This is a genomic window from Algoriphagus terrigena DSM 22685, assembly GCF_000429445.1.
GTDB lineage: Bacteria > Bacteroidota > Bacteroidia > Cytophagales > Cyclobacteriaceae > Algoriphagus > Algoriphagus terrigena.
Window position 1 is genome coordinate 57,672 of sequence record NZ_AUBW01000008.1, and the last position, 57,671, is coordinate 115,342.

Genomic DNA, 57,671 nt, shown 5'->3' on the forward strand with positions numbered 1-57,671 from the left:
CAAGTAAATCAAAATGCGGCAAATCTTTGACTAGTTTCCAGTGTGGCCAGCCTTCCTGGTCAACGGAATCGAGTTCGTAAAACCCGGCATAGCTCAGCACCTTACAGACAGCAATGTGCATCAAGTCCTGCTTTTGTTCTTTGGAGAAGTTCTTGGTGCCCTTGCCCAATTCCTGGACGCCTATCAGAAAGAGTACGCCGTTCAGATCGTTTGGTTTTTTTCCAATGGTTTCTTTCAAGCCTTCTAACAGCTTAGACCAGCGTTTTTCGAGATCAAGATCGCGCTTAAACATAATTTAAGTTATTGATTTTCAAGTTCTTCCCAGTATTCTACAGCTCTTCTCAAGTGCGGGATGACGATCGATCCGCCGATTATCATGGCGATGGAAAATACCTCGAAGATTTCTTCCTTTTTCAGGCCGGCTTCGTGACTTTTTCCCAAATGATATTTGATGCAATCGTCGCATCTGAGCACCATCGAACAGGCCAAACCGATCATTTCCTTGGTCTTGACATCCAACGCGCCTTCCGAATAGGCATTCGTGTCGAGGTTGAAAAACCGCTTGATCACTTTGTTGTCTTCGGCCATGATTTTCTCATTCATCTTGGCTCGATAAGCGTTGAATTCTTCTATAAGATTCATTAACTTAAGGATTAATACTTTCCAGAGGGCAAATATACTGCATATTCCACCCTAAGGGTTAACAACAGAACTTTTTAGCGATGCGTTTACTTTTTTTGAAAGATTTTTTGGATCTCATTTTCCCCAGAAACTGTCCTCAGTGTGGAAAGTCTCTTTTCGATTTTGAGCCTTGCCTTTGTACGGTTTGCCAAGGGTCTCTTCCTGTAGCAAATTTTCACCTCAGGCCTTATGACAATGAGCTTACTTCGAAAGTCCGGGGACTGATGCGGGTAAACCGGGCGATGGCCTTTCTTCGATTTTCAAAAAAAGGGAATAGTCAAAAACTACTCCATCAGCTCAAGTACCGGAATAAGCCTGAGATTGGGGAGGAAATGGGTCGGCTGTATGGGTTGTCGCTGGCTCTGCAGGGTTATCAAGATGAATGGGATGTGATCGTGCCTGTGCCACTTCATCCCATGAAGCAAAAACGACGGGGATATAACCAAAGCGAAGTGTTTGGAAAAGGCCTGTCAAAAGCACTCAATATTAAGTTGGAAAATCTGCTCGAGCGCAAGAAATTCACCGAAACCCAGACCAAGAAGTCCCGAATCCAACGGCTTGACAACGTGGATGAAGTGTTTGACTTAAGAGCCGGTGAGAATATTGAAGGTCTTCGGATTCTTTTGGTCGATGACGTGATCACCACTGGCGCTACACTTTGCGCCTGTGCCAATGTGCTTTTGGGCTATGGCGCAAAACATGTAGATTTGGCAACCATCGCCGCCGGTGGTCAGTAATCTTTAGTAATGAACATCGACATCGAATTTCTCAAATACCCCATAGGCAAGTTTCAGAAACCAGCGACGATCACGTACGATCTGATCCAAGAGGCAATCGCCGTGATCAAATCCTTTCCGGCTCATATTTTCACAGCCGTCAGCCCACTTTCTATCGAACAATTGGATACTCCCTATCGGCCGGGCGGATGGACGGTCAGGCAGCTGGTACATCACTGTGCAGACAGCCACATGAATGCCTTTACCCGCTTTAAGCTGGCGCTGACGGAAGAGAATCCTACGATCAAACCGTATGACGAGGCTGCATGGGCCAGGCTAGCTGATGCGGATTTACCCATTGAGTCGTCATTGGCCATTATCAAAGCCATGCACCTTAAGTGGGGTGTTGTGCTGGATTCGATGAAGGAGGAAGATTTTAAGAAGACATACTTTCATCCGGAAAAGAAGCACAGCCAGGAATTGGCTGAAATCGTTTTGCTATACGCTTGGCATTCCCAGCATCACCTTTCTCATGTCCAGCATCTGATTTTGAGGGAAAAGTGGTGAAGTCAAAACATCTGCAACCATGAACGTTTCCCTCAAAAATCAACGAATTCTGGTCACCGGATCTTCCCGCGGAATCGGACGAGCGATAGCCAAGCAGCTTTCAGACTCCGGTGCCGAGGTGATTATTCATTGCAATGCGAACAAAGCTCAGGCAGAAAGCCTCTTGAGCGAACTCAAAAACCCCGCATTTATCGAGGCTTGTGATCTTTCTAAACCGGATGAAGTGATGGGATTCATTCCCCATCTAGTAAAAAAATATGGTCCGCTGACGGCTTTGGTCAACAATGCCGGAATCTCCACACCCGCCGCAGATTCCATGCCCACGGGTGAATGGCTTCAAGTTTGGGAAAAGGTCATGGCGGTAAATTCAACAGCGGTGGGAATACTTTCCAAGGAATTTATCGATCAAGCCAAGATCCATCACAACGGTAGAATTGTGATGATTTCGTCACGGGCGGCTTTCCGTGGCGATACGCCAGATTACTTGGCCTACGCGGCTAGGGCTCAATGGTGAGTTTGATAAGATCGATCGCCAGACATTACGGCAAGCAGGGAATAAAAGCATTCCTTATTGCGCCGGGGTTCACTCGAACGGATATGGCCGAGGAAATCTTGGCAGAGTACGGTGAAGATTTTGCGCTCAACGACATCGCGCTCAGAGAGCTGACCGTTCCAGAGGATATCGCGCCAATGGTGACGCTGCTGTGTTCCGGACTGGCAGATCACGCCACAGGAACTTCAATAGACATGAATGCCGGTTCGTATGTGAGGTAACCTGATTAAGAAAAAGGCAATTGGAAAAATCTTTGCCCATTTGCCATTCGTTTACTGGAGAAAGATGAGCAAAAGAGACCCCATATTCACTCCCGAGCTGGTGAAAGTGCTGAAGATCTTCATTTTTTCGTCCTTGGCATTGGTGCTGGTTCTCTCTTTTTTCAACGGATACCGTGCGAATAATTCAGGGGAAGACCGGACATTTCGAGTGACAGATTCCAAGTGGCTCTATTTTCAGAATGTCCGATCGATTCACTATGATCGAGAGATCCGGCAAGACGCTTCGATGACTTTGTTTAGACACCGAAACAGGCTGGAAACGGACACCTTGCCGAGCTTGGATTTGGTGATTATCTTAAATCCGGTCAAAGACGACGCCTATATCTATTTTGAACTCAAGAATGGCGAATGGCCGATTCAGATCAGGACGACATCCTCGGTAATCGTGGAAACCATCGATTTTGGCAATGGGAACAATCTGGATCATTTTAATTTGTTTAAAAAAATAGCTCCCTTAATTGAACAGAATGCCCAGTTTGAGCTGATTTTAGGAGAAGAACTCTACCCGCTCTGGGCGGAGGAAAAAGAGAAAGATGTATTAAAAACGGTCTCGGAGGACTATTTTAGACTTTTGGACATAACCAACTGATATGGAAAACACCACAAATCCTGGGCTGGAGCTCTTCAAGACCCAGATCGGGAAAAAGCTGGATAAAACTCCCTCCGCAGCAGGAAATTGGCTCGGGGGCACATTGCTAGAAATCGATCTTCATCATATCAAAGTCTCCTACACGATACGTCCGGATATGTGCAACCCGGGCAAGATTCTCCATGGAGGCATAGCTTCTCTGATGCTGGACGATGTGATCGGCATGGGGAATTTTGTGGCAGGATCGGAGTACCTGATGACCAGCATCAATCTCAATGTCGACTTTTTGTCTTCTGCCCAGATCGGAGAAACGCTCGAAGTGACGGCCAAACTTGTCCGTTCGGGCTCAAATCTGAATCACTGGGAAGCTGTGATAAAAAAATTGACAGGGAAAATAGTTGCCAAAGCCAGTTCCAACCTGATCAAGACGCACGTAAAACTAGGTGATTTGGGATTTTAATGACTCTGATCGAAGTTGAGAGGGTAATTTCTAAATTATAAGGCTATCCAATTTTAGAACTGCTCCAGCTTCACCATCAAATCCCAGACGGCGATTCCCAAAGAAACAGAGATATTCAGCGAATGTTTGGTTCCCAGCTGCGGTATTTCCAGGACTTGGTCACAGGCTTTCAACACCTCTTCTTCCACTCCGAACACCTCGTTTCCGAAGATTAGCGCATATTTTTTGCATTTTTCTGGAGAAAAATCATTCAGCTTCACGGAGTTTTCCACTTGCTCCAGCGCGCAAAGTCGATAGTTGGAGGCTTTCAGCTTTTCGATCGCCTCGGAGGTGTTAAGGCAGTATTCCCAGTCCACGGATTCAGTGGCACCCAAGGCAGTCTTCTGGATATCCCGATGGGGCGGTGTGCCGGTGATGCCACAGAGGAAGATTTTTTCGATCCGAAAGGCGTCTGCAGTGCGAAAGGCAGACCCAACATTATTCAGGCTGCGGACATTGTCCAAGACCAAGGTGATTGGTGATTTTTCGGTTTTCTTGAAATCCCCGACCGACAATCGATCCAGTTCTTCCATGCTTAATTTCTTCATCTTTTTTTGATCTCCTGCCCTAAACGGCTATTTTCAGGCCTTATTCCCGACTCAAAAGTACTACAATTCCCGTTTTATCCCCATGAGCAAATCCAAAGACAGAGAGGAAACTCCCCTGATGAAGCAATATAATGCCATCAAGGCTAAGCATCCCGGAGCTTTGTTGCTCTTCCGTGTCGGGGATTTTTACGAGACTTTTGGGGAAGATGCCGTCACAGCGAGCAAGGTTTTGGATATCGTTTTGACCAAAAGGGCAAACGGCTCAGCGTCGCATATTGAGCTGGCCGGTTTTCCACATCACTCCCTAGACAATTACCTGCCGAAGCTGGTGCGGGCCGGACATCGGGTTGCTATTTGCGATCAGTTAGAGGATCCCAAATCTGTCAAAGGAATTGTCAAGCGGGGCGTGACCGAACTGGTGACGCCGGGACTCTCCTACAACGACCAAGTCCTCGATACCCGCAAAAACAACTACTTGGCATCGATCCATTTTGGGAAGGAAAAGCATGGCATCGCCTTTTTGGATGTTTCCACAGGGGAGTTCATGTGTGCGGAAGGCAATGCGGCGTATCTGGATAAGTTGCTGCAAAGCTTTGCTCCTTCCGAGGTGATTTTTTCGAAAGCAGCTAAAAAGACAGCGGCCGAAATCATCAAAAACGACTTCATCACCTTTCATTGTGAAGATTGGGTGTATCAGTTTGATTTCGCTTACGAGAAGCTTAAAAATCACTTTGGCACAGCCAATTTGAAGGGTTTTGGAATCGAGGAACTCGAGTGTGGGATCGTTGCTGCCGGGGCGATTTTGTTTTATCTGGAAGAAACCGAGCACCGGGAAGTGCAACATATTTCGGCAATTTCCCGAATTGCAGTTGAGAAATATGTTTGGCTGGACAAGTTTACGATCCGCAATCTGGAGCTGGTTTTCCCCCAGCATGAGGGCGGGGTTCCGTTGATCCAAATCCTCGATCAGACCGTCACTCCGATGGGTTCGCGAATGATGAAAAAGTGGATGGTGCTACCGCTCAAGGAGAAGAAAGCCATCGAGGAGCGATTGAATGTGGTGGATTTTTTCTACCAAAACTCAGCCTTGATTGAGGATATCATCGCGCAGCTGCGACATATCGGAGACCTGGAGCGTCTGATTTCCAAAGTTGTCGTCGGTCGCGCAAATCCCCGTGAGATGAACCAGATCAAGCGGGCGTTGAAATCCACCCTTCCTATTAAAGAAATTCTAAAAAACCAGTCCAATGCTACGCTGAAGCGGCTTTCGGATCAGATCAATCCCTGTGAATTTTTGCTTGAAAAAATAGCCCGTGAACTCCAAGAAGACGCTCCGATGCTCGTGCATCAAGGCGGAGTGATCAATGACGGTGTAGACCCTGAGCTTGACGAGTACCGGGGTCTGGCTAATAAGGGCAAGGATTTTCTGGTTCAAATCCAACAGCGTGAGGTTCAGCAGACGGGGATTTCATCCTTGAAAATCTCTTACAACAAGGTCTTTGGCTACTACCTGGAGGTGACTCACGCCCACAAAGACAAGGTACCGCAGGAGTGGATCCGCAAGCAGACGCTCGTCAATGCCGAACGGTACATCACCCCTGAGTTGAAGGATTACGAGGAAAAAATTCTTCATGCCGAGGATCGTATGCTTGGCATCGAGCAGAAGTATTTCCTGGCGCTAGTTCAGGAAGCGGCGCAGTATGTCACCCAAATCCAGCAAAACGCGCGGGTCTTGGCCACGTTAGACTCGCTCCTTTCTTTTGCAAAAGTCGCGCTGAGCAACGCCTATGTCCGCCCTAAAATATCCGACACCGAGACCTTGGAGATCAAGGATGGACGGCATCCGGTGATCGAAAAGCAGCTCCCTCCGGGTGAGCACTACGTGCCCAACGACCTCTACCTCGATCATGACAGCCAGCAGATCATCATCATCACCGGGCCTAACATGGCCGGTAAGTCTGCCTTGCTTCGGCAAACTGCCCTGATCGTCCTGATGGCTCAGATGGGAAGCTTTGTACCCGCATCCTTTGCGAGGATCGGGATCATCGACAAAGTCTTCACCCGCGTGGGTGCTTCGGATAACCTATCCAAGGGCGAATCTACTTTTATGGTCGAGATGACTGAAACAGCCAGTATCCTAAACAATCTTTCGGATCGGAGCTTGGTCTTGATGGACGAGATTGGCCGCGGCACGTCGACCTATGACGGCATTTCGATTGCCTGGTCGATCGTGGAGTTCTTGCACAGCCATCCTACTTTCAAAGCGAAAACGTTATTTGCTACCCACTATCATGAGCTGAACCAGCTTGCGACAGATTTTCCACGGGTGAAAAACTTCAACGTGTCGGTGAAGGAAGTCGGGAACAAGGTGATCTTTATGCGAAAGCTGAAGGAAGGCGGAAGCGAGCACAGCTTTGGTATCCACGTGGCTCAAATGGCGGGAATGCCCAATCCCGTGGTCCTTCGCGCTGCCGAGATTATGGGGCATTTGGAAAAGGACAAAGCAGTCCAGGAGAAAAAAGAACACTTGAAATCCATCCCGAAGAATAATTATCAGCTTAGTATGTTTGAGATGGATCCGAAATTCACAGAGGCGAAACAGCTTCTGGATCAGATCGATATCAACGCCATCTCTCCTATCGAAGCGCTGTTAAAACTGCATGAAATAAAAAAGAGAATGGAATGATTCACATTTTTTTTCATATCTTAACTAGAATTTAATTAATTCAAAGAAAATAGGGTGCTTTTAGATGGATAAGGTATTACTCAAGGACCTGGAAAAACAGGATAAGTATACCAAGTTTTTTAAGGAATGGAAGGAGCAGGAATTCCAAGGAAAAATCGATGAACAAAAGCTCAAAGATGACTTGGCCGCTCTCAGCAAAAAGATTGGGATAAATGAAGGTCTGGTAATCGCCTGTTTCGATTATCGCAACTTGAGTTTAGCGTTTTTCACGGGCAATGTGGAAGAACTGACCGGTTATCCAGAGTCGATGTTTCGAAATAAAGGGATGGAGACATCGCTTACAATGATTCATCCGGAGGATCGGCCGGAGCTTTTTCGTTTTCAGCAGATCGTTTTCGAATCTTTCCATAACTTGTCCATTCCTGAGCGGCATACCTTCGAGTTTTCCTACACGACCCGATGGGTGCACCGCACGACCCAGGACGTGATCTGGATGACATCTAAGGTGAGACCTTACGTCATCGACGAAGCGGGCAATTTCATCATGGATTTGCACATCATCGTGCAGCTGTTTACTCCTCCCAAAACAAAAAACTACGATTGGAATTACACCTACACCAGTGATGAGGGGAAAAAGATCTTCGTCAGCAAAAACTCTCCTGTTGGCAAGACGGTAAAGATGACCGCAAAGGAGCGAGAGATCGTTGGATTTATCCTTGAAGGGAAAGAGTCCAAGGAGATCAGCGAAATCCTCAATATTTCAATAAATACAGTAGCGACCCACCGAAAGAATATTTTTAGGAAGCTGGGAGCCAAGAATGTCGGAGAAATGGTCAAAATTTTAGCCGCCAACGATTTTTGAAAAAGCCTGTAAATCAGGTCTATTTAGAGAATTTGTGGGCTTACAGGAAAAATTTCTTTAGAGCCGGCTTGTAAAATTATAATTGAGGCTTACCTTTGCATCCACAATTCACCCAGATCACGTTCTGGAAATTGCCTTAAGCGAGAGTAGCTCAGCTGGTAGAGCACGACCTTGCCAAGGTCGGGGTCGCGAGTTCGAATCTCGTCTCCCGCTCAACAAAGCCCTTGCAAAAGGGCTTTGTCGTTTCAGGACATTTCTAATTGGAGATGCACCTGACCCTCTACAGCCACGTAGAGTCTGCCGGGATGGTGGAATAGGTAGACACGCAAGACTTAAAATCTTGTGGGAGCAATCCCGTGCGGGTTCGATTCCCGCTCCTGGTACCGAGCCTCACAGCGATGTGGGGCTTTTTTAATAGAAAAAGCCTGACTTTAGAATAAAATCAGGCCGCTCGTTAGTGTGGGATTTACCTCTATAAAATTCCCTTCAAATCTGCCGGAGAATAACCAACCGACTTTAATGTTTTGCGGTCTCCTTCACGGAAGACCAAAAACAAATCTCCCTCCTTCTCATAGAAACAAGGTGTTCCTTTGGCTTCGTAATGCTTGACTGTAGCCTGGGCTTCTTCCTCGGTTTTGCAGGCTTTGCTCATGTTGGAGCGCTGCACTTCGTCAAAAAGGGCCTTGAATTTTTCCCCCAAACCAAACTCCAAAATCGCACCGGAAAGCACGTATTGGAGATCACACAAAGCGTCGGCGATTTCGACGATGTCTTTGTTTTCAATAGCCTCTTCCAGTTCTTTCAGCTCTTCTGCCAAAAGAGAAACCCGCAAGTTGCATCTTGTTTCGGAAGGAATCGTGGGTTCGGGAAGTACTGGGTGCTTGAATGTTTCGTGGAATAAAGCGACTGAAGTGAGTGACTTGGGGTCTTGCATGACTGGTAGAATTGATTGCCCGAAATAAATGAAAAAGACCGGGAATTCCGGCCTTTTTATGATTGGATTTGTCAGGGTAAATTACACCGAAGCAGCAGCAAATCGCTCGGCAACTGTGTTCCAGTTGACCACATTCCAAAATGCGGACACATAATCGGGGCGTTTGTTTTGATAGTTCAGGTAGTAGGCGTGCTCCCAGACATCGAGTCCGAGAAGAGGAGTTCCTTTGAAATCAGACACGTCCATAAGGGGATTGTCCTGATTGGCAGTAGAGCCCACAGCAAGCTTCTTGTCAGCACCCACTACGAGCCAAGCCCAGCCCGATCCAAATCTGGTCTTGGCAGCTGTGTCAAACTGGCTCACAAACTCATCGAAGCTTCCAAAAGAGGAATCGATCGCCGCAGCCAGGTCGCCGGTTGGCTTTCCGCCGGCGTTTGGCGCCATTACTTTCCAAAACAGTTCGTGGTTGTAGTGCCCGCCCCCGTTGTTTCTCATCTTGGTAGTGTACTTGGAGACTTCAGCGAGGACATCTTCCAAGGGTTTATTGGTGTCCACTTTCTCATCTGCGATAGCCTCTCCCAGACTTTTGGCATAGCTGGCGGCATGTTTGGTATAGTGGATTTCCATCGTCATCGCATCGATATTTGGAGCAAGTGCAGCGTAATCATACGCAAGCGGAGTCTGTGTAAAACTCGTGACCAAGACCGCTTTGTCTTCTCCATTTGCGTCGCCCGCACAAGCGCTCAATATTCCCGTTCCTGCCAGGCCAATAGCGAGGCTTGCTTTGGAAGTATTGGACAAAAATTCTCTTCGTGATAATCCGTTTTCAAGACCTTTCATGGTGGTATAGCTTTGGTTTATGTTTCTGATTAACGTTTGAAATTAGCCAATCCGTACCGGATTAAAAATTGATAGTCAGACATTACGTCCGAATTCCTGACAACTTGGTTATGTTTGCAGTTCAATTAGCTCTTGGAAAAGTTTTTGTCAGGAGAAGTCAAAATAGCTGGGAATGGAACTCACTTTCTACAAATATCAGGGCACTGGCAATGATTTCGTCATGATCGATAACCGTGACGGGAGCTTTGATGTGAGCAATCTAGACTTGGTGAGAAAGCTTTGTGACCGAAAATTCGGAGTCGGATCAGATGGCTTGATCGCGATCCAAAATCATCCAGACTATGACTTCGAAATGGTCTATTTCAATGCCGACGGGAGCCAAAGTATGTGTGGAAATGGAGCCAGATGCGCAGTAGCCTTCTCGGCTTTTCTGGGAATAATCGGGGGAAAAACACACTTTCTCGCGATTGACGGACCGCATGATGCCATTCTTTCCGGTGATCAGGTAGAGCTATTGATGGGTGATGTCAAGAATATCGAAGAGCGATCCGGAGATTTCTTTGTCAATACCGGTTCTCCCCACCACATTCGATTTATCGACCAGGCGGAAAGCTACCCGGTTTTCGAAGAAGGAAAATCCGTTCGATACGACGCTGCATATGCACCTGCGGGCACCAATGTCAACTTTGTTCAGCCGCTCGCCGAAGACGAGGTTTTCGTCCGTACTTACGAGCGAGGCGTAGAGGATGAGACTCTTTCCTGTGGTACCGGGGTCACCGCAGCAGCCATTGTCTATGGTTCTCAGCATCAGCAAAATCGGGTGAAAATCAGTACCCTAGGAGGCAATTTGTCCGTTAAATTTCAATCCAATCCTGACGGCACTTTCAGCAAAATCTGGCTAATTGGCCCGGCTGCGCAGGTTTTCTCAGGAAAAATTAAAATCGATACTATGGACCGCGGGTGAGAATCCGAGGTCTTACTTATTACCAATTATAACAAAAACGGCTTATTTTTAAGCCCCCCAAATCGGGATTCCATAGAACGACATGCTAGATTTTATTGCAAAAGGATTAGCCAAAGTATTTGGCACCAAGTCCGACCGAGATATCAAGGAACTTCTTCCAATAGTGACTGAAATCAATCAGGCGTTCGCAGGATTGAAAGGCTTGAGCGACGATCAGCTGAGGGCGAAAACCTACGAAATCAAGGATGTCATCAATAGCCGATTAAAGTCGACCGACGATAAGATCGTCGAGATCAGAACTCAGATTGATGCCTTGCCGGCTCAGGCGATTCATGAAAAAGATCAATTTTTCAACGAAATCGACAAGCTGGAGAAGGATCGGGATACCGAGCTGGAGAAAGTTCTCGAAGAGGTGATGCCTGTGTCTTTTGCCATCGTCAAAGAGACCGCGAGACGATTCAAAGAGAATGGCAAATTGGTGGTGACTGCCACGATGCAGGATCGCGAACTCGCAGTGACCAAGGCCAATGTAGAGATTGAGGGTGAGCAGGCGATTTGGCACAACAAGTGGATGGCTGCAGGTACGGAAGTTGTCTGGGATATGGTGCACTACGACGTGCAGCTCATCGGTGGGATGACGCTTCACAAGGGAAAAATAGCCGAAATGGCGACCGGTGAAGGCAAAACGTTGGTTTCGACTCTCCCAGCTTTTCTCAATGCCCTTGCGGGTAGAGGTGTTCATATCGTGACGGTCAACGACTACCTGGCCAAGCGTGACTCCGAGTGGAATGCTCCGATTTTTGAGTTTCACGGCTTGACGGTGGATTGCATTGACAAGTATCAGCCCAATTCAGCTGGCAGAAAGAAAGCTTACGCTTCTGACATCGTCTATGGGACGAACAACGAATTTGGCTTTGACTATCTGAGAGATAACATGGCTCGTGAATCAGGCGATCTGGTTCAGGGCAAGCACCATTTTGCGATGGTCGATGAAGTGGACTCCGTGTTGATCGATGACGCGAGAACGCCGTTGATTATTTCCGGGCCGGTGCCAAGAGGCGATGTGCATGAGTTTGATCAGATGAAGCCCCGTGTTTCGACTTTGGTGGATGAGCAGCGGAAACTGGTGCAGGGATTTTTGGCTGCGGCCAAAAAACAAATCGCTGATGGCAATGACAAAGAAGGTGGCTTGGCTCTCTTCAGAGCGTTCCGAGGCATGCCTAAGTACAAGCCTTTGATCAAATACCTTTCCGAACCTGGGATCCGGGTGATCCTTCAGAAAACAGAGAATTTTTACCTCCAAGACAACAAGCGCCAAATGCCGGAGGCTGATGAGCCGCTGTTGTTTACCATCGACGAGAAAACGAATGTGGTAGATCTTACCGATCGTGGCATCGAGACGATGACGACCAAAAATGAGAACCCGGAATTCTTTATTCTCCCGGATATCGGTGTGGTGATCGCTGAATTGGAAAAAGCAGAAGGAGTAGACGATACGGAGAAGCTTGTCCGTAAAGAGGAAGCAATCAAGGATTACAGCGTAAAGGCACAGCGTATCCATACCGTAAACCAGTTGCTCAAGGCCTATTGCATGTTTGAGCGGGACACGGAATATATCATCGTGGATGGCAAAGTGAAGATTGTCGATGAGCAGACCGGCCGTGTGATGGAAGGCCGTCGTTATTCCGACGGATTGCACCAGGCGATCGAAGCGAAAGAAAATGTGAAAGTGGAGGACGCGACGCAGACGTATGCCACGATCACTCTTCAGAACTACTTCAGAATGTATCACAAACTGGCCGGTATGACCGGTACGGCGGAGACTGAAGCGGGAGAATTCTGGGAAATCTACAAGCTGGACGTAGTCGTGATTCCGACTAACAGACCGATCATCAGATCAGATCGCGAGGATAAAGTTTATAAAACTGTCAGGGAGAAATTCAATGCAGTTGGCGATGAAATCAACGAATTGGTAGCCGCTGGCAGACCAGTTTTGGTCGGTACCACTTCCGTGGAAATTTCCGAAGTGCTCAGCCGAATGCTGACTTTGAAAAAAATTCCCCATCAAGTATTGAATGCGAAGCAGCACGCCCGTGAGGCTGACATTGTCGCTGCCGCAGGTCAACCGGGTACTGTGACCATCGCCACCAACATGGCCGGTCGGGGTACAGATATCAAGCTTACCGCCGAGTCAAGAAAAGCCGGCGGCTTGGCCATCATCGGTACTGAGCGCCATGAATCACGCCGTGTCGACAGACAGCTTCGGGGCCGTTCCGGTCGTCAGGGTGATGTGGGATCTTCCCAATTCTTTGTTTCCTTGGAAGATAGTTTGATGCGTCTCTTCGGCTCAGACCGTATCGCTAAACTGATGGATCGAATGGGCTTGGAAGAAGGCGAAGTGATACAGCATAGCATGATCACCAAATCCATTGAGCGTGCCCAACGCAAAGTCGAAGAAAATAACTTTGGCACCCGTAAGAGACTCTTGGAATATGACGATGTGATGAACTCACAGCGTGAAGTGGTCTACAAGCGTCGCCGGAATGCGTTGAAAGGTGACCGCCTGGAGCTGGATATCCTGAATATCCTGTTTGATGTCTGCGAAAGCCTCATCGACATGGGCAAATCGACCGACAGCGCGGAAGATCTGAGGATGAATATTTTCACCACTTTGGGTCTGGATCACCACATCACGGACGGAGATCTCAAATCCAAAGATGCACCGAAGCTTACCCAAGAGCTTTACACGGTTGCTTTTGAAAACTACATCAAAAAGAACAATACGATTGCGCTGACTGCACTTCCGATCTTCAAAAGAGTGCAGGAAGAAAGAGGTGCTACCGTGAAGGATATCATGGTGCCGATCTCTGACGGAATGAAACAAATCGGTGTGGTCACCAATCTCCAAACTACGATTCAGACTGAGGGCAGGGAATTGATTAGATCGATCGAAAAGAACGTTTCGCTGGCGATCATCGACCAAAACTGGAAGGAGCACCTTCGTGATATGGACGACTTGAAGCAGTCAGTGCAGAATGCGGTTTATGAGCAAAAAGACCCACTGTTGATCTATAAGTTTGAAGCGTTTGAGATGTTCAAGCGATTCATCGGCAAGTTGAATGAAGACATGATCACGTTCCTTTCGAGAGCGGATCTGCCAAAGCAAGAGCCTGCCCAGGTACAGCAAGCTCAAGTTCAACGAGCTCCCGAACCTAAACTTCAGACTTCCAAAGCAGAAGTGGCAAGCTCTTTGAACCCTGGAGCTAATCGCGCTGCGGCGGCCGCAGCGGGTGCTGGGAGACCGGCTCCTCAGCCCGTCGCTCCGAGAAAGGTCGAACACGCCTATGGTAGAAATGACAAAGTTTCTGTCAAGTATACCGACGGCACCACGAAGAGTGACGTAAAATATAAGAGCGTGGAGCAAGATCTAGCCGATGGAAAGTGCGTTGTGATTGAAAACTAAGTCGAAATGAAAAATTTTTGGGTATTTGGGATTTTGTCAATCCTTTTTGGTTGTAAAATAATTCGTCCTTCCTCAGACTCAGCAAGTACGGCGTATGCTACTTACCAAGAGGATCTGAGTGGATCATTGCCCAAGTACCCGGACTATACCACGGCCACTGAAGAGAGCTCTTCAAATCCCTCGTCAATCGGGTCAGTCCAGCCTGTGGATGGGCAACTGGATGAAGTACAGCGTCGGTTTACCGAAAAAAACAAGAATGAGCCATATTTCAGCGGCTACACCGTTTTGGTGTTTTCCGGAATAGACCGAAATCAAGCGTTCAAAACTCAGGATGATCTAAAGCTCTATTTCCCCGATTTAACCCCTGAAATGCAATATCAGCAGCCTCGGTACTTGGTCAAGCTGGGAAAATTCACCTATAAAATCGAAGCGCAAAAAGCCTTCTCCCAGATCAAGGGTCAATTTCCCACTGCCCGGATTATTCAGGACAGATTTCAGCGAAAGGAATACGTCGCTCCTACCACAGACCAAGATGCTCCTATCCAAAATTAAGTCCCTGGCCAAGGCCTACAAAGAGGAAGTAATTTCAAACCGACGACACATTCACGCCAACCCTGAGCTTTCTTTTCAGGAATTCAAAACGGCCGAGTTTGTAGAAGCAAAACTCAGGGAGATCGGAATTGCCGAGATAGAGCAGAAAGCTACTACCGGTTGGTCTGTCTTGATCAAAGGCAAAAATCCCGATAAAAAAGTCATTGCTCTTCGGGCAGATATGGATGCTTTGCCGATCATCGAAGCCAATGATGTGTCCTACAAATCCCAGAACCCGGGCGTCATGCATGCCTGCGGTCATGATGCACATACCGCGTCGCTTTTGGGCGCGGCCAAGATTCTCCATGAGATAAAGGATGATTTTGAAGGCACGATCAAGCTTATTTTTCAACCTGGAGAGGAACTCGTTCCCGGTGGAGCGTCGTTGATGATTAAGGACAAAGTCCTCGAAAATCCCCGGCCTTCAAGTATTCTCGGCCAGCACGTGATGCCCTTTATCCCTGCGGGAAAAGTTGGCTTTCGACCCGGGATCTACATGGCCAGCACAGATGAACTCTACGTGACGGTCAAAGGAAAAGGAGGTCATGGCGCCATGCCGGAGACATTTATTGATCCGGTGCTCATTGCGTCGCACATGATCGTCGCCTTGCAGCAGATCGTGAGCCGTGTCGCAAATCCCAAGACTCCCTCCGTTCTGTCTTTTGGACGCGTGGAAGCATTGGGTGCGACGAACGTGATCCCGAATGAGGTGAAGATTCAGGGGACGTTTCGGACTTTGGATGAACCTTGGCGAGCCAAAGCCCATGAGAAAATGCTCCAGATCGCCCACGGGATCGTGGAAGGAATGGGTGGAGAATTAGACTTTGAGATTCGAAAAGGCTATCCTTTTCTCAAAAATGATCCCGAGCTCACCGCCCGGTCGATGGATGCCGCGAGAGATTATCTTGGCGCCGAAAATGTGCTCGACTTGGACATCTGGATGGCGGCGGAGGATTTCGCCTTTTATTCTCAGGAAATAGACGGATGCTTCTATCGACTCGGAACTCGTAACGAAGCCCGGGGAATCGTCTCAGGTGTACATACCCCGACTTTCGATATTGAAGAAGATGCCTTGGAGATCGGTTGTGGCCTGATGGCTTGGCTGGCGGTTTCAGAACTTTCCAAAGCGTAATCTTACCTCAACTCACAAAATCCGGCGAAGAATTATCTTCGCCTTTTTATTTTTCGATATGAATCGAGCATGACGAAGGCGTCAAAGTGGGATGATTATTCACAAAGAGAGATTCTCGCGAAGAAAAATCGGGACAGGCTATCTGACCTTAGATATCAAATTATAAACAGATGAAATCGAGCATGTTGCAAACACGCCCACTGATGATTGTCAGATATGCGAAGATTCCATATGGCCGTTGAAAAAAAATTTTAGTCATATGAAAAAAATTACTTCTCTCGCACTCGCTTTATTGATGAGTCTGGTTTTGGCTCAGTCTGCTGCAGCTTGGGGTCAGCTCGGTCACTATGTGGTAGGATATCTGGCACAAAAGCAGATGAAGAAATCCTCACTGAAAAAGGTGAATAGCGTGCTCGGCACGATGTCTATCGGACGTAGCGGGACTTGGATGGATGAGATCAAATCTGACAAAGCCTACGATTACCTCTATTCCTGGCATTTTTTGACGAGTGATGATGGTGAATTTGACGCGGCGATTCAAGAGAAAGGTGGCAATGCCTACGAAGCAATCAATCAATTAAAGACAGAGCTAAAGGGTGGAAACCTCAGCCCAGAAGAGGAGTCACAAAAACTGAAGATGCTCATCCACATCGTAGAGGACATCCATCAGCCACTTCATGTGGGCACGGGCAAGGATCGGGGAGGCAACGATGAGAAGGTGGAGTATTTTGGAAAAAACTCCAACCTTCATTCCGTCTGGGATACTGAGATGATCGAAGGGTGGAATATGAGTTACACGGAGATTGGTGATGAACTGTATCGCAGACTCACACCGACGCTGAGATCAGACTACCGGAATTCTACTTTGGAGGATTGGTTAAACGAAGCGGTTGCACTTCGGCCTTTGATCTACAAGCTACCCGAAAACAAAAAACTCTCCTACAATTATGGGTATCAGACCCGAGATGCGGTGGAAGAAAGACTGCTGGCAGCCAGCGTCCGACTGGCTCAGATTTTAGAGGAGATTTATCCTTGAGCTTTAGACAGATTCTTTCCCTGCTAGGACCACTAGCAGGGATTTTTTTTATTTCTCCTAGGTGCGAGAGAGTCAAGGGCTTGGGTAAGACACTATCTTTAAGTAGTCTGGAAAATCAAGACACTCAAGTGATTCTTTCTTAAACGAGCAAGCATGCCTATTCGAATCGCCATTGCAGAGGATAATCCATTTCTGCTAAGAGCCATTTTGGAAAAGATTTCCTTTTTCCCTGACTTGGAGGTAAAGTTTCATGCGGACAATGGACTGGATCTACTCCAGAAGCTCGAGAGAGACGCCAATATTCAACTGATATTGATGGACATTGAAATGCCCAAGATGAACGGTATCGATGCTGTCCGGCAGGTTTCGCAGAAATATCCCCAGATCAAGACGATCATGCTCACTGTTTTTGACAATGACGAACACATTTTTCGTGCGATTCAGGGAGGTGCAAATGGCTATTTCCTCAAAGAGGTAGATCCCGCCACACTCCATAAAGGGATCTTGGATACGCTCGACGGAGGAGCTGCGATGACGCCTTCTATCGCGCTAAAGGCTCTCAAACTCCTTCGGAATCCGCCGAATTTTGAGAAAATGGACGAAGAAATCCTGCTTACTAGTCGTGAGATAGAGATCTTAGAGCAGACAGCCAAAGGACTTAATTATAAACAGGTTGGCGAGAACCTCTTTATTTCACCCAAAACCGTCCGCAAGCACCTCGAAAATATTTACGGGAAGCTCCAAGTTCATTCCAAACTTGAAGCGGTACAGAAGGCTGTCAAAAATCGGATCATCGAGGGATGATTCTCATTCAGAGTACAATGAGTTGTTTTTCTGGAGAAAAATCGATGGAAATAATGGATTTTGGAAAAATGTCGTATTTTTAGAGACAAATGACCATGGCATGAGCGAAGACGGAGATCAAAGAATTGATATGGTGGAGGATGTGCTGGCCACGTATGTGACCGGGCTACCCAAGTACAGATTGGAGACTCGAATATCGAGAGGAATGACTCTGAGTGGTTTTTTTTCAGACCGGATGTTGGTGGTCAAGGTGATTCGAGAGGGGATACCCCAGTCTCTTTTTATGTCTATCAAAGACATGGCGCCTTTTTCCGATCAAGAATGGTCGGACTTTTTGGATGTCTCGCTCAAGTCTCTACAGCGCTACAAGGGCGATACGGAGCATATCTTTAAGGCCATTCATTCCGAGAAGATCATTGAGCTAGCGGAGGTTACTTCTGTCGGTCAGGCCATTTTTGATACCAATGGGCAGTTTGCCAGTTGGCTCAATACACCAAGTCACGCGCTGGGCAATATGAAGCCGATGGAACTCCTGAGTGACTCCTATGGCAAGGAAATGGTGCTGAACGAGCTCAATCGGATCGATCAGGGAATATTTGTCTGATGCGAGTTTTCCGGCTACTTCGAAAGAAATATCCCATCGAACTGAGTGGCAAAGGTGCTGCGATGTCTGGAAACCGCTGGAACTCGAAGGGTACAGAGATCATCTATTGCGCAGAAAGCCGTGCTTTGGCGATGGCTGAGGTGGCAGTGCATATTTCTCTCGCTACACTACCAAACGACTTTGTGATGGTGGAAATCGAGATACCAAGCGCTGTTTCAGTTTCCTCCTTTCCTTTTGCAGAATTGCCCGATGGTTGGAATAGCTTTCCACACCTGCTGCATACTCAGCGTGTCGGAGATGAATTTGTGTTTGGGAAAAAAGCGTGTGTGCTGAAAGTACCGTCGGCTGTTGTGCCGGGCGATTTCAACTTTTTAATCAACCCAAATCACGCCGACTTTTCTTCGATCCGAATCGTAGATCATGCGGACTTTCCGTTTGACAAAAGGATTTTCAGCTCCTGAGTTATTGCGGGTATTCCGAATGGTTAGAACCTGTATTACCCGACAGGAAACCAGTTTTGTGAATGAAAATCGAAAGGGCTTTACCTTCTTTTCTCAAATTCTTCTTTTGCCCCATCCAAAAATTCAATGAACGCTGAAAGGTCAGAATCGTATCCTCTCGGCTTCGCGACGAGCTTTTCTTGGTGGTCAAGGATCACGTAGTAAGGCTGGGCGTTGTTGTTGAAGCGGGTGATCTGGAAGTCGGCGTTTTGCTTGCCGAGCGTCTTTTTCACTTTTCCGTCGTAGCTGGAGGTGTACCAGTCACTCTCGGGCAGCTCCAGCCGCTCGTCGATGTAGAGGGCGACCATGACAAAGTCATCTTTCAAACGGGCCAAAACCTGTGGGTCTGACCATACATTTTCTTCCATCTTGCGGCAGTTGACACAGCCGTGTCCGGTGAAGTCGATCAGCAAGGGTTTTCCTTCTTTTTTGGCGGCAGCCAAGGCCTCTTCGTAGTCAAAGTAGCCCTCGATGCCAAAGGGAATGTGAAGAAGATCACCGTATTTCACGGATTTTGTTGGTGACTCAGAAGATGCGCTTCCAGCCCCGATCTTAAACTGCTGAGTAGTCAGCGGAGGCAGATAGCCGCTTAGATATTTGAGCGGCGCTCCAAAAAGTCCGGGAATCATGTAAACCGTAAACATGAGCGTGAGCAATGCCAAAAGCAGCCTTGGCACCCCGATATGATCGAGCTTGGAATCGTGCGGCAATCGGATTTTTCCCAAAAGATAAAACCCCAGGGCTCCAAAGATCACAATCCAAATCACGAGGAAAATGTCCCGATCCAGGATTCCCCAGTGGTAGACCAAGTCAGCGATGGATAGGAATTTGAACGCCAGGGCGAGTTCGAGAAAGCCGAGGACGACTTTGACTGAGTTGAGCCAGCCCCCGGATTTGGGAAGGCGGTTCATCCACTCTGGGAAGATGGCAAAAAGCGTGAATGGAATCGCGAAAGCCAGCCCGAAAGCAAACATCCCCAGCACTGGCTTGACCAGCTCACCTCCGGCGGAGGAGATCAAGATCGAGCCCACGATCGGGCCGGTGCAGGAGAAGGAAACCAAAACCAGCGTAAAAGCCATAAAGAAGACTCCCCCGAGGCCGCCTTTTTCGGCTTTTGCATCGACTTTGTTGACGAGGCTGGAGGGCAAGTTGAGCTCAAACAATCCCAAAAAGGCCAAGGCAAAGAAGATGAAGATCGCGAAAAAGAAGAGATTCGGCGCCCAGTGCGTGGCCAGCCAGTTGGCGAATTCTGGGCCCTGAATCGCCGCGACGGCGGTCCCGGCAATCGTGTAAATGGCAATGATGGAAATGCCGTAGACAAATGCCTGGCGGATCCCCTGGGCGCGTGACTTCGCCCGTCCGGTGAAAAAACTCACGGTCATCGGAATCATTGGAAATACGCAGGGTGTCAGCAATGCCGCCAATCCAGCCAAGAAAGCCAAGACCATAAAACCCCAAAGCGACTCGCTTTCTCCTTCTGCAGTGAAGTCTTCTTGCCCGATCTCTGGAGATACTTGCTGTGCCACGTCCGGAGAACCAGCCTCGCCTACTGAATCCAAAACTGAATCTTCGGGGAGTGCAGTTTCCCCGGTTTCTTCCAGAGTAAAGGGGGAATCTTCCTCAGGTTCTTCAGGAACTACAGTCTCGGGTTTTTGAGATTCTATTGTTGCAACGGGATTGTTTGTGGCTTTTGCCGGAGTTGCGGTGAAAGGGACCTCGATGTCCTCTTCGTAGTTAATGCACTGCCCGTCGAGGTCCGAACACATCTGATACTCCAGCGTGGCAATGATCGTTCCGGCGCTTTTTTTGAGGATTAAGGACTGCTCAAACCGGCCTTTTCCCATGAAATAGGTAACCTCAGCGCCCCAAACTTCTTCAAACTTTTTCTTGGGATTGATGCCTTTGAGTTTTCCTGATTCTGTAAAGGCGTCTGATTTTTCGGATTTAAATCGCGCGATAAGCGGCCCAGGACTCAGGTCGAAATCATTGGAATAGACATACCAGCCAATCGGGATCGTTGCTTCCATCACAAGCACAGCGGGTTCTCCAACCTGCGGGGTTTTCGGCTCCAGTGTCACGGTCCATTTTGGTGGCTTGATTAGCTGTGCCTGTGCCAAAAAGGAGTTGAATACAAAAACCAGAAGCAACAAGCCTCCGGTTTTGAAAATTTGGAACGAAAACGGAAATGAATTGGTCAAAGCTGATTGATTCAAGGTACAAGAAAGAACCTTTCTGCAAGGTCTACGGAAAACGGCTTACTGCTGGCTGAGTTTACGGAAATGTCTGAAGAAAGCCGCAATCGTCTCGATACCGATGAAGTAGTTTGTCACCCCATAATGTTCATTGGGCGAATGCAGTGCATCGGTGTCTAGACCAAACCCAAACAAGATTGGATCAGATCCGAGTTCCTTCTGAAAAAGCGCAACAATAGGAATCGATCCGCCTTCTCTGGTCGGGATTGGCCTTTTCCCGAAAGTCTCCTCCATAGCTGCTTCTGCGGCTTGGTAACCGACAGAGGAATCCGAAACCACAGCCGGAGCTCCTCCGTGATGGGTTTTGACCTTTACTTTGACTGATTTTGGGGCGATTGCTTTGAAATGATTTTCAAACAGAGACGCGATTACTTGCCAGTCTTGGCCAGGAACGAGTCGCATGGAGATTTTTGCGAAAGCTTTTGACGGCAGTACCGTTTTCGCACCTTCTCCCGTATAGCCACCCCAGATGCCATTGACATCCAGCGTGGGACGAATGCCGACCCGCTCGATGGTGGTATAGCCTTTTTCGCCGTGGACGGCTTCGATTTCCAGCTTTCCCTGATACTCATTGAGATCAAAAGGAGCCTCATTCAGGCGCTGTCTTTGCTCATCGGATACCTCTTGAACGTTGTCATAAAATCCCGGAATGGTAATGTGTTCGTTTTCGTCTTTGAGCGAAGCGATCATCTTGCAAAGCACATTGATCGGATTGGCCACGGCGCCACCGTAGGTGCCGGAGTGCAGGTCGCGGTTGGAGCCAGTGACTTCGACCTCCATATAGGTCAAGCCGCGAAGCCCGACCGTGATGGACGGATCTTTCATGCTGATCATGTGCGTGTCCGAAATCAGAATCACGTCAGCTTTCAGTCTTTCTTTATTGGCGATCACAAATGCGTCCAAGTTGTCGGAGCCGACCTCTTCCTCGCCTTCGATCATGAATTTAACATTACAGGTCAATTCTCCAGTCGCCATCATGGCTTCGAATGCTTTGACGTGCATGTAGAACTGACCTTTGTCATCAGCGGATCCGCGGGCGAAAATGGCTCCTTCTGGATGGATTGTGGTCTTTTTGATCACGGGCTCGAACGGCGGTGAATCCCAAAGCTCGTACGGATCGGCCGGTTGCACATCATAGTGTCCATAAACCAACACTGTGGGCAGAGCGGGATCGATGATTTTTTCTCCATAAACAACCGGATAGCCTGCTGTTTGGCATATTTCGGCGACATCGGCACCGGCCTTTTCGAGGGATTCTTTGACAAAATTGGCTGCTTCAAAGACGTTATTCTTAAACTTGGGATCAGCACTGACCGACGGGATGCGGAGAAGGTCCAGCAGTTCGGAGAGAAAGCGGTCTTTGTTTTTTTCGATAAATGCAGCTGCAGACATATTTGGGTGATTGAGTTGGTAAAGGCCTCAAAATTATTCCATTCGCTAGGATTTGCCTAGTTTTTTTCTTCTTTTGCCACGAAGGCTTGAAAGTTAATATTTGGCCACGAAGACGCTATGACGCTAAGAGAAAAAGGGGAAACTATGTATTCACAAAGCGTCTGATTCCTCTTTTGATCAAGGGAACGTTGAAATTGATCAGGTATCCAAGATTTAACCGGGAAAGTTTGAGATGGCTGATGATTTGGGACTCCCATACAGGATTGACAATTTCGACAGCTTTGAGCTCTACAATCACGCGATCATTGATTAAAAGATCTAACCGTAGACCTTCATCAAACCAGATTCCATCATAGCAAATTGGAATATTCACTTGTCTTTTTACTTCAAATCCTGCTTTTTTAAGTTCATGCTCCATGCATACCTCGTAAATTCTTTCCAAAAGCCCAGGGCCAAGTGCTTTGTGGATAGTGAAAGCGGCATTAACCACCTCTTTTCCGATTTCTTCCTCTAATTCTGTAGGTTTCCCGTAATTCATTGATCTTCTTTCCTTGAAATCAATAATTTAAAAAATCTTTGTGACTTAGAGCCTTAGTGGCAAAAATAGTATGAAAGCAATCCTTTGTAAAGAGTTTGGTGGTCCCGAGAAGCTTGTTTTTGGGGATACTCTTGATCCTGTCCCGGGGCCAAAACAGATTTTGATCGCCGTAGAGGCTTGTGGGGTCAATTTTCCAGATGTGCTGATCATTCAGAACAAGTATCAGTTTAAGCCTGAACTCCCGTTTTCGCCGGGCGGCGAAGTGGCGGGTAGCGTCATTTCTCTCGGATCCGAGGTCACGAACTTCCAAATCGGCCAACAGGTTTTGGCGCTTTGCGGCTGGGGAGGTTTTGCCGAGAAAGTGGCTGTCGATGCCAACCGCGTTTTTGCACTTCCATCCGGTCTTCCCCCGGAGATTGCCGCCACCACACTCTATACGTATGGCACGTCCTACCATGCACTGAAGGACCGCGCCAACCTTCAGCCTGAGGAGACACTTCTAGTGCTCGGAGCAGCCGGAGGCGTGGGTTTGGCGGCAGTCGAGTTGGGAAAACTGATGGGGGCCAAAGTCATCGCCGCCGCCTCTTCCGAAGAGAAGCTTGCGCTTTGTCAGGAAAAAGGAGCAGATCTGACCATCAACTACGAAATGGAAGACCTGAAATCCCGAATCAAAGAACTGACGGGAGGAAAGGGCGTCGATGTAGTCTATGATCCTGTTGGAGGGAAATACACAGAGAGTGCCGTCCGCAGCATGGCTTGGAAAGGGCGCTACCTAATCGTAGGCTTTGCCAACGGGGAAATCCCGCAAATCCCGATGAATCTCCCCTTGCTAAAAGGCTGCTCGATCATCGGAGTTTTTTGGGGGCAGTTTTCCACGCTAGAGGCCAAAGCTAGTTTTCAAAATACCCAGCAACTGATGGAGTGGATTCAGGTGGGAAAGATCAGGCAACACATCGGGAGAAGCTATTCACTTGAGGAGGCTCCTGAGGCCTTGCAGGCGATTTTGGATCGGAAGATGCTTGGAAAAGGAGTGGTGATGATTTGATTTTACCATGAAAATCGAAAGTACAATATTCGATTTTCATGGTAAATTGGCTGCAAGCTAGACGTTTTACCGGGTGAGTTGTGCCCCTTAGGCTGTAACAGAAAAAAGGCCCAAAACCCTGGCGGACTTTGGGCCTCTGACACTGGAGCGGGTAATGAGGTTCGAACTCACGACCTTCAGCTTGGGAAGCTGACGCTCTACCAACTGAGCTACACCCGCTTTTTCTAATCAAATTTATCCTTTTGCCAAAAAGGCACAAAATCTTCGACTTTGTGCCTTCGTGGAAATTTTGTGGGATCTAAGGGATTCGAACCCATGACCTCTGCTCTGTCAAAGCAGCGCTCTAAACCAACTGAGCTAAGATCCCGGTTTGTGGATGCGAATATATATAAACCGTCGAGGTTTTCTAAAACTTGGAAGACCAAAACGCCTCATTTATTCATGGAGCGAAAAAAGTGGATCTTCCAACAAATCAGAACTCGATAAATTGGTGGAAATTAACCACGATTGAAATGAGCTAGATTTTTAGCAAGAAGCTAGGACTGGCTTTGGCATATTTCAAATGGGATCCAATCTGTTAATGGAAAAAGAATCGGAGAAATATTTTGAGAAATTCAGAGCGCATATTGAAAGATATGTCAAGCTCGGAGATGTTGAAATGAACCATATCAGAGGCTTTTTTGCCGCGAAGAAAGTCAAGAAGAAAGGCCTTCTTCTTGAGCCTGGACAGGTATGCGGACTCGAATATTTTATAGTCTCAGGACTTTTTCAATCTGCAGTACCGGATGAATTTGGTAAGATACACACCCTGAATTTCCCCCATGAAGAGTGGTGGGTGGGTGATTTCAAAAGCTTTACCTCACGAATGCCCTCTACAATGAGAATTGAAGCACTGGAAGATTCCATTTTGCTCGGTATATCCCAAACCTCTCTCAATGAGTTATTGGCAAGCTCAACGAGTTTCGCAACTTATTTTAGAATTCTTAGCGAAAACGCGAGTATCGCTGCAAATGACCGGATTGTTCACCAATTATCGCAGCCGGCTGAAAAACGATATGAGCTGTTTTGCCAAAAATATCCGGGGATAAAGGACAGACTTTCACAGAAAAGAATTGCCAGCTTTTTAGGGATTTCTCCAGAATACTTCAATCAGATAGAAAGAAAATTAAATAAACAGGACTTAATGTAGTTAAAGTTTTTTGCGGCTTGAGCGGGGTAGTTTTGTGAAAACCAAACCGAGAAAACAATGACCAAAAAACACCCAAACATCCAACTAGTCGAGCGCTTTTTTAGAGCGTATGCGGATTCCGATTTTGACGGAATGAACCAAGTAATGGACGCCGATATCAAGTGGCATATTCCAGGCAACCATCCCTACAGCGGGACAAAAAACGGCATTAGAGAATTAACCGAATACTTCGAAAAACTAAATGAATTCGGTTTCAAAGCCGAACAGATAGCAATGGGAGTAAACGACAACTATGTAATAGATTGTCACAGAAATTGGAGTACTTCGAACGCTCCAACAGCTCTTGATGCTATGTCTTGTCTGCTATGGAAGATCGAGGATAATAAAATTGTTGAGGTTTTCAACTTTCCTCAAAACCAGAATCAGGTTGATAATTTTTTCAATAATGCTTAGAGTTTCGATAAGCCCAAAGCTCCAACACTGGCAGTTTTATGAGTCAACTTGAAATTATCGGTCAGATGAAGCGACTTCTCGGGACTCGTGATGCACTAGACAAAACTTTCCCCCAGGTACATACCAGTAAAGTTTTCCTTCTCTTTCGCCAAGTCCTCCGGAATCCCGGCAAAGGTCAAATGCCCGCCTTTATTTCCTCCTTCCGGCCCAAGGTCGATCACCCAATCCGCTGATTTGATGACTTCTGTATTGTGCTCGATGATGATCACAGAGTGACCTTGGTCGATCAGGGCATTGATCGAGTGAAGCAGCTTTCGGATGTCGTGGAAGTGTAGTCCGGTGGTCGGTTCGTCGAAGATAAAGAGGATGTGATCGCCGGTTTTCGTTCCGCCTTTCCCCAGGAAAGAGGCCAGCTTCACCCGCTGGGCTTCGCCGCCGGACAGCGTATTGGAGCTTTGGCCCATTCCGATATAGCCCAATCCAACTTCCTGAAGCGGCTGAAGCTTGTTGATGATCTGGGTTTTTCCTTTGAAAAACTCCAAAGCCTCATCGATCGTCATCGCCAACACTTCGGAGATGTCTTTTTCTTTATACTTGACTTCAAGGATTTCATTCTTGAAGCGCTTGCCTTTGCACGATTCGCAGGTCAGGTGGATGTCCGCCATAAACTGCATTTCCACTGTCGTGGTACCTTCTCCCTGGCAGGCTTCACAGCGTCCGCCGTCCACATTGAAGGAGAAAAACGCCGGTTTGTAGCCGCGCTGTTTGCTGAGTGGCTGCTCCGAAAAAAGGTTTCGGATGGCATCATAGGCTTTCACATACGTCACCGGATTGGAGCGGGATGACTTGCCGATCGGATCCTGATCGACAAACTCTACCTGTGTGATCCGCTTATAATCTCCTTCCAGACGTTCGTATTTTCCGCCCTCATCGATGACCGTTCCCAGCATTTTTCCCAAAGCAGGGTAGAGCACTTTCTTGATCAGCGTCGACTTGCCCGATCCCGAAACTCCCGTCACCACGGTCAGTGTATTGAGCGGAAACCGGACTGTCAGGTTCTTAAGGTTGTTTTCACGTGCGCCTTTTACCGTGATGGAATCCTTCCATTTCCGATTGCCGGATTTTTCAAAAATCTTTTCTTCGCCGCGGAGATACTTCGCCGTGTAGGTTTTGCCGGAGGCAATGAGGTCTTCGATTTTTCCCTGAAAAAGCAGCTCTCCGCCATGCACGCCAGCATCGGGGCCGATATCAATGATTTGATCCGAGGCTTTCATCACCTTGTCCTCATGCTCGACGACGATGACGGTGTTTCCGAGATCTCTCAGTTCCTTGAGTACACCAATCAACCGATCCGTGTCGCGGGGATGCAGCCCGATGCTCGGTTCGTCTAGGATGTACATTGAGCCGACGAGTGCAGAGCCCAGGGAGGTTGCCAGCTTGATCCGTTGATATTCTCCGCCGGAGAGCGTGGAGGTCAGTCGATTGAGTGTCAGATAGCCCAAGCCCACCTGATCCATAAACTCCAATCGGCTGACAATTTCTTTTAAAAGCCGGTTGGCTATCTTGGCTTCGTGTGGGGCCAAGTCTATCTTTTGGAAGAAGGCCATGGCATCCTCGATGGGCATCAGCACAATGTCCGTGATGGATTTGCCACCGATCTTGACATAGGACGCGTCCTTTCGTAATCTCGTACCACGACAGTCCGGACAGGTCGTCCGTCCGCGGAATCGTGACAGCATGACCCGATATTGGATCTTGTAGGTTTTGCTTTCCAGATCTTCGAAAAATGCATCCAGTCCGCTGAAGTACTTGTTGCCTTTCCAGATCAGTTCTTGTTCCTTTTCGCTGAGTTCGTTATACGATCTATGGATCGGAAAGTCGAATTCAATGCCTTTTTTCAAGAGAGGCTCCAGCCATTGTTTGCTGGATTCACCCCGCCAGGGGGCGATTGCTCCTTCGTACACAGAAAGCTCCTTGTCCGGAACGACCAGATCTCGGTCGATACCCAAGACATTGCCGAATCCTTCGCATCGCTTGCAGGCACCATACGGATTGTTGAAGGAGAAAAAATTGACTGAGGGCAGCTCGAAGCTCATTCCGTCAAGTTCGAACCGGTCCGAAAACGACTTGGTTTCCACCTCCGGGACCGTGATTTTGCAGTCTCCATGTCCTTCGAAAAGCGCCGTTTGCACGGAGTCGGCGATGCGAAACTGGTTGTCTTCGTCTTCCTTGTGAACCGAAACCCGATCAATCAGGATCTCATACTTGCCTTTGGGTACTTTCTTTTCACCCAAGAGATCCTCGACAAAAAACACTTCTTCATCGATCAGGATTCGGGTGTAGCCTTTTTGCAGCAACAGCTCCAGTTCCTGCTCGATCTTGCGGCCGCGCTCCAACTGTAGCGGACAGGAGATCATGACTTTGGATCCTTCTTCAAAAGATTGGACAAAGTCCACAATATCGGTCACGGTGTGATGCTTCACTTCTTTGCCCGAGATCGGAGAAAAAGTTTTTCCGACCCGAGAGAAAAGCAGCTTCAGGTAATCGTAGATCTCCGTCGTGGTACCGACGGTAGAGCGGGGGTTTTTGTTGCTTACCTTCTGCTGGATCGCGATCGCTGGAGCTACTCCTTTGATGTATTCCACGTCGGGTTTTTCCATCCTGCCGAGGAATTGTCGGGCATAGGAGCTCAAGCTCTCCACGTACATCCGCTGGCCTTCGGCAAAAAGTGTGTCGAAAGCCAAAGAGGACTTGCCAGAGCCGGAGAGGCCCGTAATCACCACAAACTTATTTCTGGGAATCGCCACGCTCAGGCTTTTCAGGTTGTTGACCCGGGCGTTTTTGATTATGATGAAATCTTTGGGATCGAGAGAATCGATGTCGGTTTTAGCTGGTAAAGTGCTCAAAGTCATAGCTGGCAAAGATAGGAAGTCAAAGACGAAAAAGCAGGAAGATATCCAAAAGTGGTCTTGGTGAAGGAGCTAAAATCGAATTTTTCCTGCAAATAGTCGGACTTTGTAAAATAGATGGTGCTCCGATATTTTAATTGACCTTTTTGACTTTCCTAGCAGATAAAATTTGTACTTTTCAAAGCTGCTTTTTAAAAAATCCCGTTGATTGGAAGCGCTGAAATTTTGTTAGTTGATTATCACCACCAAGCTCTTTTTGAATGCCAGATTTACGGTATCGCATATCGGATAAAGTCAGGGAGAGTTCCCGATACATTGTCTACAAGGCCAGTCGCCTTCGGGACGCAAAACCTGTGACCATTCAGACGTTTCGTTCAGCATACCCCACTTTTCGGGACGTCAATCATATGAAGCAGGAGTATTCGATCCTGTCCAAGCTTTCCCACCCGAATATCATCCAGCCAATCAGTCTTGAAAACCTCGAAAACCTCCCGGTTTTGGTCATTGAGGACGCTGCGGGGGTTCCGCTTTCGCATTATTTGAAAAAGGGGCAAATGGATTTGCTGCTGCTGTTGAAGATCGCGATCGGCATCACCAAGGCCGTCCACTACCTCCATAGCAAGAAAATCATCCACAAAAACCTCAATCCCGAGAACATCCTGGTCAACAGCAATGGAGAGGTGAAGGTTTGGGGATTTGAGTTTGCGATAGAGCGGGGAAGAGATTTGAACTATTCCAATGTCGGCGAGGCGCTGGAGCTGGGGCTTCACTACATCTCTCCGGAGCAGACCGGCCGGATGAATCGGCCCACCGACCATCGGACTGATCTCTATTCGATCGGGGCGATCTGCTATGAAATGATCACCGGCAGACCGGTCTTCCCACTTGAGGATCCGGTCGAGTTGATCCATGCGCATCTGGCTCTCTTGCCGGAATCTCCCGGAAAACTGCGTGCAGGCCTACCGGCTGTATTGAAAAATATCGTGCTCAAGCTTCTTAAGAAGCACACCGAGGAGCGCTATCAGAGTTGCTCCGGATTGCTTCACGACCTTGAGCAGTGTCTATACCAGCTTCTGAGCTTCAATCAGATCGACGACTTTGAGCTGGCGACTCAGGACCACCTCGACCAGTTTCAGATTTCCTCCAAAATCTACGGACGCGATCCCGAGTTGGCGGAGATGAAAAAGATCTTTCATCGAATCCAAGATCAAAAAGCCGAGCTCGTGCTTGTCAGCGGCTATTCAGGAGTGGGCAAGTCCAGCTTTGTACGAGAGTTTCAAAAGCACATCAACTTGGAAGGCGGCTTTTTTGTCGCTGGAAAGTTTGAGCAATACCGAAAAAATCCGCCGCTCAGTTCACTGTTGCTTGCACTCAACGATCTGATCAGCCAGATCCTGATGCGAAGCGAGGAGCAGCGGGACTATTGGCGATCTATCGCGCTGCAGGCCTTGGGCAACTCCGGCCAACTGATCATCGAGATCATGCCAGACCTGGAGCTGCTGATCGGGCCTCAGCCGGAGGTACCGGTACTTCCGATGACCGAGTCCAAAAACCGTTTCAACCAAGTCTTCAACAATTTTATCCGCGCTTTCGCACGGGAGGATCATCCCATGTGCATTTTCCTGGATGACTTGCAGTGGCTGGACACCACGACACGCCGCTGGCTGGAGAGTACCTTGGAAGACCCGGGACTTAAGCACCTCATGGTGATCTGTGCCTATCGGGAAAATGAAGTTTCGCCTTCCCATCCGCTGATGCTGATGTTGGATCGGCTGAAAAGCAACGACGTCATCACGACTCAGATAGACCTGAAGCCGCTCGATCAGACCTCCGTCGCGCAGATCGTGGCAGACTCGCTGTCTATATCGCTGGAGCAAAGTGCCGACCTTGCCGAGATTGTCTTTCGTAAGACCCTTGGGAATCCATTTTTCATCAGGCAGTGTCTCTTGACCCTATACGAAAGCGGTGTGATCCATCTGTCTACTGCAACGCAAAACTGGACTTATAGCGCAGCAAAGGCCCGTGAGGTGAAGATCAGCGACAACGTCATCGACCTGATGGCGGAGCTGTTTTACCGCCTGCCGACAGAGGTACAGGCGACGCTGAAATATGCAGCATGTGTCGGTAATGTCTTTTCAATTGAGATCCTGAGTGGTCTGGTCGACATCTCGGAAGCGGAGCTGGATATGCAGCTAAAGCTCGCTGAAAAACTCTGCATCATCGAAAATCTCAACAGTAAGGAGCGTTCCGGTGAGGGAGACTATGGATTTCAGCATGACAAAATCCAGCAGGCCGCCTTGGCCATGCTTCCGGATGAAGAAAAAAGACGGGTGCGATTGGCGATTGCCAAAAGCTTCCTATCCAAGCTGGAAAACATCGAGCATTCGGACCACATCTACACGGTGACGGATCATTTCAATTTTGCGCAGCAACTGATCAGTGACCGACAGCTACTCGATCGCATGGTCTCGCTGAACATTGCCGCCACCATCCGGGCCAATCACGCCAATGCCTACGAATCCGCGCTGACCTATATCAAGACGGCGATGGATTTGGTAGAAGAACACAAACTCGAGGTCCCAAAGGAAATACTCCGTGACCTCAATCTCCATCGGGCCGAATCAGAGCATCTCTCCGGAAACAACGAGTCTGTAGAGGCATTTTTTGATCAGGCACTTTTCCATACCGACGATGTCCTCAGCAAGGCGAAGGTCACGATCCGTAAGATCCAGTTTTTCAACAATGTCCGCAATTTCGAAGCCGCCTACCGGGCCTGCCGGGAGGTCACTTCGGAGTTGGGCATCACGATTCCGGCGAGTTTTTCGCCGCCTGCGCTGCTTGCGGAGTTTGTAAAATATAAAGTGATGATGGGCAAGCGGGATGTGGATCAACTGATCGACTTGCCCGAGATGCAGGACGAAAAGCTCAAGACGGCCGTGTTGCTGATGGCGGCAGCGGGGCAGTCGGCGTTCCAAATCCGTCCGGAGCTTTGCGTACTCCTCTGTGCCATTATTGTCAACAGCTGCCTCAAGCATGGCAATACAGCAGGAGCTTTTGTGGGCTATTTAGGTTTTGGGCCGGTTTTCCACAGCGGGATTTTAGGCTTTAGGACGACGGGTTATAAGTTTGGCCAGTTGATCTTGGCGCTGGTCGAGAAGTTTCATGACTTTGGAGGAAGGGCGGAAGCGTACTTTGTGACCGGATATTTTGCCATTCCTTGGAGGAAGCCTGCGCTGGAGATGGAGCAATATTGGCAGACTGCATACGAAGCCGCACTGGAGGTTGGTGATCAGTTTCATGCGAGCTGTGCGGCCTGCGCCACGATCCAAAGTCATTTCATGCGGGGTGTGCCTTTCGCCGCAATCTCGGAGTCAAGCCGAGCTTACCTTGATTTTCTGAAGAGAATCCAGCTGGAGGAGGGGATTTTGACCATCGCTTCGGTCGGTCAGTCCATCAAGAATCTCCAGGGAAAAACGGACAGCAAGGTCTCTTTCTCAGATGGAAGTTTTGAAGAGAAAAGCTACGTAGAGAGTCTTGGGGGCTTTAGTTCCAGACATTTTGCGCATTTCTATTTTATCAACAAGATGCAGACGCTGTATCTCTGGGAGGAATATCAGGAGGCTTACCAAGTCTCGCTGACTTCAGACGCGTACCTGAGCGACTCCCCGGGGATGTTGCATACCGCGGAGCACTTTTTCTACAAAGGACTCATCTTGGCAGCGCTGATCCCGTCTACACCCGGTGTGGATAAGTTCAAAATGAAGCGGAAACTGAAGGGGATCGTCCAGAGGTTCTATAAATACACGACGCATTGTCCAAGCAATTTTGAACACAAATATTACGTGCTCAAAGGGGAGCTGGCGAAGGTAAACGGCGATATGGCCGGAGCTCAAAAAAACTATTATTGGGCTTTGGAAGCTGCTGAAGCCTATGAATACCTGCAGATCCAGGCTTTGGCAAACCGAAAACTGTATGAGGTGCTTTTTGCCCTCGGCAACAAAAAGGTGGCAGCTATCCACCTCAGCGATGCGGAGTATCTGTACGATCTACTCGGCGCGACGGGAATTGCTGACCTCATGATGTCCAAGAGAAACTCAAGTAATTTCTCGCAAAAAGAAGTCAAGTTTGGACATCGTGTGGACGATCGCGGCAAGATCCAGCGCGACTTATCCACACAGGATTTGGATCTCCGCTCGGTTATGAAATCCTCCGAAGCGATCTCCAAGGAGATTAGACTGAAGGATCTGCTAAAGATCCTGATGAAGATCATCATCGAAAATGCCGGAGCCCAGCGTATGGTCTTGCTGCTGAAAAGTGAACAAGGTCTGCTCGTCCAGTCTGAGTCTTGCACCAAATATCCCGAGCCCAAGCTGTTTGAAAATCTGGCCCTGAAGGATTATTCGGAGATAGCCAAAGAGCTGGTTTCTTTTGTTGCGAAAAACAGGGAAAATATCCTCCTCGATAACGCCACAAAGGACCATCGATTCGCAAAAGATCCCTACATCCAAAAGGAACAACTGAAGTCCATCCTGTGTGTGCCGTTGGTCAAGCAGGGAGAGGTCACGGGGATTATATATCTGGAAAATAACCTGATCGAGGGAGCTTTTACCAAGGAGCGGCTAGACCTGATCAACATCCTTTCCAGTCAAATGGCGATCTCACTTGAGAATGCGCTTTTGTACGAAAATATGGAGGAGAAAATCATCCTTCGAACCAAGCAGCTCAACGCGGAAAAAGAGAAATCAGACGAATTGCTGCTGAATATTTTGCCTCCGGAAGTCGCTTCGGAACTGAAAAATCACGGCAGATCCAAGGCCAGACACTTCGAAAACGTGAGTGTCATGTTTACCGATATTGTCAATTTTTCGAGCGTCAGCGAGCAGCTGTCCGCAGAGGATTTGGTGGCCGAGTTGAATTACTTCTACTGCGAGTTTGACCGGATCGCTGAGAAATACGGAGTAGAAAAAATCAAGACCATTGGTGATAGCTACATGTGCGCCGGCGGGTTGAATCTGGCCAAGGACTTCAATGTTTCGGACATTGTATTGGCTGCTTTTGAGATCAACGAGTTTATCCAAACCAACAGGAAAGAGAAGGAGGGGTCGGGAAAACCAACCATCAACATGCGTATCGGAATCCATACAGGGCCGGTGATCGCGGGGATCGTGGGGATCAAAAAGTTCGCCTACGACATCTGGGGGGACACTGTAAACATTGCCTCGAGGATGGAAACGACCGGTGAGGCGGGGAAAATCAACATCAGCGGACATACTTACCAGTTGATAAAAGACAAGTTTGATTGCACCCCGCGGGGCAAGATCGAGGTCAAAAACAAGGGTCAGGTAGAGATGTATTTTGTCGAGCGTGAAATTTGACCCAGCCATTTGAGTGGGCGGAGTCATCTGAATATCTATTGATTATCCAAATAATTCCAAACACTTATGAGCTATCTAAGCTATCCCCGAATCAATTTTTACGGCAGGTTTTTCACAGACCCATCTACGGTCAACAACGACCCGACCCACTACAATGTAACTGACGCGCCGCCCTCGCCCTGGCAAAATCCGGATGGCTTGCACCAGTTTAAGCTGGTGGATTGCACGGTGGTGTCGACGATCGGGCAAAGTGGAGAGGTGTCAGACCCCTTGGTTAATCTTCCATTTGTCACGACTGACTTGCCATCTCCGGCAAAAATCGCCGACCTCGACGTCTATCAGCAAGGCGTTCCGACGATCTACGGGATGCAGGTTAGCATTCCGATTTCGACTGGAGTCAGTCTGACGGGTATCGTCGATCCGGCGGTGTTGAACCAGATCTGGTGGCTGGCAGTGTTGGCGACACGGAGCTGGGAGGACGCGGATTACAACATGGACAGCTTTGGCGGAGATATGAATGCCTGCGGGTCATATCAGTCGGTCATCCGAGTGCCTCAAGCGAGCTGGCCTGCTGATTCTGTTTCTCCCGTTTTGGCTTTGTTGAAAAGCCGAACCACCTTGGAAGATGGCTTTTATCTCATATCGATGCGGTTTGTCGTGGATGGCTATCGCAATGTCCCGGAAGACCGCAACTATCAGACTGGGAGAATCACGGGTTCCCTGGGGCCGGTCATTGGCACAGAACCGAGATACAACGCCGGCGCAAGATGGCTTTCCGGAAGACTTCAGGACAAAACCGATCCCTGGAACTGGCCGATGTTTAACAACGTCCAGCTGGTAGTGGATCAGGCCAGAAAGCTCCTGATCATTGACTTGGCAAATGGGATTTGCCGACAGACCGCCGGAGGGGCTCCGGTAGATTTGGGAGTGCTTACCGCCTGGATGTTTCCCGCCAATCAAGAACCAGTCTCGCTGGGCGCCATTGATTATTCGGAGTTTTGCTACAACCTCTACTCCCACATCGTGGAGATTCCACTGACGGATGCACAGCTCGCGCAGGCGATGGTTTCTCCCATCAACCTGAAGATGTCAAGGACGGATATTGGACCGAGTTTGCTTTTCAGAGAGGATAGTACGCAGACCAACATCGAAGTGGAGGTCAGACCTATCCGGATGGCTGGAACTCCCGGTACAACCGCTACCACTCAGGTCTATGTGAGCAATCTCTGTAAACCCATGGCCGGTAAACAGCTTCAGCTGGAAATCATAAGCGTGCACGGAGATACTCCGGGAGCGACCGTTCCGCCAAACAATCCAGGCAATACTCTCCAAGCAGACCATGCAATCAAAGCAACCATCTCTCCGACGGATGCCAACGGCTATGCGACCGTGACCATCACGGTGCTGAATGATCCGGGGTTCAGAACTCCCCTGCTGGATGGACAGCTCTACTTCATCAATATCATCGAACCAGACGTTCCCATTCCGAGGTCAATTTCGCAGAGCTCCATGATCTCTTGCTTGGCTTGGTCGGATTATAAGGTAAATGAAAATCCTACATGGGATGAAATCCAAGACTTGTTTGCTGGATTCGTGAAGCTTTTTCCCGGTATGACCAAGAAGATCAACCTGAGCGATTTTCCTTCCTTCCAGACTTTTGCGCTCAATCCGCCGTGGGTCGCCTATGGCGCGCAGCCAGGTCCATTGGGTATAGATCGGGGAGCCATCGGCTTTTACATGAGCCGGGATATCACGGATCCGAGATACATGCCAGTGACTCGGGATATGTCTCCGGCCCGTGTCCTGACGATCTTTTATTACATCTTAAATCTGATCAATACACCTATTGTCCCTCCCAATTCATGAAAAAGTCTCTGAGATTATTCCTTCTAGTTGGGCTTGGAGCGATCGTAGCTTCGAGCTGCTCACCGGATAAAACGTCCTCAAACGAGGCGTCTCCCGAAGAATTGGTTTCCCAAGTTGTCTTGGACACCAATGCGATTGCCAACGCGCTGCCTTTTACCATTGAATTTGAGGAGCAAGCTTTCAGTGGAAAACCTCAGCTTCCGAAGCTTCAGTCCTACGCTGCTGCGGTGACAGCGGCTGGAGAATTGTTCATTGCCGGAGGTAGAAGACAAGGCTTGCATACTTTCAGTGGTGCTCCGGCCAACAATTTTGTCAAAGACAGCGCGAACAATTTCCTCTTCATCATCGATCCGGTGGCTGGAGACCAGTGGTCTTTTGATGTCAAGCAACTCAGCGATGACTTTTCCGCTCCATTGCAATCGACCAATCTCCAGGCCTATCATGACGAAGCGTCTGACTTCATGTACTTGATCGGTGGCTACGGCTGGAAGGCAGACGGATCTGACATGACGACCTTTGGCACCGTGATCCAGTTCAAGCTGGAAGATATGGCAAACGCGATCAAAAGCGGAGCCTCGGCCCAGACCGTTCAGGCGCTGATGAAGATCGGTAAGGATGATCGGTTGGCAATCACAGGCGGGGATCTGATCTTTTTGAACGGAAGCTTTTACCTCGTTTTTGGGCAAAAGTTTGACGGGCAATACCGGGCGTTTGGAGGTTCAGATTTTACCCAGGAGTATTCCAATCAGTACCGAACCTTTCGTCTCGATCCGCAAACTCTAAAGATCACAGTCTACGGAGCCAGCACCAACTCAGGGAGCGACCAGCCTTTTCACCGGAGAGATGGAAATATCCTCGAAAGTATCGATCCATTAACGGGTACTCCAAATATCACGGCACTTGGAGGAGTCTTCAAACCGGGGATTATCGGTGCGTATGATTATCCAATCTACATCTCCGGGCCGGGAACTGTCAGCATGGATTCCACGGTTCATCAGCGATTTAGCCAATACGAGTGCCCGGTTATCACCATCTATCAGGCATCTGCTCAGGATACTTCGGTGTATCACACATTGTTTGGCGGGATCAGCTCCTACTACTATAATCAGACTCCCGGCCAGAAGGCCGCCTTTGACACGGTCACCGCGCAGGGAAGAAATGACGGTTTTCCTTTCATCTCGGACGTGAGTACCTTCCAGCACTCCGCTGACGGGTCTTACCACGAATACATCTTACCAGATCCGATTGTAAACAACCGATTGTTGGGATCTAGTATTCCTTTTATAGAAAATCCCGCTCTGGTATCCGAAGGCTTGGCTTTTGCCAATGGCGTCCTCCAGCTCGATAAATTTCCTGCGGGAAAGAAGATCCTCGTTGGATATATCTATGGTGGAATCGAAGCGGAGTTTCCACTTCCCCTGGAGCCCAACCACGGCACTTTCGTCTCGAACTCGCTCTTTGCGGTCTATGTGACCAATACGCCATCGGCGGCGATTCCTGCGGATTTTGCCAAGAAAGCAAGAGATGGTGCGCCTTTGACCCATTTTCCACGATAATTTTTCCTGGCGGATTTCCAGAATTCCGCCAGGCTTCTTTGCCTCTTCACGGACGCCGATTAGTTTAACCCGAAATATGCATTAGCAATTCTGCTATGGGCTGGAATTGCTTCAAAATCAGCCACTAAGTCGCTGTTTTCGACTTCACCATAGCGGTGCTATGCCTCAGTCTCCAAACAGCCTGATTTTCTTGCAATTTCAGCCCTCATAACGAAACCTAATGCATAGTCCGGGTTTAAAAATTCGTTATTTCGGGGCATGGATTTCCAGTTTCTCCTAGATGGATTTGCCGAGGGCCTTCAAAACATGACCTGGCTGGAGGCTTTTGCGGTATTTTTTGGAATCGCTTCGGTATTCTATTCCATGAGGGAGCATATCTGGGTGTACCCGACGGGCATTATCTCCACCTCGATTTATGTCTGGATCTGCTTTGAGTACAAGCTCTATGCAGACATGGGCATCAATGCCTATTATTTTGGCATGTCAATCTACGGTTGGTATGTCTGGACGCATCCTAAGGAGAACGAAACCGTCCTTCCGGTCACTTGGCTGAACGGTCAAGGCTGGCTAGGGTCAGTCGCCTTGTTTTTCATTTCTTACCCGCTGCTTGCCTACTTGTTGGACAATTTCACCGACAGCGATGTGCCGTATTGGGACTCTTTTACGACGGCTTCGGCTTTTGTTGGGATGTGGCTGATGGCCAAAAAGAAGGTGGAAAACTGGTACTTTTGGCTGCTGACGGACTTGGTATCTATTCCGCTTTACTTTTACAAGGACTTGGTGCTGACGTCTTTCCAATACCTGGTTTTTACAGTTCTGGCCGCGATGGGACTTGTAGCTTGGATCAAATCTGCCAAAACGTATGCAAAAGCCTAAACGCATCCTGATCTTGGGACCCGAGTCGACGGGGAAAAGTACCTTGGCCGAAGACTTGGCCAGCCATTTTGGCGAGCCCTGGGTTCCCGAATTTGCCCGGGAGTATTTGGAGAAAATCAATCGTCCGTATCGCTACGAAGACCTTTTGGAAATAGGAAAAGGTCAAGTCAAAGCCGAAGATGAACTCGCCGAAACTGCGGAAAAATTCCTTTTTGTCGATACGGATCTGAGAGTTATCCACATTTGGTCAGAACATCGTTTTGGGAACACTGATCCCTGGGTGATGGATCAAATTGAAAAGAGAAAATACGATCTGATTCTGCTGACCGACACGGATCTGCCTTGGACTCCCGATCCACAACGAGAATATCCGGAGCTGGAGATGAGGCAGTATTTTTTTGATAAATATCTGCAGCTGGCTCAGGAGAGCGGTTTTCCGTTTCTGGTTGTTTCTGGAGATCGGAGAAAACGATTGAAGACAGCAACTGATACTATGGAGAAACTTTTCCTTTATTGAGGAATCTTTCAATTTTTCAATACCATCACCACTTCCTCAGCGAAAGTGTCGCCGCTTCGACGAGCTTCATTTGATCGGGATGATAGTTGTTGTTGAGGACGATGATGGTTTTGTTTTCTTCGATAAATCGGACGATGATCGTCTTATAGCCAGGATTGTCGCCAGTGTGCATAACCATCTTTCCGAAGGGACTTTTCGGCTCGACTTCCCAACCAAAGCCGTAATAGCTCCTTGTGCCGTCGTTGAGCACATAGGGAGAGAAGGCTTGTTCCAGCGTCTCCTTGCTCACCAGTTTTTTGGTATAGAGCGCCTGATCCCATTTCAGCAAATCTTCGACATTACTGCTCACCCTTCCAGGACCTTTGCGGTTGCCAAGCCAGACGGTGTAGTCCGATTCGTGAAATTTGTTTGCGTTTACATAGTTTTCGAGGCTGTCCTGGAGGTGGCCTGCGGCAAAGTTTATGACGCCAACCTTCTCGGCAAGACTTCTGATGTCGGTGGAGGTCATATCCAGGGGCTTAAAGATCCACTCCCGCGAAAGGGCTACAAAATCTTTTCCGGTGGCCTTCTCGGCGATGCTCGCCAGCAACACATAGCCCGTGTTGCTGTATTGGTATTCTTCACCCGGCTCGAAAAGCTTTGGCGGAGCATACTTTCGCAGATACTCTAAGATCTCCGGATTGCCGGCCACCTTGGTTTTGTCCCAATACTCGTCCATGACCTCCTGATAGTCCGGCAAGCCGCTGGTATGTGTCAGCAGGTGGCGAATTGTAATTCCTTTGTAGGGAATGTCCAGGTACTTTTCCACCGGATCGTCAAAATCCAACTTTCCCTTTTCCTCGCAGATCATGATCACCATAGCCGTAAACTCTTTGGAGAGCGATGCGAGCTCAAAGATGTCCCCGGTCTGGAGGGGGATGTTTTCCTCAAAAGTCCGTTTGCCCATGGCCTTTTCCATCAGGATTTCGCCGTCGGATGCGACCAAGACGACTCCTGAGAAGCCATTGCTTTCGGCCTGGACGAGGGCGGATTCGAGGATTCGCTGCTGACCCAGGCAGACGAACAACGGCAAAAGAAAGAGGATAGCAGCAGTTAAAAGTTTCATCTTGCAAGTGGAAGGTAGGCACTGAAAATACAAAATGCTTGTGGATAACTTTGCACCTGAGTATAAGATCACACCTTAAAAGGCCAAATAATCACTCAATGGTCAGCTTTTTAAACTCCCGCGTCAGATTCGTCAGTGATTCCTCCACGCCCATTCTTTCCAGAGAAGACGCGCCGACAAATCCATGCACATCCGCTTTTTCCAATACAATCCGGACATCGTCCGGGGTATTGATCGGGCCGCCGTGGGCGAGGAAAAACAAATCGGGATTGACGGCCTTGGCTGCCGCGACGATTTCATTGGTACGGGCGATGGCTTCATCCATGCTGCAGCTCGCTCCAGTCACTCCGATGGAGCCCCCAACAGTGGTGCCGACGTGGGAAATGATAGCATCCGCACCAGCTTCTGCCATCTGCCTCGCATCCTCAGGAGAAGCCACATAGACGATGGAAAACAAATCCATCTTATTGGCGATTCTCACCATCTCCACTTCCTTGTCGAAGCCCATACCAGTCTCTTCCAACACCTGGCGGAAATGTCCGTCGACAATGCAGTGCGTCGGGAAATTGTTGATGCCAGAGAAGCCCATTTCTTTCACTTTCAGCAAATGATGCCACATCCGTCTGCGTGGATCAGAGCCGTGCACACCGCAGATCACGGGAATCTCTTCCACGACAGGCAGCACTTCAAATTCCCCGATTTCCATCGCTACCGCATTAGCATCGCCATACGCCATCAGTCCGGCAGTAGAGCCGTGACCTGACATCCTGAATCGGCCGGAGTTGTAGATGATCAGCAGGTCAGCCCCGCCTTTTTCGATGAATTTGGCTGAGATACCGGTTCCTGCTCCGGCGGCGATGATGGCTTTTCTCTGCGCCAGGGTGTCTTTAAGTCGGTCTCTAACTTCCTGTCTCGTATAGGGATTACCCTTTCCTGTCCATGGATTTGGCATAGTTTATACTTTTTGTTGTTTCTATTTTTCCGTTTAACCGCAGAGTTCACAGAGAATTCCCGAGAACACAGCGGTTTACAACCATTCTCTAAATCTCACAATCTCTAAAAATTCATCATCTCCAACAACCTTTCCACCGCTTCTTCAGCAAAAGCCCTGTCGTTGATATGAAAAGGCAATTTGACAAAGGCAATGTCGGAATTCAAATTCTTCTCAATTGAGTCTGAAAGTATTTGATTCACGGCTGGATTGTAAAACACATTTCCTTCGGAGTCGATTTGGGAAAGTCCTTTTTTCGGAAAAAGGACGCTCACTTTTCCGGTGGCTTGATTGAGTTTTTCAGCCAAGATACTCCCCAGCGCTTTGTTTTCATCTTCATTGGTCCGCATCAGCGTGACTGTGGGCACCCAACTATACAATTGACGGTTTTTATATTTTTGCGGCACGGAATCCATGGTTCCAAAATTGACCATGTCCAAGCAACCCGGCACCACTACTTGGGGGATTCCCAATTTTCCCGCGGCTTCCAATCTGTTCTGGCCAGCACTGCAGACTCCCCCGCAAAGTTCATCCGCAAGTTCCGTGGTCGTAATGTCCAGCACTCCTGCAAAACACCCCTCCATTGCTAGGCTCTCCATCGCTTTTCCACCCAGGCCATTTGCATGAAAAGTCATCACTTCGTACCCTCGGGATTCCAGAATTGCAGTGCAGTGATCGACGCAGGCATTTGTATTGCCAAACACGCTGATTGCGATTCTTTTACTTTGGATCGTGTCGTTTTGGATTTGGAGCTTGCTCATGGCAACCACGGCTGCGGAAGCCTGCTGGATGATGGGCTTGATGATGCTGTTCAAGGCGGCGACATCTACGACGGATGGCATCAGCAGCACGTCTTTCACGCCGATAAGATCAGATAGATCTTTGCTCGCAAGGGTGGAGATGCAGATTTTTGGCAGTCCCAAGGGCAAGAATTGCATGGATTTTAGCGTGACGTAAGTGCCACTACCGCCACCCATTCCGATCACGGCTTTGAAAGCCTTTTTAGCCAGTAATTCCGCCGAGATCTTCGCCGCTCCCCGTCCCATGACGTCCATTGCAGCTCCGCGATCATTGTTGTTACGGATGACTTCCAGGATTTGTCCGGCGGCTTTACACACTTCATCGGCGTCTACGTCTACGGGAAAAATTGTCGTAGAACCCATCACGCCCACATTTACCGTGAGCACGTCGGCTCCCTGCTCAAGCAGACAAGCTCTCAGAAAAGCGAAGATCTCGCCTTTCGTGTCGAAGCAGCCAAGCATGAGGATGAGGGGTTTTGGGGTCATAGATTAAGGATGGTATTAAAGGTCTCGACTCCAATCAAACTGACAGGCTTGTCACCCTGAGCACCTGACCAACGAGAGTTGGGAAGTTCGAAAGGTGAGACACCTGACATTGGTCTTTCTTTCAATCTACCTCAAGAAATTTAAAGCTCCCTTTCTTTACTTCCAAAAGATCTGCTTCACTGCCATTTTTTACAAATTCCAGTTCGATCAAGGCCGTTTTTCTTGGGGCCACTTTCTCATCGGAACTGTGTGTATGGAGCACATATTGCAATTGCCCCTTCGCGTCTACAAAATAATCGCCGTGACCGGGACCGTTGATTCCGGCGTCGCCTTTGTCAAAAATCGGATTGCGCGGGCTTTTTGTCCAAGGTCCCATTGGACTTTTACTCACAGCATAGCCTACCGCGTAGTCGGGATTTCGGAAGTCGTTGGCCGAATAGATGAAGTAATACAAGTCATCGTGCTTGATGATTGCAGGACCTTCAGAGACCGTCCAATCTACATTTTGGGTGTTTTCCCAAGCTTCCTCGGCATGAAAGCAATATGTCAAAGTCTCGGCTTTGATCCCCGAGAAATCATCCTTGAGTTCTGCGACGAACAGCCGGTTGCCCTCTGACAATCGCACATGATAGAGGTACTTTTTTCCATCAGTGTCGATAAAGACATAGGGATCAATCTGCTTCATGGGAGCTTCCAAATCTTTCTTTTCGTTCTGGGTAAAAGGCCCCAGCGGACTCTCGGAAGTTGCGATGGCAATGTGCTCATTGGCGGTGTAGGCCATGTAAAACGTGCCTTCAAACTCAAAAACCTGAGGTGCCCAAAACCCCTTGTCACCATAGGACTCCCCCTTTTTAAGTGCGTAGGTATCGTTTTTCTCAGATCTCTTCCAAGATTTCAAGTCTTTTGACACATACACTTCAAAGCCACGATTAGAATCATGACCGCTCGTACCATAGAGATAGTAGCTGCCGTCATGGTAGAAAATCGTCGGGTCAGCGAGTAAAATCGGGCTTTTCTCAGGGGCTGAAAAGTAGCTCAGGCTAAGCCAAAAAGCGGTGATGAGGAGGTGAGTTAAGTTCATGGTTTAACGGTTGATCCGGGCTTTGAGAATGTTGTGTTCTCATAGATACAGTGGTCTGTGTCCGCACAGACCACGGCTGCGAATTTTCATTTACTTATGAAAATGCTTCTTATAAAAAGCCAAGCCTTCGCTTGCAAGTTCGTCGGGACTGTTAGCCAACGGCCTCCAGATGCAGGTAGCTTTTGCCATTTCCTTAGACACAGCACCGAAGGTTTCGATCACAATCGCTCCGTCGTAGCCGATTTCCTCCAAGGCTTCTTTGATCTCATCCCAAGCCAGATTTCCGGTGCCGGGAGTGCCCCGATCACTTTCATTTCCCTGCACATGGCAAAGCAAATCTTTGCCAACCTTGCGGATCGAGGTAGCGATATTTTTCTCCTCGATGTTGTTGTGAAAGGTATCCAGCTGGATTTTCAGGAAAGGGGAATTCACGGCTTTCACGATTTCAAGCGCCTGATCCACCGTGTTGACCATGTCACTCTCAAAGCGGTTGAGCGGCTCCAGGCCCAATGTAATTCCGTATTCCTCTGCCGTTTTGCTGGCGTTCTTCAAGTTATCCACACACCAGTTGAATTCTTGCCTTTTCTGATCTGCAGAGATGGAGCGCAGCTTTCCTACGGCAGAATAGAGCGGTCCGCCAAATAATGGACTGCCCATCTTTGCGGCGATCTTGATCGAATCCTCGATGTATTTCAATCCGTTCGCACGGATCGCGGGATCTTCGCTGGAGATATCGCGGTCAGCGCCGAAGGCTCCGCTGATGCTTACTTTCAGACCAAGTTGGTCAGTCAGCTTTTTCAGTGCATCCCAGTCCACCAGATCTTTATCCTCCACAGGGACTTCGATGATGTCAAAACCCATCTCTTTGACCTTGTGTACGAGGTCAAAAGAATGGGTGTCGAAAGGCGACACCCATAGAAATGTACTTACTCCAAATTGCATCTTTGATCAATCAAAAGTTGGAATCTGGATTCTCTCGCCGCCCTTCATTGCAGACTCATGTGCGCAGATTCCGGCGCAAGTGTAGTTGGCGGCAGTAGTGGCATCGACTGCGGAGTCTCTTCCCTCCACGATTGCAGCGACGAATTCCTGCACCAAGTGCGGGTGCGATCCTCCATGTCCGGCACCTTGCAGGAACGACACGTGATTAGGATCGTCGATCGTCTGTCTCTTGGTGAAGTGCTTGATCGGCTCGATCAGTAACTCATCCGTGTCTGGCACATCGATTCTTCGGGCATTTTCTCCCCCATCAAAGATCACATGGCTTTCATCTTCCAATTGCTCCCATTCGAAGGACATCTTGGTGCCATACACATCGTAAGACTCACGGTATTGACGGACCACATCGAAAAGTGAACGGGTAGCTTCGGCGATTACGTCTGAGTTTTTCAGGGTAAAAGTGGCCGTCTCCATCGCAAATGGCGAACCATATCGGCTTGCGAGATCATCGCTCAAGCGACCAGAACCGTGGCAAACCACAGTCTCAGCTTTGGTATTGTTGATCCGCAAAAGTGGGGAAATCGCGTGCGTACCGTTCAGCATCGGCGGGAACCCTTTCCAATACTCATCCCAGCCCGGCATGCTCATATCCTGGATGTGCGAGCCTCTCACCATCTGAATTCGGCCCAACTGGCCAGTTTCTGCCAGATTCAGTCCGTACAAAAACTCGCGGGTGTAAAGCGCAGTTTCCATCATCATATAGACTTTGCCTGACTTCTTCTTGGCATCCACGATGGCTGCACAATCTTCCTTGGTCATGGCCATCGGAATGGTGCAGGCCGTGTGCTTATTGGCATTCAGAGAAGCCAGCGTCATTCTGGCGTGATCCGGTACCGGAGTCACGATATGAATCGCATCCACGTCATCGCGCTTTGGCACATCTTCGAAATTGGTAAAGCAGAGATTCCTGTCCAGGTTGAATTTGGTGGCAAGTTCATCGATGGTCTTCGGGTTTCTGGTACAGATACCGACGGCTTTGATGTTTGGATGCGCTTGATAGATTGGGATAAACTCTTTGCCGAAACCCAGTCCGACTATAACTACGGTGATTTGTTTTTGACTCATTGGTGTATGCTTTAGGTTTTGATTTTAGGGTTGAAAAAAAGATTCAAGGGGATTGAAACTCATTTTTATTTCCGGTCTGTGGAGACACAGACCGGGGCATTTTATTAGCGAATTAATTTGCGGCCCATTTCACAGCATTTCTGATAAGCGTCTGATAGGCTTCCAGTTCGTGAGAGGCCGCGTCATGACCCAAGGCGATGCCGACGATCTTGGCTTTGGGATTTTTCACGATGAAGATAGACGGGAAAGGCTCTGTCTCGGCATTGCTGGCGTTGGCGAGAATTTCGATTCCCGGGCCGGCGGTGTCTACTTTGAAGTAGTAAAGCTCGTCATCCAATGAGAAATGGGCGGGAAGGCCTTTGGTCACGGGATGCTTTTCGGTCAGATCGACATTGAAATTGCCATACTTGTTGTGGCCTCTGGAGCCTCCGCTGACCATTGTTTTGTTGTATTCTGGCCAGTCGTTCCAGTTGTACCAGATCGCCGGGTGCGCCAGGATCAGACCTTTTCCAGCTTCTGCGAAAGCAAAGATCGCTTTGCGTGTCGCATCATCTGCGATCGGTTGATTGTTTGCCAAAAAGAGGACATCTGTATCCGAAAGGTGTTGCAAGATAGTCGTCGGATCATCGGTGTAGGTCACTTCTGCCAAGCCATCTCTTTCCAAAGTAGCCACGTCAGCGCCTTTGTACCACTTGTCAAAATCGTGCGAAGAACCGCCGCCAACCATCAGGACTTTGATTGGTTTTTTGGCCGGATTGTCTTTTGCCAATAGGCTCATGGAGATTCCAAAAACCAGTATAAGGCTCAGAAAAGGAATGATTGTGTTTTTAAGGTTCATATTTTGGGTTGTAAGTTTTAGAATTTGTGAAATGATAATAACTACTTCGAAGTGGCTTCGACTCCGCTCAGTCTGACAGTTTCCGACATCCAGCATCAGTCATCCAACACCCGACAATGGGCTTTATTCCACGATCATGATTCCATTCATCATCCGCCAGTGACCGGGGAATGTGCAGGCGAACGGATATTTCCCCGGAGTAGACGGAGCAGTGAAAGTCAACGTGTACAACTCCTGCGGCCCGATCATCTTGGTAGCAAAGAGCACCTCAGGAATCTCCGGAACGTAGAATTTCTCTGACGCCTTGGGATCACGGAGCATCGCATCGGCGGCGGCACCGACTTTCTCCAGCGTACCTGGCTTGGCAATCAGCAGGTTGTGCTGCATGCCGTCCAGATTGTCGATCTCCAGGGTGATCTTGTCTCCGGCTTTCACCTTGAAGCTCGCCAAGTCAAACTTCATCATCTCAGGGACGATCTCTATCACAATCGTCGTCGCCCTTTCCGCGGTATTTCGCTCGACGCGGACAGCATTTGTTGGTTGGTTTGTGTTTTCAATACTTGGTTTTGCTTCGCAAAGGGTGATAGACTCGGCGGTCTTCGCATCTTCCGGTGCATAAAACCGGTTCCCCATCAGCAATGCTATAGCAATGGGAAAAAGGGTCGCTTTAATCATGGTATGCTTATTTTAACTCTACTACTACATTTCTCAGGTTGCCCTCAAAGCCAAATTCGTCTTTGTAAGAGCCAACGTTTCGGTCGCCACCGAAGTCACGGCCGGTTCTTAGGCTGGGAGCTAGCTTGCCGCTGAATGCGCCGGTTGCTTGGGCTGAGGCCACGGATTTGCCATCCACGAGGATTTCCATTTTTCCGTCTTGGCCGATGGTAGCCTGTGTCTCGTAGCTCTCAGGAAGCGCTTGGCTGGTCACGGCTTCGAAAGTCTTTCCGTCTTGCTTCACCATCCAGTGTAATTTTCCTTCTTCCAGATAGAAAGAGTAGCCATTTTGTGAATCACCATGTGCGGCGATCACACCAAAGGATTCATTCTCTCCTCGCTTTGAAATCTGTGTGGAAATGGAAACAGCTTTGCCGCTTACATCCGGAGAGAACTGAAGGTTGCTTCTTCGTCCCAATTCATATTTCTCATTTGCCACAGCCGTGGTCAGACGGCTGGTTAGGTCAGTTTTGTCAGAGCCAATTGCGTCGGTGAAGAATTTTCCCTGCTGAGCAGCTGCCGCAAAGATCGCCTTCTGCAACCAGTCGTCTTTGGCATTTGCTTCATCCAAACTCGCTTGGTAAAGCATCGCTCCGGCTTCGGCGCTGCCTGGAACTTCCGCCAGCTTCAGGATCGCATGCATTCGTACATTCAGGTCTTTGTCTTTGGTCAATCCGGCTGTTTGGATCGCTTGCGTGGTAGCCTGATCTGCAGGCAAGACCGCGATGGCGGCTTTTCTCACGCCCGCGGCGGGATGTGTCAGTGCAGCGGTGGCTACTTTGATAGCCTCGGCGTTAGTTGCTTCGAAAGCCCCTAGGCCGTCCAGTGTCCAGAGCGCGTGAACCGCCGGGCTGTTCAGGCCGATTTCATCCACAGATTTGTCATTGACGATCTGATACAGATCGCCGAATACATTCTTGTTTCCTGACTCCACGAGCAAGCGCTGTGCGGTCATTCTCCAGAACATGTTGTCGTTTTCCAGGGCTGCGATCAGCAACTTTGGATCTTCCTTCGAAAGTTTCATCGGCTTGTTGCCGCTTCCGTCTTTGTAGACTACCCGATAGATTCGACCGTGGTTGGTGTCCCGAAGCTTGCTTTGGAAGGCATTTCCCTGTCCATGCGGTTGGTCTTCAAAGGGCAAGATCATCCTCGATGGGGCCTGGCGCTCCACGAATACGTTGTGCTGGATGATGAAATTGTACCAGTCAGCTACCCAAACGGCGCCATCCGGACCGACTTCCGCCTGCACCGGCCCAAACCATTCGTCCGAGCTCGCTAGGAAGTTCCAGCCGTCTTTTTCGCTGAAGCCCGCGCCCTTAGGTTCGATGATCGCATTGTGCGTCAATCGGATCGTCGGCTCGTTGACAAAAGCGATCCGGTTCCAGTATTCCTTCGGGAAATCACGGGCGGTGTACAATCTAAAGCCAGCGGCTGAAGTGAATCCGCCGACGACATCGACTTGTCTCAGGTTTGGAGTCATCGCGTGCGCATCGTAGTGCCCGTCGATCTTCTGGATTGGCTGGATCTCAAACTCCGGAGAGATCTCACCTTCACCAGCTTTGGGAAATGCGCGCTGCAGATACTTCGCGGGGATGGAATAGTAGCCCGCATGCGTATTGTTGGCAGTGGACATGAAAACGTTGTTGTCCTCGGAGAATCCAAGTCCCCAGGTGTTGTTGCTGGAGCCGGCGAGGTATTCAAAGTCTTTTCCGTCAGGATCCAATCGGTAGATTCCCTGTGGAAAACTCATTCGTTCCCCGTTGATTGTGCCGTTGAATCCCGAGTAGCCGGTTACGCCCCAGATCTTATTGTCAAAGCCATATTGCAAGTTGGACGGACCTGCGTGGGTGTCATTTTTGCCCCAGCCAGTCATGATGACTTCTTTGACATCAGCCACGTCGTCGCCGTCGGTGTCTTTCATGAAGACAAAGTCCGGCGCCATCGACACGACAATCCCGCCATTGGCGAAGACCATGCTGGTCGGGATATTCAGCCCATCTGCAAAGACTGTGAATTTATCAGCCTTGCCATCGCCGTCGGTGTCTTCACAGATCTTGATACGGTCATTGGCTTCACCGTCAGTTTCTACGAAAGTATTTGGATAATCCACAGATTCTACGATCCAGAGTCGGCCTTTCTCGTCCCAAGCCATGGCAATGGGATTTTGGATATCCGGCTCGGAGGCAAAGAGCTCAATCGAGAAATCAACAGGTTTCTGGATCAGTTTTTTAGATTCTTCGGGAGCCAAAGCTTCCTGCATCTTTGGCACCTCATATCTGGCGGTAAAGTCAGAGATAGTCTCCTCGTAGATCGATACATCCGGGATGTTCAAGGCCGTGACATTGGCTTGGACAGCGTCGCCCATTGCCCAGAAGATGCCATTTTTCACCAAAGCCAAAAATCCTTCGGTCTTCCAAGTCCGCTCATCGTGTCCGTAAGCGGTGTAGAAGACGCGGCCTTTGCCAACGTTTCTAACCCAAGTGTAAGGTTCGCGCTGATCGCCTTCGACGCGCGCCGTCAGCAGCGTCATGTCAGGATTGACGCGCTGATGCACGTAGGTTTCGTCCCAAGTCGCGAACGGCTTCAAGCCTTTCATGACCGCGTGATCCGGTGCCTCGATCTCTCCGGTAAATTCGCCTTCTCCGTGAGAGGCAAACTGACCCCCAATCGTCTCAATGTACCAATCGGAATTTTTGAAGCAGCCGGCGGCAGAGTGTAGAGGAATAAGTCCTTTGCCACCTTCCACGAAGCCTTTCATGGCCGCTTCCTGATCTTTGGAAAGCACATCGTGATTGGCGTAGATGACCAAGCCATCGTACTTGGCCAGGTTTTCCTTATTCAGGTCTTCGAGGTTCTCGGTGTAGGTGATGTTGATGCCGCTTTCGAAAAGTGCTGTAGCCAGCCAAGGGACATAGAGTCGGGAGTTGTGATGCTCGCTGGCATGCCCGAGAAAAAGTACTTCAGCACGTCTGGGATCCGGCTTTGGATTGGATGCTGAAGCAAGATGGGAGAAATTGAGACTGAGGAAAATAGTCGCAATCAGCAGGCGGAGATGATTGCAGGTTCTACTTAATCGCATGATTAATTCGGGTTAATAGGGTTTATCAAAATGGCGCTAGCCTAAAGTACATACTTTGGCTCAAGTTGGGCTGTAAAACTACCGATCGACGAGCTTTTCGATTAGTCACAAACCTTCAAAAAATAGCAAATTCCCTTCTTTTTGATTTTTCATGGTTTTGGCAATTGATTGATTTTCAACGAATGGATTTCTTCTTCCAATTTTCGGAGTGAGCGACTTTAATCGGGATTTAAAGCGGGCTGTGTGCTCAGACCATGAGCTACAGCACATCCGGCTTTTTCACAAAATCCTTCGGCAGCTCGCCGAAGTGCTTCTGAAAGCATTTGGTGAAGTAGCTCGGACTGTTGAAGCCGACCATCTCGCTGATCTCGGCGATGCTGTGGACTCCGTCGCGAAGTAGCTCTGCCGACTTTTTCAACCTGACCAGTCGGATGTAGCCATTTGGCGTGAGTTCGGAGATTCCTTTGATCTTGCGCAGCAGACTGGACTGGCTCATGTGCAGCTGCTCGGCAAGCTCGGAGACACCGAAGAATTCGTTCTCAATATTTGCCAGGATTGCCTCATTGATCCTATGAAGGAAGTCTTCATCGGCCTTGGTATGTGCGATGGTATCCGAATTTACCAGAGGAAGACTGGCAAAGGCTTTCTTGATCTGATCCCGGTGTTGGAGGAGATTTTTGATCTGGAGGTAGAGGAATTCAAGCGAAAAGGGTTTCTCCAAGTAGACGTCCGCGCCCATTTCCAAGCCGGTGATCTTCGCGTTGATGTTATTTTTGGCAGTCAGCAGCACGACCGGAATGTGACTGGTGGCTAGGTCGGATTTGATGTGCTCACACAGCTTGTACCCATCCATCTCGGGCATCATCACGTCCGAGATGACCAGATCGATGGGTTCTTTTTTCATCACTTCCAAGGCCGATATGCCGTTTGCAGCTTTGTGGATCACATAGTTTCCTTTCAGTTTATCTCCGAGAAATTGTAGCAGCTCTCTGTTGTCTTCTACCAACAGAATCGCTGGAAGGCTAGACTTTTTCTGGGGTTTTGGCGGAAAACCTTCCTTCTCTTCGATGATTTTGACATCCGTTGGCGTTTCGTTTTCCTCGTCAAAGTGTATGGCATTTTTTTGCTTGACGGGAAGCTCCAGCACAAATCGGTTGAGATTGCCCTGAGTGTTTGTTCGGAGCGATCCATGATGCATCTCTGCGAGGGACTTTGCAAGAGGCAGGCCGAGTCCAGTCCCTTGTTTTGACTTTGAATTGGAGGTGTCGTCTATCTGGAAGAAAGGTTCGAAGATCTTTTCCGCCAATTCATCCGGTATGAGGAAACCGTCATTTGAGATCTCGATCTGGAGATGACTGGGGTGAGCCGGATCATAGATCAAGTGGATGTGGATCATGCTTTCGGCATTTTTCAGGGCATTGATCAGGAGATTGCTGAGGATCTTGGTGACCGCTTCCCGGTCCACGTCCGCAAAAAGCGCCGCTGCGGGTTTTTCCAGCGTGAAGTTCAGTCCTGATTGATTGGCGGTCACTTTGAACCGATCATATAGCTCATCGATGATCCCGCTGATCTCAGTCTTGAGAAAGCTGAGCTTAAATCCCCGCTGCTCGGTCTTGCGAAAGTCAAGCAGCTGATTGCTGAGGTCGATCAGTCGATTGGTATTTTTCTCGATGATCAACAGGTCATTTTTTACCTCCGGATCACAGTTGCGATCCTTGCTCAGGATATCCTCCAGCGGCCCTTTGATCAGTGTCAGCGGAGTACGAATCTCATGGGTGATGTTGGTAAAAAACTCGATCTTGGCTTCGTAGAGCTCTTTTTCCTTTTCGGCCTCCAGTAGATTGAGCTGTACTTGATGGCGGTTGTTCATCCGTGTTTTGTACAGCGTAACCAGCCAATAGACTATCCATATCGTCAGGAGCAGGTAGATGGAATAGGCCAGCGGAGTCTTGTAGAATGGAGGGAGGATCTCGATAATCAGCCTCGCTTCCTCAGCCTCCGCGCCTTCGATCGGTAGGTTTGACTGCACGACCAGCTCGTAGTCTCCGGGAGGCAGATAGGAATAGAAGATCTTCTGGGAATCGTTCATCTTCTGCCATTCTTTCTCGAATCCTTCCATTCGATACCGGATGTTCTGATTCATGGCGTTGGTATATCCTAGGGAGGCGATGTCAAAACTCAACGAGTTTTGGTCTGCGGCAAGGGTGATTTTATCTGTATAGGTGATGGCTTTGCTCAGGATGCCATCGGTTTCCGTGATCGGGATTTCCTGATTGAAAAGCTGGATACCCGTAAACACCAAAGGCGGCTGGAAATTGTACGTTTCAAACTGGCTTGGCTTGAAGGCGATGAATCCATCGAGGGTTCCGAAGTACAGGGTGCCATCCTCGGCTTTGTATCCAGACTGGTAGTTGAAGCCGCTGGACATCAGACCGTTTGTCCTGTCATAGAGCAGGAAGGTCTCCTTCGCCGGATCAAACCGTAGCAAGCCCTTATTGGAAGTTATCCACAGTAAACCCTCGTCGTCTTCGACGATGTTGAAGTAAGTATTCGTGGGAAAACCCTCGGCGATGGTATAGGAGGTGAAGGAGCCCTTCTGGCTGTCGTATTTAGCAAAACCTCCGCCTGAAGTAGCTACCCAGAGCTTTTGCTTCGAGTCCAGAAATACATCTACGATCGTGTGATGGCGCAGACTTTCGGGATTCGTCGGGTCGGGTAGGAAGGATTGCTTTTCACCCGAGTCCGGATCAAACCGGATCAGGCCGTCATTGTATGAAGCAATCCAAAGCATGCCATCCTTGTCCTCCAGCATGTCGTAGATAAAGATGTACTCAATCTGGGGAATATGCTGAAAAGCATCTTTTTCGTCGTCATATCGATAAAGACCCGCAGTGCTTCCAGTCCATATCTGGCCTTTGCTATCCACCAGTATTGAAAAAAAATCATCGCTGCGCAGTTCTGAATTCGGTGTTTTGGAGGAGTATTTCCTGACGAATCCTGTCTTTGTGTTGATGACATTGATCCCACGACTGAACGTACCCACCCAAAGCTCATTGTCACGCTGCGCCAACCCGTGTATGTTATGATAAGAGAGTTCGGTGGACGAGGGCCCAATGGGGTAATGGTAGAAACTGTTGTCTTTAGGATCAAATAAATCCAGCCCGGCATCCTCTGTACCGATCCACATCTTGCCGTCTGGCGCACCGATTATTTCTCTGACCCGCTTGCCCGTAATGGTGTTTTCCCCAGCGATGGGATAAAACCGATCAAATTTGGTAGGCTGATTTGGCAGGTAATTGACACCGCCGAAGTAGGTACCGACCCACAGTCCTCCCTCTAGATCTTTCCAGATAGCGTAGACGGCATTGTTTGAAAGTGCGTTGGGGTCGTTGTTGTTTTCCCGGATGTGTTGATAACTTTTCTTCACAAAGTCATAGATAAACAATCCTGACTCCGTACCTATCGCCAGTTCGTTCTTGCTGATCGGCAGCATCTCTCTGACAAAAAGCGGCGATCCCTTTTCATCTTTGGAAAGTAAATCTGTAATGATTCCCGTGCTTTTTTCGAGTTTTTTGATGCCCGCGTTTTTTGTTGCGATGATCATGAATTCACCCCAATCCTGGAGTCCCTGCACGATGTCCTCGGCCAACCTATTCTCCTCATCGATGAAATGGACAAAGGTGGAGGAAGCCGGCACAAACCTCACGACGCCTTTGCCCGTGATGGCAGCCCACACTTCATTGCGCTCATCGATCTTGACGGTGTTGACATTACCTGAAGGAATACTGCCCACCTTGGCAGGATCATGGGCAAAAAGCTCCAGTTTTTGATCCTGAGGACTATAGCGGAACAGGCCGATGTAGTTTGCCACCCACATGTTGCCGGATTGATCCATGGCAATCGAGGAGATGGTGCCCGCGATCCGATGACCACCCGAGGTAGAATCGGTGAAGTGTCTAAACTTCTCTTTTTCCCGGTCAAATAAGTACAGCCCTTCTGATGTCCCGACCCAAAGTGTACTGTCCTGGCTCTCTGTGATGAAATAGACAAAATTGTTTCCAAGCCGATCTTCTATCGGACCTTTGCTGTCTGAGTTGTAGTTTTTCCAGGCGTTTCCGTCAAAACGCGTCAATCCGTCTTTGGTGCCAAACCACATGAATCCCTGGCTGTCCTGAAAGATGGAAAAGACGGAATTGTCTGTCAGGCCGGAGGTCGAGTCATAATGCCGGAAATAGTAGCGCTTATCCTGAGCCAGTCCAGAGACGACTATGAAAACAAGGAGACACAGGCTGAGAAAACCTGCCGGCAGACTTTTGGGCAAGGTCATAGGATCTTGGGTTGTAGCGCTGAAATTATCAAAAACCTTGCAGCGAGCTCGTTTGCTGTTTGATATTTACAGTCTGAGCACAGAAATAGGCGATTTCTTTTCATTTGCTGACCGAAAAGTTACAAAAGCGCTCTTTTCACGACTCCTGTCCAAAATTGTCTGCGGCGCCGGGTCGTGGCCTTGCCGAAAGATTCAGTAGTAAGTTTTGATTTGGGCTGGATTTTCTGACATCTCAAGCTATAAATATTCTCTAATTTTATAAATACAAAATAATGTTTTGAAAAAAGACGTTTTTAACAAGCTTATCTCTCGTCGCTAGCGGAAAACCTTACATTTTTTGGAGTTTTTGTGATAGAGCTCCGCTGACGGAAATTTTACTTTTAGGCTGTAGATAAATCGTCTTTTTCCTGATCGGAATCGGGATGTCAATGCCACTGATTTTTCACTAAACCCAACATAGCCACATGACACTAAGACTCACTCCAATCTAGCCGAATCCGCCGGCGATACGCCCAGTCAACTCAGACTGGCGCAGTACCACTTTTCTTTTCCTACTTCTAAGGGATGCCTTTTCGAGGCGTTCGGAGAAAGTATTGCCGAAAACGAGTACCAATTTTCTACCTATTTCTAACCCAAAACCAACCTACATGAAAAGACTTCTTCTCATGACAGCCACTCTGCTACTATGTATGAGCTGGCTTTCTTTGTCGGAGCTTTCTGCACAGACCTCGCGAGTCATCCGGGGCCAAGTGCTGGAAGATAGCTCCGGAGAGCCGCTGCCCGGCGTGAGTATCCTCGAGCGGGGCACCACCAATGGTACCGTCACCGACCTTGACGGGAATTTTGTACTTACACTTACCTCAGAAGAGCCCATCCTGAGGCTTTCTTTTATCGGCTTCAAGACTCAAGAACTGGTCATAGAAGGCGATGAAGATCTAAAGATCACGATGGAAAGTGACCTCGGAAGCCTGGAGGAAGTCGTAGTCGTCGGCTATGGCGAGCGCCAAAAAGAGACCATCACCGGCGCCATCTCCAATGTAACCAGCCGCGATATTGAAAAGGTGCCGAGTGCAACGGTGTCTGGCGCTTTGGCTGGTAAGATGGCCGGTTTGTCCTTTCGTCAGCCCGACGGCCGACCGGGCGCGGGAGCCTGGCTCCAGATCCGAAATATGGGAACGCCACTGTTTGTAATCGACGGCATCCAAAAGGACGAGGGGCAGTTTAACAACCTCGCGCCCACGGATATCGAAAGCATCACGATCCTGAAAGATGCGGCCGCGGCAGTCTATGGATCGCGGGCTGCCAACGGCGTCGTGGTGGTGAAAACCAAGCAGGGGACACGCGGTGAAAATCCCACGATCAACATCAACGGCTACTATGGCTGGCAAAACTGGTCGAGATTTCCCGAGGGCGTGGACGCCTATGAATGGATGCTGGGTAAAGCCGATGCGGACATCAACCAGTTTGGCAGCACGAACATCACAGCTGAAGAGCTCGCCAAATGGAACGCAGGAACCGAGTACGGCTACCGATCTTTTGACTGGAACGATTTCATCATTCAAGGAAATGCACCGCAGAGCAATTTCAACGCGTCGGTATCGGGCGGGTCTGAAAAGACTAACTATTACATCTCCGCCACGCGGTTTGACCAAAAGGCCGTATTCAGCGATGAATTTGAGTTTAGCAGGACTAACATCCAGTCCAATGTCACTACCGATATCACGGACAAGCTGACCGTAGGTGTACAGATCAACGGGCGGATCGAAGAAAGAAACAACCCCGGCGTTCCGGGCGGGGACGATTACTGGCAGCCAAGATTTGCGCTTTTCCGTAATCGGCCGACCGAGCGTCCCTATGCCAATGACAACCCCGATTATCCAGCCAATATCAGCAACATCGAAACCAACTGGGCTCTGTTGAACTATGACCGTACAGGCTTCTATACCAACAAATGGCAGGTGATTCAGACCAACTTCAATGCGGATTATGAAATCCTCCCCGGACTGAATGCCAAAGGAATGTACTCCTACTATCTGGCGGACAACATGCAAAATACCTTCGAATACACCTATGATGTGTATGGCTATAATCCTGAAACAGACGAATACTTCCGATCCGGAGGAAATGACAATCCGTACCGTGGACGTGGCCAAGAGAAAATCATGGAGAATGTATGGCAGCTGTCGCTCAACTACGACAAAACTTTCAATGAAAAGCACCACGTCTCAGCGCTCTTCCTGAACGAACGGATCCAGCGAACGAGACTGTACAACTTCGTCCACTCAGTACCGACCAACAACTACTTGGACATCATCAAGTTTGCCGATGTGGACACCTACAACGACGAGCGACAGGAAGAAGCCCGAATCGGCTACGTGGGGCGTGTCAACTACGACTATGCAGGCAAATACCTGCTGGAGTTGGCGGGCAGAGCGGATGCTTCCTGGAAGTTTTCTCCGGACAACCGTTGGGGCTTTTTCCCTTCCGTCTCCGCGGGATGGAGAATCTCCGAAGAAGGGTTCATGGACAATCTCACTTCCCGCCTCAACATGGACGAGTTGAAGATCCGTGCGTCTTACGGGCAGCTTGGTGATGACAATATAAATATGGGAATCCCTTCAAACGATTCGAGATTTATTACCCCATTTGATTATATGTCCGGATATATCTACGGCGTGTCCACCGTGATCGTAGATGGTCAAAACATCCCGGGTTCCGCAAATACCGGCCAGCCGGTGGATAACCTCTCTTGGTTTGTCAGTAACATGACCGACGTCGGCGTGGACTTTTCCTTTGCATCAGGCAAGATCACCGGCCAGGCGGATTACTTCTACAGAAAAAGAACCGGACTGCGCGGGGTGAGAAACGACGTCTTTCTCCCACTGGAACTAGGCTATGGTCTGACGGACGAAAACCTGAATACGGATGCCCACTCAGGTGCCGAGCTTGCTGTGAATTGGAATGGAAAAGCAGGCGATGTCGTCTTCCGTATCGGCGGGAATGTCTCCTATGCCCGCGGCAAATTCCTCGAATCCTACAATCCTACCTTCAGCTCCTCCTGGGATCAATACCGAAACTCACGTGAGGACCGGTACAATAGTATCTTTTGGGGGTATGAGACAATTGGCCAGTTTACCTCATTTGAGGAGATCAACAACTATCCTGTCAACGTCGACGGGCAGGGCAACAAGACCTTACTGCCCGGCGACCTGATCTACAAGGATGTGAACAACGACGGCAAGATCGACAGCTACGATGAACGCCCCGTGGGTTACCAGTCCGGAGGACAGCCGATCGTCAACTTTGGCCTGAACTTCAATTTTGCCTACAAAGGGTTTGACCTTACGGCGGACTTCTCCGGCGGAGGC

Annotated in this window: 44 protein-coding genes and 4 tRNA genes (2 of these 48 cut by a window edge); 27 read left to right on the forward strand and 21 right to left on the reverse strand. The window is 48.8% G+C overall.

Annotated elements, in window-relative coordinates:
* Both G459_RS0108570 and G459_RS0108575 read right to left on the reverse strand, forming a co-directional pair.
* A protein-coding gene (locus tag G459_RS0108570) for a hypothetical protein (RefSeq protein ID WP_026967283.1) crosses the window boundary here: on the reverse strand, positions 1 to 292 show its 5' portion. It extends 68 nt beyond the left edge of the window; the window shows 292 of its 360 coding nt (coding positions 1–292); the start codon lies at positions 290 to 292; its stop codon lies beyond the left edge, outside the window.
* An 8-nt stretch (positions 293 to 300) separates the two neighbouring features.
* Positions 301 to 642, reverse strand: coding sequence for a carboxymuconolactone decarboxylase family protein (locus G459_RS0108575; RefSeq protein WP_026967284.1), 342 nt, complete (start codon positions 640 to 642; stop codon positions 301 to 303).
* Positions 643 to 923: 281 nt separating this feature from the next.
* Between G459_RS0108575 and G459_RS0108580 the strand changes: the two genes are divergently transcribed.
* The 6 genes from G459_RS0108580 to G459_RS0108600 all read left to right on the forward strand — a co-directional run bounded on the left by G459_RS0108580 (position 924) and on the right by G459_RS0108600 (position 3,847).
* Positions 924 to 1,418, forward strand: a complete 495-nt coding sequence (locus G459_RS0108580; RefSeq protein WP_342664323.1) for a ComF family protein — start codon at positions 924 to 926, stop codon at positions 1,416 to 1,418.
* A 9-nt stretch (positions 1,419 to 1,427) separates the two neighbouring features.
* Positions 1,428 to 1,964, forward strand: coding sequence for a YfiT family bacillithiol transferase (locus G459_RS0108585; RefSeq protein ID WP_026967286.1), 537 nt, complete (start codon positions 1,428 to 1,430; stop codon positions 1,962 to 1,964).
* A 19-nt stretch (positions 1,965 to 1,983) separates the two neighbouring features.
* Positions 1,984 to 2,478: an SDR family NAD(P)-dependent oxidoreductase gene (locus G459_RS27105; protein WP_342664324.1), complete on the forward strand. Its 495-nt coding sequence runs from the start codon at positions 1,984 to 1,986 to the stop codon at positions 2,476 to 2,478.
* A 2-nt stretch (positions 2,479 to 2,480) separates the two neighbouring features.
* Entirely contained in the window at positions 2,481 to 2,738 is a 258-nt protein-coding gene (locus G459_RS30595) for an SDR family oxidoreductase (RefSeq protein ID WP_342664325.1), read from the forward strand.
* A gap of 64 nt (positions 2,739 to 2,802) precedes the next feature.
* The gene (locus G459_RS0108595; protein ID WP_026967287.1) at positions 2,803 to 3,387 is read left to right on the forward strand and encodes a hypothetical protein; all 585 of its coding nucleotides are present in this window, start codon (positions 2,803 to 2,805) and stop codon (positions 3,385 to 3,387) included.
* A 1-nt stretch (position 3,388) separates the two neighbouring features.
* Positions 3,389 to 3,847 carry a PaaI family thioesterase gene (locus tag G459_RS0108600; protein WP_026967288.1) on the forward strand — a complete coding sequence of 153 codons (459 nt, stop codon included), beginning with the start codon at positions 3,389 to 3,391 and terminating at the stop codon, positions 3,845 to 3,847.
* A 53-nt stretch (positions 3,848 to 3,900) separates the two neighbouring features.
* On the opposite strand, the gene G459_RS0108605 is transcribed toward G459_RS0108600, so the two are convergent.
* Positions 3,901 to 4,434, reverse strand: coding sequence for an RNA methyltransferase (locus tag G459_RS0108605; protein WP_035455471.1), 534 nt, complete (start codon positions 4,432 to 4,434; stop codon positions 3,901 to 3,903).
* Positions 4,435 to 4,516: 82 nt separating this feature from the next.
* On the opposite strand from G459_RS0108605, the gene mutS reads away from it, so the two are divergent.
* The 4 genes from mutS (at position 4,517) to G459_RS0108625 (ending at position 8,365) form a co-directional block, all read left to right on the forward strand.
* Positions 4,517 to 7,120, forward strand: a complete 2,604-nt coding sequence (gene mutS, locus G459_RS0108610) for a DNA mismatch repair protein MutS (protein WP_026967290.1) — start codon at positions 4,517 to 4,519, stop codon at positions 7,118 to 7,120.
* Between the two features lie 64 nt (positions 7,121 to 7,184).
* The gene (locus G459_RS0108615; RefSeq protein ID WP_026967291.1) at positions 7,185 to 7,982 is read left to right on the forward strand and encodes a LuxR C-terminal-related transcriptional regulator; all 798 of its coding nucleotides are present in this window, start codon (positions 7,185 to 7,187) and stop codon (positions 7,980 to 7,982) included.
* A gap of 140 nt (positions 7,983 to 8,122) precedes the next feature.
* A tRNA-Gly gene (locus G459_RS0108620) sits at positions 8,123 to 8,195 on the forward strand.
* Between the two features lie 86 nt (positions 8,196 to 8,281).
* A tRNA-Leu gene (locus tag G459_RS0108625) sits at positions 8,282 to 8,365 on the forward strand.
* 89 nt (positions 8,366 to 8,454) lie between these two features.
* Here G459_RS0108625 and G459_RS0108630 read toward each other — a convergent pair.
* Both G459_RS0108630 and G459_RS0108635 read right to left on the reverse strand, forming a co-directional pair.
* Positions 8,455 to 8,916, reverse strand: coding sequence for a pyrophosphohydrolase domain-containing protein (locus G459_RS0108630; RefSeq protein ID WP_026967292.1), 462 nt, complete (start codon positions 8,914 to 8,916; stop codon positions 8,455 to 8,457).
* Positions 8,917 to 8,997: 81 nt separating this feature from the next.
* On the reverse strand, positions 8,998 to 9,756 hold the full coding sequence (locus tag G459_RS0108635; RefSeq protein ID WP_026967293.1) for a superoxide dismutase: 759 nt from the start codon (positions 9,754 to 9,756) through the stop codon (positions 8,998 to 9,000).
* Positions 9,757 to 9,928: 172 nt separating this feature from the next.
* Between G459_RS0108635 and dapF the strand changes: the two genes are divergently transcribed.
* The 8 genes from dapF to G459_RS0108675 all read left to right on the forward strand — a co-directional run bounded on the left by dapF (position 9,929) and on the right by G459_RS0108675 (position 18,811).
* Entirely contained in the window at positions 9,929 to 10,720 is a 792-nt protein-coding gene (dapF, locus tag G459_RS0108640; RefSeq protein ID WP_035455475.1) for a diaminopimelate epimerase, read from the forward strand.
* A gap of 82 nt (positions 10,721 to 10,802) precedes the next feature.
* Positions 10,803 to 14,183, forward strand: a complete 3,381-nt coding sequence (gene secA, locus G459_RS0108645) for a preprotein translocase subunit SecA (protein ID WP_026967295.1) — start codon at positions 10,803 to 10,805, stop codon at positions 14,181 to 14,183.
* Between the two features lie 6 nt (positions 14,184 to 14,189).
* Positions 14,190 to 14,735, forward strand: a complete 546-nt coding sequence (locus tag G459_RS0108650; protein ID WP_026967296.1) for a hypothetical protein — start codon at positions 14,190 to 14,192, stop codon at positions 14,733 to 14,735.
* Entirely contained in the window at positions 14,716 to 15,906 is a 1,191-nt protein-coding gene (locus tag G459_RS0108655) for a M20 metallopeptidase family protein (RefSeq protein WP_026967297.1), read from the forward strand. Before G459_RS0108650 ends, G459_RS0108655 begins: the two co-directional genes overlap by 20 nt.
* Before the next feature lie 259 nt (positions 15,907 to 16,165).
* Positions 16,166 to 16,942, forward strand: a complete 777-nt coding sequence (locus G459_RS0108660) for a S1/P1 nuclease (RefSeq protein WP_026967298.1) — start codon at positions 16,166 to 16,168, stop codon at positions 16,940 to 16,942.
* A gap of 153 nt (positions 16,943 to 17,095) precedes the next feature.
* Positions 17,096 to 17,746 (forward strand): response regulator transcription factor, encoded by a 651-nt coding sequence (locus tag G459_RS0108665; RefSeq protein ID WP_026967299.1) that lies wholly within the window; start codon positions 17,096 to 17,098, stop codon positions 17,744 to 17,746.
* 100 nt (positions 17,747 to 17,846) lie between these two features.
* Complete coding sequence (gene parS, locus G459_RS0108670; RefSeq protein WP_026967300.1) at positions 17,847 to 18,350, forward strand: type II RES/Xre toxin-antitoxin system antitoxin; 504 nt, start codon at positions 17,847 to 17,849, stop codon at positions 18,348 to 18,350.
* Complete coding sequence (locus G459_RS0108675; protein WP_026967301.1) at positions 18,350 to 18,811, forward strand: RES family NAD+ phosphorylase; 462 nt, start codon at positions 18,350 to 18,352, stop codon at positions 18,809 to 18,811. The genes parS and G459_RS0108675 overlap by 1 nt, the downstream gene beginning before the upstream one ends.
* Positions 18,812 to 18,891: 80 nt before the next feature.
* Here G459_RS0108675 and G459_RS0108680 read toward each other — a convergent pair whose 3' ends face one another.
* The 3 genes from G459_RS0108680 to G459_RS0108690 form a co-directional block, all read right to left on the reverse strand.
* Complete coding sequence (locus tag G459_RS0108680) at positions 18,892 to 21,000, reverse strand: protein-disulfide reductase DsbD family protein (protein WP_051315152.1); 2,109 nt, start codon at positions 20,998 to 21,000, stop codon at positions 18,892 to 18,894.
* Positions 21,001 to 21,105: 105 nt separating this feature from the next.
* A complete protein-coding gene (locus tag G459_RS0108685; RefSeq protein ID WP_026967303.1) occupies positions 21,106 to 22,494 on the reverse strand; it encodes a dipeptidase in 1,389 nt (462 codons plus the stop codon).
* 142 nt (positions 22,495 to 22,636) lie between these two features.
* Positions 22,637 to 23,032 (reverse strand): GxxExxY protein, encoded by a 396-nt coding sequence (locus G459_RS0108690; protein WP_026967304.1) that lies wholly within the window; start codon positions 23,030 to 23,032, stop codon positions 22,637 to 22,639.
* Positions 23,033 to 23,102: 70 nt separating this feature from the next.
* On the opposite strand from G459_RS0108690, the gene G459_RS0108695 reads away from it, so the two are divergent.
* Positions 23,103 to 24,077, forward strand: coding sequence for an NADPH:quinone oxidoreductase family protein (locus G459_RS0108695; protein WP_026967305.1), 975 nt, complete (start codon positions 23,103 to 23,105; stop codon positions 24,075 to 24,077).
* Positions 24,078 to 24,220: 143 nt separating this feature from the next.
* Here the strand turns inward: G459_RS0108695 and G459_RS0108700 are convergent.
* A tRNA-Gly gene (locus G459_RS0108700) sits at positions 24,221 to 24,296 on the reverse strand.
* Positions 24,297 to 24,369: 73 nt separating this feature from the next.
* Positions 24,370 to 24,444, reverse strand: a tRNA-Val gene (locus G459_RS0108705).
* 213 nt (positions 24,445 to 24,657) lie between these two features.
* Here G459_RS0108705 and G459_RS0108710 point away from each other — a divergent pair.
* Positions 24,658 to 25,266, forward strand: a complete 609-nt coding sequence (locus G459_RS0108710) for a Crp/Fnr family transcriptional regulator (RefSeq protein WP_169725014.1) — start codon at positions 24,658 to 24,660, stop codon at positions 25,264 to 25,266.
* Positions 25,267 to 25,323: 57 nt separating this feature from the next.
* A complete protein-coding gene (locus tag G459_RS0108715; RefSeq protein WP_026967307.1) occupies positions 25,324 to 25,719 on the forward strand; it encodes a nuclear transport factor 2 family protein in 396 nt (131 codons plus the stop codon).
* A gap of 95 nt (positions 25,720 to 25,814) precedes the next feature.
* Here the strand turns inward: G459_RS0108715 and uvrA are convergent, their stop codons facing one another.
* Positions 25,815 to 28,631, reverse strand: a complete 2,817-nt coding sequence (uvrA, locus tag G459_RS0108720; protein WP_026967308.1) for an excinuclease ABC subunit UvrA — start codon at positions 28,629 to 28,631, stop codon at positions 25,815 to 25,817.
* 257 nt (positions 28,632 to 28,888) lie between these two features.
* Here uvrA and G459_RS0108735 point away from each other — a divergent pair, with 257 nt between their 5' ends.
* The 5 genes from G459_RS0108735 (at position 28,889) to G459_RS0108755 (ending at position 38,818) form a co-directional block, all read left to right on the forward strand.
* Positions 28,889 to 34,003: an adenylate/guanylate cyclase domain-containing protein gene (locus G459_RS0108735; RefSeq protein ID WP_084454430.1), complete on the forward strand. Its 5,115-nt coding sequence runs from the start codon at positions 28,889 to 28,891 to the stop codon at positions 34,001 to 34,003.
* A gap of 66 nt (positions 34,004 to 34,069) precedes the next feature.
* Positions 34,070 to 35,869, forward strand: a complete 1,800-nt coding sequence (locus G459_RS0108740) for a hypothetical protein (RefSeq protein WP_026967310.1) — start codon at positions 34,070 to 34,072, stop codon at positions 35,867 to 35,869.
* Entirely contained in the window at positions 35,866 to 37,425 is a 1,560-nt protein-coding gene (locus G459_RS0108745) for a hypothetical protein (protein WP_026967311.1), read from the forward strand. The genes G459_RS0108740 and G459_RS0108745 overlap by 4 nt, the downstream gene beginning before the upstream one ends.
* Before the next feature lie 258 nt (positions 37,426 to 37,683).
* Positions 37,684 to 38,301, forward strand: coding sequence for a nicotinamide riboside transporter PnuC (gene pnuC, locus G459_RS0108750; protein ID WP_026967312.1), 618 nt, complete (start codon positions 37,684 to 37,686; stop codon positions 38,299 to 38,301).
* The gene (locus tag G459_RS0108755; RefSeq protein ID WP_026967313.1) at positions 38,288 to 38,818 is read left to right on the forward strand and encodes an AAA family ATPase; all 531 of its coding nucleotides are present in this window, start codon (positions 38,288 to 38,290) and stop codon (positions 38,816 to 38,818) included. Before pnuC ends, G459_RS0108755 begins: the two co-directional genes overlap by 14 nt.
* A gap of 25 nt (positions 38,819 to 38,843) precedes the next feature.
* On the opposite strand, the gene G459_RS0108760 is transcribed toward G459_RS0108755, so the two are convergent.
* The 10 genes from G459_RS0108760 to G459_RS0108810 form a co-directional block, all read right to left on the reverse strand.
* The gene (locus G459_RS0108760; protein ID WP_026967314.1) at positions 38,844 to 39,923 is read right to left on the reverse strand and encodes a serine hydrolase domain-containing protein; all 1,080 of its coding nucleotides are present in this window, start codon (positions 39,921 to 39,923) and stop codon (positions 38,844 to 38,846) included.
* 91 nt (positions 39,924 to 40,014) lie between these two features.
* Complete coding sequence (locus G459_RS0108765; protein WP_026967315.1) at positions 40,015 to 40,875, reverse strand: phosphoenolpyruvate hydrolase family protein; 861 nt, start codon at positions 40,873 to 40,875, stop codon at positions 40,015 to 40,017.
* A gap of 104 nt (positions 40,876 to 40,979) precedes the next feature.
* Complete coding sequence (locus tag G459_RS0108770) at positions 40,980 to 42,200, reverse strand: Tm-1-like ATP-binding domain-containing protein (RefSeq protein WP_026967316.1); 1,221 nt, start codon at positions 42,198 to 42,200, stop codon at positions 40,980 to 40,982.
* Between the two features lie 121 nt (positions 42,201 to 42,321).
* Complete coding sequence (locus G459_RS0108775) at positions 42,322 to 43,281, reverse strand: glycoside hydrolase family 43 protein (protein WP_026967317.1); 960 nt, start codon at positions 43,279 to 43,281, stop codon at positions 42,322 to 42,324.
* Positions 43,282 to 43,371: 90 nt separating this feature from the next.
* A complete protein-coding gene (locus tag G459_RS0108780) occupies positions 43,372 to 44,223 on the reverse strand; it encodes a sugar phosphate isomerase/epimerase family protein (protein WP_026967318.1) in 852 nt (283 codons plus the stop codon).
* A 6-nt stretch (positions 44,224 to 44,229) separates the two neighbouring features.
* A complete protein-coding gene (locus tag G459_RS0108785; RefSeq protein ID WP_026967319.1) occupies positions 44,230 to 45,345 on the reverse strand; it encodes a Gfo/Idh/MocA family protein in 1,116 nt (371 codons plus the stop codon).
* Positions 45,346 to 45,457: 112 nt separating this feature from the next.
* Positions 45,458 to 46,183 carry a ThuA domain-containing protein gene (locus tag G459_RS0108790; RefSeq protein WP_026967320.1) on the reverse strand — a complete coding sequence of 242 codons (726 nt, stop codon included), beginning with the start codon at positions 46,181 to 46,183 and terminating at the stop codon, positions 45,458 to 45,460.
* Positions 46,184 to 46,306: 123 nt separating this feature from the next.
* The gene (locus G459_RS0108795; protein WP_084454431.1) at positions 46,307 to 46,858 is read right to left on the reverse strand and encodes a plastocyanin/azurin family copper-binding protein; all 552 of its coding nucleotides are present in this window, start codon (positions 46,856 to 46,858) and stop codon (positions 46,307 to 46,309) included.
* Between the two features lie 7 nt (positions 46,859 to 46,865).
* A complete protein-coding gene (locus tag G459_RS0108800; RefSeq protein WP_026967322.1) occupies positions 46,866 to 49,940 on the reverse strand; it encodes a PVC-type heme-binding CxxCH protein in 3,075 nt (1,024 codons plus the stop codon).
* A 295-nt stretch (positions 49,941 to 50,235) separates the two neighbouring features.
* Positions 50,236 to 54,303, reverse strand: a complete 4,068-nt coding sequence (locus G459_RS0108810; RefSeq protein WP_051315142.1) for a hybrid sensor histidine kinase/response regulator transcription factor — start codon at positions 54,301 to 54,303, stop codon at positions 50,236 to 50,238.
* 647 nt (positions 54,304 to 54,950) lie between these two features.
* Here G459_RS0108810 and G459_RS0108815 point away from each other — a divergent pair.
* Positions 54,951 to 57,671, forward strand: the 5' portion of a protein-coding gene (locus G459_RS0108815; protein WP_026967324.1) for a SusC/RagA family TonB-linked outer membrane protein. 432 nt of this gene lie beyond the right edge of the window; 2,721 of the gene's 3,153 nt are visible here — the first part of the coding sequence; its start codon is at positions 54,951 to 54,953; the stop codon falls past the right edge of the window.

Excerpts from the sequence above, each read along its gene's own strand:
- G459_RS0108575 (WP_026967284.1), bottom strand. The coding sequence starts at position 642 with ATGAATCTTATAGAAGAATTCAACGCTTATCGAGCCAAGATGAATGAG.
- G459_RS0108580 (WP_342664323.1), top strand. The coding sequence starts at position 924 with ATGGCCTTTCTTCGATTTTCAAAAAAAGGGAATAGTCAAAAACTACTC.
- G459_RS0108585 (WP_026967286.1), top strand. The coding sequence starts at position 1,428 with ATGAACATCGACATCGAATTTCTCAAATACCCCATAGGCAAGTTTCAG.
- G459_RS27105 (WP_342664324.1), top strand. The coding sequence starts at position 1,984 with ATGAACGTTTCCCTCAAAAATCAACGAATTCTGGTCACCGGATCTTCC.
- G459_RS0108595 (WP_026967287.1), top strand. The coding sequence starts at position 2,803 with ATGAGCAAAAGAGACCCCATATTCACTCCCGAGCTGGTGAAAGTGCTG.
- G459_RS0108600 (WP_026967288.1), top strand. The coding sequence starts at position 3,389 with ATGGAAAACACCACAAATCCTGGGCTGGAGCTCTTCAAGACCCAGATC.
- G459_RS0108605 (WP_035455471.1), bottom strand. The coding sequence starts at position 4,434 with ATGAAGAAATTAAGCATGGAAGAACTGGATCGATTGTCGGTCGGGGAT.
- mutS (WP_026967290.1), top strand. The coding sequence starts at position 4,517 with ATGAGCAAATCCAAAGACAGAGAGGAAACTCCCCTGATGAAGCAATAT.
- G459_RS0108615 (WP_026967291.1), top strand. The coding sequence starts at position 7,185 with ATGGATAAGGTATTACTCAAGGACCTGGAAAAACAGGATAAGTATACC.
- G459_RS0108630 (WP_026967292.1), bottom strand. The coding sequence starts at position 8,916 with ATGCAAGACCCCAAGTCACTCACTTCAGTCGCTTTATTCCACGAAACA.
- G459_RS0108635 (WP_026967293.1), bottom strand. The coding sequence starts at position 9,756 with ATGAAAGGTCTTGAAAACGGATTATCACGAAGAGAATTTTTGTCCAAT.
- dapF (WP_035455475.1), top strand. The coding sequence starts at position 9,929 with ATGGAACTCACTTTCTACAAATATCAGGGCACTGGCAATGATTTCGTC.
- secA (WP_026967295.1), top strand. The coding sequence starts at position 10,803 with ATGCTAGATTTTATTGCAAAAGGATTAGCCAAAGTATTTGGCACCAAG.
- G459_RS0108650 (WP_026967296.1), top strand. The coding sequence starts at position 14,190 with ATGAAAAATTTTTGGGTATTTGGGATTTTGTCAATCCTTTTTGGTTGT.
- G459_RS0108655 (WP_026967297.1), top strand. The coding sequence starts at position 14,716 with ATGCTCCTATCCAAAATTAAGTCCCTGGCCAAGGCCTACAAAGAGGAA.
- G459_RS0108660 (WP_026967298.1), top strand. The coding sequence starts at position 16,166 with ATGAAAAAAATTACTTCTCTCGCACTCGCTTTATTGATGAGTCTGGTT.
- G459_RS0108665 (WP_026967299.1), top strand. The coding sequence starts at position 17,096 with ATGCCTATTCGAATCGCCATTGCAGAGGATAATCCATTTCTGCTAAGA.
- parS (WP_026967300.1), top strand. The coding sequence starts at position 17,847 with ATGAGCGAAGACGGAGATCAAAGAATTGATATGGTGGAGGATGTGCTG.
- G459_RS0108675 (WP_026967301.1), top strand. The coding sequence starts at position 18,350 with ATGCGAGTTTTCCGGCTACTTCGAAAGAAATATCCCATCGAACTGAGT.
- G459_RS0108685 (WP_026967303.1), bottom strand. The coding sequence starts at position 22,494 with ATGTCTGCAGCTGCATTTATCGAAAAAAACAAAGACCGCTTTCTCTCC.
- G459_RS0108690 (WP_026967304.1), bottom strand. The coding sequence starts at position 23,032 with ATGAATTACGGGAAACCTACAGAATTAGAGGAAGAAATCGGAAAAGAG.
- G459_RS0108695 (WP_026967305.1), top strand. The coding sequence starts at position 23,103 with ATGAAAGCAATCCTTTGTAAAGAGTTTGGTGGTCCCGAGAAGCTTGTT.
- G459_RS0108710 (WP_169725014.1), top strand. The coding sequence starts at position 24,658 with ATGGAAAAAGAATCGGAGAAATATTTTGAGAAATTCAGAGCGCATATT.
- G459_RS0108715 (WP_026967307.1), top strand. The coding sequence starts at position 25,324 with ATGACCAAAAAACACCCAAACATCCAACTAGTCGAGCGCTTTTTTAGA.
- uvrA (WP_026967308.1), bottom strand. The coding sequence starts at position 28,631 with ATGACTTTGAGCACTTTACCAGCTAAAACCGACATCGATTCTCTCGAT.
- G459_RS0108735 (WP_084454430.1), top strand. The coding sequence starts at position 28,889 with ATGCCAGATTTACGGTATCGCATATCGGATAAAGTCAGGGAGAGTTCC.
- G459_RS0108740 (WP_026967310.1), top strand. The coding sequence starts at position 34,070 with ATGAGCTATCTAAGCTATCCCCGAATCAATTTTTACGGCAGGTTTTTC.
- G459_RS0108745 (WP_026967311.1), top strand. The coding sequence starts at position 35,866 with ATGAAAAAGTCTCTGAGATTATTCCTTCTAGTTGGGCTTGGAGCGATC.
- pnuC (WP_026967312.1), top strand. The coding sequence starts at position 37,684 with ATGGATTTCCAGTTTCTCCTAGATGGATTTGCCGAGGGCCTTCAAAAC.
- G459_RS0108755 (WP_026967313.1), top strand. The coding sequence starts at position 38,288 with ATGCAAAAGCCTAAACGCATCCTGATCTTGGGACCCGAGTCGACGGGG.
- G459_RS0108760 (WP_026967314.1), bottom strand. The coding sequence starts at position 39,923 with ATGAAACTTTTAACTGCTGCTATCCTCTTTCTTTTGCCGTTGTTCGTC.
- G459_RS0108765 (WP_026967315.1), bottom strand. The coding sequence starts at position 40,875 with ATGCCAAATCCATGGACAGGAAAGGGTAATCCCTATACGAGACAGGAA.
- G459_RS0108770 (WP_026967316.1), bottom strand. The coding sequence starts at position 42,200 with ATGACCCCAAAACCCCTCATCCTCATGCTTGGCTGCTTCGACACGAAA.
- G459_RS0108775 (WP_026967317.1), bottom strand. The coding sequence starts at position 43,281 with ATGAACTTAACTCACCTCCTCATCACCGCTTTTTGGCTTAGCCTGAGC.
- G459_RS0108780 (WP_026967318.1), bottom strand. The coding sequence starts at position 44,223 with ATGCAATTTGGAGTAAGTACATTTCTATGGGTGTCGCCTTTCGACACC.
- G459_RS0108785 (WP_026967319.1), bottom strand. The coding sequence starts at position 45,345 with ATGAGTCAAAAACAAATCACCGTAGTTATAGTCGGACTGGGTTTCGGC.
- G459_RS0108790 (WP_026967320.1), bottom strand. The coding sequence starts at position 46,183 with ATGAACCTTAAAAACACAATCATTCCTTTTCTGAGCCTTATACTGGTT.
- G459_RS0108795 (WP_084454431.1), bottom strand. The coding sequence starts at position 46,858 with ATGATTAAAGCGACCCTTTTTCCCATTGCTATAGCATTGCTGATGGGG.
- G459_RS0108810 (WP_051315142.1), bottom strand. The coding sequence starts at position 54,303 with ATGACCTTGCCCAAAAGTCTGCCGGCAGGTTTTCTCAGCCTGTGTCTC.